The following is a 56992-nucleotide window of genomic DNA, read 5'->3' on the forward strand; positions in this document are numbered from 1 at the left end:
TCCGTCGTCGGCAGCGTCAGATGTGTATAAGAGACAGCCCTATAAAAGCTCATTTGCATACTGGTTGAGTTCCAACCACAATAGGACATCGTCCCCGTTTACTCGCGACCCATGCAACGTCTTCATACGTACCCCGACATCCGCGCAATGTTTCGCCGACTCCTGATTGCCACCGTCACCGGCGTGCTGGCCGCGCTGGCCGTTGCGGTGTTCCGCCACAGCATGTACCTGCTGGAGTGGCTGCTTCTGAGCAATGACAGCGGCAGCCTGGTGAATGCCGCCGCGTCGCTCTCCCCCTGGAGGCGCGCGCTGACGCCCGCGTTGGGCGGGCTGGCTGCCGGGCTGTTGCTCTGGGGATGGCAGCGCCTGAACGCCCAGCGTCCCCACGCGCCGACCGATTATATGGAAGCGCTGGAGACCGGCGACGGTCAGTTTGATTACGCCGCGAGCCTCGTTAAATCTCTTGCTTCGCTGCTGGTCGTTGCCAGCGGAAGCGCCATCGGCCGCGAAGGGGCCATGATCCTGCTTGCCGCCCTCGCCGCCTCCTTTTTTGCCCGGCGCTTTACGCCCAAATCGGAATGGAAGCTTTGGATCGCCTGTGGCGCCGCCGCCGGGATTGCCAGCGCCTACCATGCTCCGTTAGCCGGAAGCCTGTTCATTGCAGAGATTCTTTTTGGCACGCTGATGCTGGCCTCGCTCGGCCCCGTGGTGATTGCGGCGGTGGTGGCGCTTCTTACGACGCAACTCCTGGCACCGAGTGCCGGTACGCTCTACGAGGTCCATCTGAGCGGCATTCTCACCGCGGCAGATTATGCCCTGCTGGTCGCGATGGGGCTGCTGGCAGGTCTCTGCGGACCGCTGCTGATGTGGCTGATGGCGTTCAGCCACGGGCTTTTCCTGCGTCTCAGGCTTTCGCCTCCGTGGCAGCTGGCGCTCGGCGGCTTGATTGTCGGGCTGCTTTCTCTTTTGACGCCGAAGGTTTGGGGGAACGGCTACAGCGTGGTTCAGGCTTTTCTGCTCGCCCCGCCGCTGCTGTCGGTGATTGCCGGCGTGTTCATCTGTAAATTGCTGGCGGTGCTGGCAAGCAGCGGTTCGGGTGCGCCGGGCGGGGTATTTACGCCTACGCTGTTTGTCGGTATGGCTACGGGGATGCTGTTCGCGCAGCTTTTCGCGCTGTGGCTGCCGGGTTCTGAGACGGCCATGTTGCTGGGGCTGGCCGGGATGGCAACGCTGCTCGCTGCGACCACGCATGCACCCATTATGTCGGCGCTGATGGTCTGTGAAATGACCGGGCAGTATTTTTTACTGCCCGGTTTACTGGTCGCCTGCGTGATAGCGTCCGTACTGTCGCGGACGTTACGCCACGACTCGATCTACGGTCAACACGCCACCGAGGGCAGAGAGATCGATGTACTGCGCTAGCTCGCGCTGCTCGGCGCGAGGCAGATAAGGCAGCTCCCCCACCAGCGGGCCAGGCAGTTTGGTGCTCAGTACGTCGATGATCTCCGCGTAGTGCGCGAGGCCTGGATTAATACGGTTTGCCACCCAGCCAGCCAGCGGCAGGCCGTCATTGGCAATCGCCTGCGCCGTCAGCAGCGCGTGGTTGATACACCCTTCCTGGATCCCCACTACCATCACTACCGGCAGCTGCTCCTGCACGACCCATTCAGACAGCGGGCGTAAATCATTCATCAGGCTGCGCCAGCCGCCCGTTCCTTCGACGACTACGTGATCGACCTGCTCACTCAGGTTCGCCAGCCCGTCGGATAACAGGGAATAATTGATCGGGCCGCTGTGCGCCACGCTGCTTTCATCTTCGCTTAACGCAATGGGATTGACCGCGTGGTAAGGCAGTTCCAGCGACGAGACGCTTTGCAGCACCAGGGCGTCTTTATTTCGCAATCCCTCTGGCGTCTCTTTACTCCCTTTTGCGACCGGTTTGTACCCAGCGACGCGTTTACCGCTTGCTGTCAGAGCCTGCAGCAATGCGCGGGATACAACGGTCTTGCCGACAGAGGTATCTGTACCAGTAACAAAGAAACGCTTAAGCATGACTCACTCCACCTCTTGGGTATGCTTCGAAAATATCAACCAGGTAAATAATTCAGTGGAGGAAGTCTACGGGATGCGTGCGCTACCCGGCTTGAGATAGCGCAATTTTTCTTACATCTGCGGAAAAGAGTTAACCCTGTAACAGGCGGATAAGCAGCGAGCCGTTGTACATGGCATCTTTGACCAGCGCCGCCCCGGCCATCGTGCCCTGGTTGGAAAACTGGGTACTTTCTACCGCAATATTTCTGCTGTAGGCAGGAAGCGACTGCTGCTGAATACAGGCCGTAATCGCCGGAAAAAGGATCTCCGCCGCCTGGCTGAGCGGTGAGCCGATCAGGATTTTTTGCGGATTGAAGAGGTTCACCATAATCGCCAGAATGCGGCCTACGTTATTACCCACCCCGGTAATAATGTCCTTCGCCAGCAGATCCCCCTGACGCGCGGCGGCGCAAAGGGAATCCACCGTTAAGGGTTGGCCGTGAAGCGAGGAGCTCATGGACTGACTGAGCCTCACCTGCGCCAGTTCGAGCACGCTTTCCACGCTGGCGATCGTCTCCAGACAGCCGTGGTTCCCGCAGTAGCAACGCTTGCCGTACGGGTCGACCTGGGTATGACCAATTTCCACCAGGCTGCTGCTCCCGGCGTGGAGAAGCCGTCCGTCGGTGATCACCCCCGCCCCGACGTTATGGTCGATGACCACCTGAATGACATCCCGCGCACCGCGCGACGCGCCAAACAGCGCTTCCGCCATCGTCCAGGCGCTGATGTCGTGCTGAATATAGACCGGCACGCCGGTATGGTTTTCCAGCACTTCGCCCAGCGGCATCTCTTTAACATCGTCGTAAAACGGCATGCGGTGAACAATACCATTTTCGGTATCAATAATGCCGGGCATGGTGATGGCAATCGCCGTTAAGCGTTCAAGCCGCTGCTGATGGCGAATAAAGAAGCGATCGATATGGGAGACAATCGCATCGAGAAGTGGTTCCTCGGCGTTGAGCGGCAGCTCAAGCCGGTCTTCCACCACCAGCTTGCTGCTCAGATCGCGCAGCGCAAGGAAGATCTCTCCGCGGCTGATGCGCAGCGAGAGGTAGTGCCAGGCTTCCGTCTCGACCACCAGGCCGACCGCCGGACGACCACGGCTGCCCGGCTCCTGAATTTCCGTCTCCTGGACCAGGTGCGCTTCCAGCATTTCGCGGACAATTTTGGTGATACTGGCAGGTGCCAGCTGTGCCAGGCGCGACAGATCGATACGCGAAACCGGACCAAGCTGATCAATCAGGCGATACACCGCGCCAGCATTGGTCTGCTTAATCTGATCAATATGCCCTGGCTGACTATCAGCAACCACCTCGTACTCCCTTATTTTCGAGCTTCGAAATAAACTGTTGGCTATGGTGAAGCACTTCCATGGGTGTCGTCAAATATTTACTTAGCCTTGTGATTTACCGCACATTTTTACCCGTTTTCCAGGGAAATATCAGACCGCGGAAGCCTGGATTAATCGCTGTTTGAAGCGCTGGGCAGCATGACTCTGTTCGCGATGTTTTGACCACACCAGCCACATCTCTGAAACGGCATCCTCCTCGGCGATAGCAACCCAGCGCATCTCGCGCAGCTGTACCCGCTTAAAGGAGGCCGGGAGTATCGATACGCCCAGCCCGGCGGCGACCAGGCCGATAATGGTCATCGCCTCTCCCACTTCCTGGGTAATGACCGGCGCCAGATCGTAGCGGCGCATCAGCCCCAGAATATCGTCATACAGGCCCGTCCCGACCTGCGGGTCAAAAAAGACAAACGGCTCTTTTGCCAGCTCCGCCAGCGAAACCGCCGGACGCGACGCCAGCGGGTGATCGTTCGGGATCATGGCCATCAGCGGTTCGCGCAGGATAACCTCCCACGCCAGCGTGTCCGGCAGCTGGGTATTACGCATCAGCCCCAGATCGAGCGCACCTTCGTTAAGCGGCGCAATCTGCTCGCGGGTATTAATTTCGCGCGTCTGAATATGCACGTCCGGAAAATGACGGCGGAAGGACGAAAGCGTCTGCGAGACGGCGCTGATAAACGGCGCGGACGATGTAAACCCGATCCGCAGCTCCCCGGCTTCCCCAAGATAGAGCCGTTCCGCCCGGGCAGCGGCGTCGTCGACCATGCTCAGAATTTGTCGGCTGTCGATCAGAAACTGCTTACCCGCTGCCGTCAGGCTCACGCTGCGGTTGGTGCGGGCCAGAAGACGCGCCCCGACCTGCTGTTCGAGGATTTGAATCTGCTGGCTTAAAGGCGGCTGAGAAATGTTCAGCCGTGCCGCCGCGCGGCCAAAATGCAGTTCCTCAGCGACGGCGACAAAGTAGCGAAGATGACGCAGCTCGATATTCATATTTTTAAAGTATCATTTGAGATTATTAATATATTAGACAGAATATTTACATTTTCCTACCCTGAACGTGTGGTCATACCCGTCACCAGAAATCACGGGGATGTTTAAGCAAGGAAACTGTGTGAGTCGTACATCTACCATTGATATCGAGCCGGCCAGAGATATTAATGATTTGCCTGTAGCATCGCAGCCGGTTAAGTTCATCAAACGTGGTACCCCCCAGTTTATGCGCGTCACGCTGGCGCTCTTTTCCGCCGGTCTGGCAACGTTTGCCCTGCTCTACTGCGTTCAGCCGATCCTGCCGGTTCTCTCCCACGAGTTTGGCGTATCGCCTGCCAGCAGCAGCGTTTCGCTTTCCATTTCAACCGGGATGCTGGCAATTGGCCTGCTTTTTACCGGCCCGCTCTCCGACGCCATTGGCCGTAAACAGGTGATGGTAACCGCCCTGATGCTGGCCTCGGTCTGTACGTTACTCTCGACAATGATGACCAGCTGGCACGGCATTTTGATGATGCGCGCGCTGATCGGGCTCTCGCTCAGCGGCGTGGCGGCAGTCGGGATGACCTATCTCAGCGAGGAGATCCACCCGAGCTTCGTTGCCTTTTCGATGGGGCTGTACATCAGCGGGAACTCGATTGGCGGCATGAGCGGGCGTCTGCTGAGCGGGGTATTCACGGACTTCTTTAGCTGGCGCATTGCGCTGGCGGTGATCGGGTGTTTTGCGCTGGCATCGGCCCTGATGTTCTGGAAAATCCTGCCAGAATCGCGCCATTTTCGCCCGACGTCTCTGCGTCCGAAAACGCTGTTTATCAACTTCCGCCTTCACTGGCGTGACAAAGGTTTACCGCGACTGTTTCTGATGGGATTCCTGCTGATGGGTTCCTTCGTGACGCTGTTTAACTATATTGGCTACCGCCTGATGCTCTCGCCGTGGCATCTGAATCAGGCCGTTGTGGGTTTGCTTTCCGTGGCCTATCTCACCGGTACGTGGAGTTCGCCGAAAGCCGGGGCGATGACGGCACGCTTTGGCCGCGGGCCGGTGATGCTGGTGTTTACCGCGGTGATGCTGCTCGGCCTGCTGCTGACGCTCTTCTCCTCCCTGTGGCTTATCTTTGCCGGGATGCTGCTCTTCTCCGCAGGGTTCTTCGCCGCTCACTCCGTCGCCAGCAGCTGGATTGGCCCGCGCGCGCGTCGCGCCAAAGGCCAGGCATCGTCGCTGTATCTGTTTAGCTATTATCTGGGCTCAAGCATCGCCGGGACGCTGGGCGGCGTGTTCTGGCATAACTACGGCTGGAACGGCGTGGGCGGATTTATCGCGCTGATGCTCTGTGCCGCACTGCTGGTGGGCGCAAGCCTTCATAAACGCCTGAGATAATCATCCTGCGGGCTGATGCCCGATCCAGATAAACGGCACCAGCTTACTGGTGCCGTTTCACGTTCAGGAATCCCAGGCCTGCTCTATCTTACTGGCTTCAAACTGTGGAGGCGGTTTTCGGAAGCGGCGCGTGAGCCAGGTCAGGTAAAGGACACCCAGTGCCGCCCAGATGAGGCCAAGCGTCAGGGACGTCGCTTCGAGGTTGATCCAGAGCACGCCGACCGTTGCGGCACCAATGAGTGGCAGCAGGAAATAGTGGAGCCGATCTTTCCACGTTTTGTTCAGCCCCTTACGCCGCCAGAAATGGTTGTACACCGAGAGATTAACAAACGTAAACGCCACCAGCGCGCCAAAGTTGATCAGCGCCGTCGCGGTCACCAGATCAAAGTACAGGGCCGACAGCGCCACTATCCCTACCATAATCACGTTCAGGGCCGGAGTGCGCCATTTCGGATGCACGTAGCCAAACACCCGCTCAGGAAAGACGTTGTCACGCCCCATCACATACAATAAGCGTGAGACGCTGGCGTGCGAGGCCAGGCCTGAAGCGAGCGTATTCACAAACGTGGTGCACAGAAACACCGACTGGAAGAGCTTGCCGCCCACGTACAGCGCAATTTCCGGCAGCGCGGCGTCCGGGTTCTTGAAGCGCGCGATCGTCGGGAAAAAGAGCTGCATGAAAAACGAGGCAACAATAAATATCAGCCCGCCATACAGTGCGGTCAAGAAAATGGCTTTGGGAATAACCCGCGCCGCATTTGGCGTCTCCTCCGAGAGCGTGGTAACAGCGTCAAAGCCGAGGAAAGAGAAGCAGACGATAGTCGCGCCGGTAATGATAGGAAGCAGGTGCGCGTTCTCGCTGATAAACGGCTGGAGCGACCAGACGGTGCCAACCCCCTCCCCCTTGTGCAGGCCATGCACTACGAGTATGACAAACACCACCATAATGGCGACCTGCACCAGCACAAACAGGGTGTTAAAGTTGGCGACCAGGTTAACGCTCTTCAGGTTCGCCAGCGTCAGGATCGTCACAAACCCCACCACCCAGACCCAGGGCGGGACTTCAGGGAACAACGCGGAAAGGTAGATCTTCGCCAGCAGCACGTTGATCATCGGCAGGAAGAGATAGTCCAGCAGCGATGACCAGCCAACCATAAATCCTAAGTGAGGGCCGATCGATTTCTGCGTGTAGGTGTAAGCAGAGCCCGCTTCCGGGAACTGTCGCACCAGTTTGCCGTAGCTGATGGCGGTAAACATGACGCCCGCCAGCGCCAGGAGATACGAGGCGGGCACGTGGCCATTGCTGATACCGGACACAATGCCGAAGGTATCAAACACGGTCATGGGAGTGAGGTAAGCCAGCCCCATCATGACCACCTGCCAGAGCTTGAGGGAACTGCGCAGCCGGGTTCTTCCGGCCATGCGCGGCGAATCAAGAGACGTGTTAGTCGCCATAAACCATCCCCCCCATGCTTACCGTGGTTTGCAATCGCGCTGACCGTAACGCAAACCTGCTTAGCAAAGGGGGAAGTTGTAAAGAACATACGCGATCGTACCAGCGCAGCGTCTCTCGCTCGCACTCACAGCAGGCGCCTGACTGGCCCCCTTCGCCCTGCGGATAGTTGAACATCTGCATCATTTCCTACCTCGTCACACAGTGTCGTTAAGAAAGTCCCTGTGCCGCCTGCGCTCCATAACGCGACTCCCGGGAGATAGCTGGCGTGCCAGCGAACGTTTCGGCCAGGCTCCGCGCAGGCCGTTTGGTGATACATATGCGATGAAACAAAGCGGCCCCTTACCGGGGCACGTCATCAGGCGTTTTTCAGCATCCACTCAATTTCTGTTTCGGTAATCAGGCGTTCAAACTGCAGTAATTCATCATTTTTGCAGGCGTGATAGACGTGGCAGAAACGTTCGCCCAGCCGCTCGCGAAGGCTATCGTTTTGCATAAATTCCCACAGCGCATCGCTCTGACGAATCGGGAACGGCAGTCCGTCCTGCTCCAGACCGTTGCCTTCCACTTCTTCCTGCAGGGGTAAATCGTTATCCAGCCCGTGTAGAATGCCGGCAAAAATCGCCGCCATCACCAGATACGGGTTCGCGTCAGCGCCCGCCACCCGGTACTCGACCCGATGGTTATGGCGATCGCCGCAGGGGATACGCAGGGCAACGGTGCGATTATTGTGTCCCCATGACGCCTGCGTCGGTACGTACATTCCCGGCTGGAAGCGGCGGTAGGAGTTGACGTTCGGCGCCAGCAGCGCCATGGACGCGGGCATCAGATCGATCATCCCGGCCAGCGCGCGTTTCAGCAGCGCGGAATCCTCGCCGCTGGCGTCTGCGAGCACGTTTTCGCCTCGGTTGTTTTGCATGCTGATGTGAATATGCATCCCGCTGCCCGCATGCTCTTCATACGGCTTTGCCATAAACGTGGCGTGCATCTTATGTTTTTCCGCCATCTGTCTGACGAGACGTTTAAGCGCCAGCGCATCATCGCAGGCGTCGAGCACGTTTTCCGTATGATGCAGGTTTATCTCAAACTGGCCCGGGGAGGCCTCAGCCACGGCCCCGTCGGCGGGGATCAGCTGCAGCTGCGCCAGTTCGTCAATGTCGTTCAGCACGTCAGCAAAGTGGTTCAGGTTATCAACCGAGTAGACCTGGCTCTGCGTGTTGCGTACGTCGGTGCCCGGCGCGCAGGGTGGCTGCAGATAGCCGTCGGCATCGCGTTTACGGTCAAGTAAATAGAACTCCAGCTCTACCGCTACCACGGGGAACAGACCGCGCTGGCGCAGCTGCTGCCAGAGTCGGTTGAGTACGTTCCGCGGCTCAACGTCAAAGGGAGCGCCATCTTCATCGACCATGGTGAGCTGCACCTGACCAATGTATTCCGGGTCGGCGGCGGACGGCGTCAGGGTACCCGGTACCGGCACGCAGATACAGTCCGGCTCGCCGAGCTCCTGCCCCAGGCCCGCCTCTTCCACGACGTTACCCAAAATGTCCATGGCGAAAACCGATGCCGGGAAATAGCAGCCTTTTTCAAGCTTGCTCAGTCCGGCAACCGGGATGCGCTTGCCGCGAAAACAGCCGTTCAGGTCGGTCAGGAGGACATCAATAAACTGGGTGTCAGGATACTTTTCTAAATAGCGCTTCACTTCCTGCGTAAAGGCGCTGCCCCGCCTCTCATCCGTGTGCTGCACAAAGTTCTCAACTTCTACGATATTGGTTTCCATGATTTACCACCGTTTTTGGGATTTGCGTTCGCTGCTCTGGACTGTCAAATATAATGTCCACCCTATCGAATCTGTATGCAAACAAATTGTTTGTCAAATGTTAAATTAAGTTTGCAAAAGGCAGATCCCGTTGCTAGATTGAGAAAATATTGAACGAAAAGGCCGTTTCACAGGCGAGAATGGCCTAAATTTAGTCCACTTTGTGAGGGCGATCATGGAAAATATAATGAACAAGCCAGTTATTGGCGTAGTGATGTGCAGAAACAGGCTTAAGGGTCATGAGACCCAGACCCTGCAAGAAAAGTACCTGAATGCCATTATTAACGCGGGGGGCTTACCGATTGCCTTACCCCATGCGCTGGCAGAGCCAGAGCTACTTACCGCTCTGCTGCCAACCCTGGACGGGATTTACCTGCCGGGCAGCCCAAGTAACGTGCAGCCGCACCTTTATGGTGAAAACGGCGATGAGCCTGACGCCGATCCCGGGCGAGATCTTCTGAGTATGGCGCTGATTGCCGCCGCGCTCGAAAGGCGCATCCCCATTTTCGCCATCTGCCGGGGGCTGCAGGAACTGGTTGTTGCGACGGGAGGAACGCTGTATCGCCGCCTGTTCGAGCAGAACGACCTGCTTGAACACCGGGAAGATCCTGAACTGCCGGTTGAGCTACAATACGCCCCTTCTCATGAAGTTCAGGTTCAGGAGGGAGGACTGCTTTCTCAATTAATACCAGGCTGTAACACATTTTGGGTAAACTCGTTACACGGGCAAGGTGCACGAACGTTAGGACCACGGCTCCGCGTGGAGGCCCGTTCGACGGACGGGCTGGTCGAAGCGGTCAGCGTTCATGACCACCCTTTTGCCCTCGGCGTGCAATGGCACCCCGAATGGAACAGCAGCGAGTACGCCCTGTCACGTATGTTGTTTGATGGTTTTATCACCGCCTGTCAAAGCCACATTGCCGAGAAGCAACGGCTTTGACCACTACCGTAAAGGAAATGCAACTATGAGCGATGACGGACTGGCGCCAGGGAAACGTCTGTCTGAGATCCGCCAGCAATTGGGTCTCTCGCAGCGGCGTGCCGCCGAACTGTCTGGGTTAACACACAGTGCCATCAGCACCATTGAGCAGGACAAAGTGAGTCCTGCCATCAGTACGCTGCAAAAGCTGCTGAAAGTCTATGGGCTGTCGCTCTCGGAATTCTTTTCGGAACCGGAAAAACCTGATGAACCGCAGGTGGTTATTAATCAGGAAGACCTTATCGAAATAGGCAGTCAGGGGGTTTCGATGAAGCTGGTTCATAACGGAAATCCGAACCGTACGCTGGCGATGATTTTTGAAACTTACCAGCCTGGAACCACGACCGGAGAGAGGATCAAACATCAGGGTGAGGAGATCGGTACGATACTGGAAGGTGAAATAGTGCTGACCATTAATGGCCAGCCTTATCACCTGGTTGCAGGGCAGAGCTATGCCATCAATACCGGCATACCGCACAGCTTCAGCAATACCTCGGCAGGCATCTGCCGCATTATCAGTGCCCACACCCCCACCACGTTCTAATTACCACTCAGTCCCGGCGTAAGTGCGCTTACGCCGGGACAAATAAAAACGATCAATGTCGGCATTCAACGGGTTAATTCCCGGGATGCCCCACGGCTTCGTATTGCCTGAAACGGCCATGCCTTTATTTATCTGATTGCGAAAGAAAGGAGTGAATATGCATTTTCAGCACCTGACTTACTGGCAGGATAAAGCAAAAAACAGCGCCATTGAGACCCGGTTATTTATTAACGGTGCTTATTGTGACGCCGCCGATAATGCCACGTTTGAAACCGTCAATCCCGCTACCCAACAGACGCTGGCGAACGTGGCCCGGGGCAAGCAGGCGGACGTGGACCGCGCGGTTCAGGCCGCACGTGAGGTATTTGAGCGCGGCGACTGGTCACAGGCGTCTCCGGCGCAGCGCAAGGCCGTGCTGAATAAGCTCGCCGATTTAATGGAGCGCCACGGCGAAGAGCTGGCCTTACTGGAAACGCTGGACACCGGTAAACCCATCCGCCACAGCCTGCGCGACGATATTCCCGGCGCGGCTCGCGCCATTCGCTGGTACGCCGAAGCGGCGGATAAAGTCTACGGTGAAGTGGCTCCTACGGGTCCGGGCGAGCTGGCGATGATCGTGCGCGAGCCGATCGGGGTTGTTGCGGCCATCGTCCCCTGGAACTTCCCGCTGCTGCTGGCCTGCTGGAAGCTGGGCCCGGCGCTGATCGCGGGCAATAGCGTGGTATTAAAACCGTCGGAGAAATCACCGCTCACCGCCCTGCGCCTGGCCGGGCTGGCGAAAGAGGCGGGCCTGCCGGACGGCGTGCTGAATGTGATAAGCGGTTACGGCCACGAAGCGGGCCAGGCGCTGGCACTGCACCCGGAGGTCGAAGTGCTGACGTTTACCGGCTCTACCCGTACCGGCAAGCAGCTGTTGAAGGACGCGGGAGAAAGCAATATGAAGCGCGTCTGGCTGGAGGCAGGCGGCAAGAGCGCCAACATTATCTTTGCCGACTGTCCGGACATGGACAAGGCCGTGAGCGCGACCGCCGCCGGGATTTTTTATAACCAGGGGCAAGTCTGTATCGCCGGTACCCGCCTGCTGCTCGAAGACAGCATCGCCGATGACTTCCTGGCAAGGCTGAAAGCGCAGGCCCACCGCTGGCAGCCGGGCGATCCGCTCGACCCGGACAGCACGATGGGCATGCTCATCGACGCTGGGCACGCCGATACCGTCCACACGTTTATTCGCGAGGGAGCCCGGAAAGGTACGCTGCTGCTGGACGGGCGGGAACAATCATGGCCTTCCGCAGTCGGTCCCACCATTTTTGTCGACATCGATCCTACCTCCCCGCTGTGCCGGGAAGAGATTTTCGGGCCGGTGCTGGTCGTCACCCGTTTTAAAACCGAAGAGGAAGCCTTAACGCTGGCCAACGACAGTGAATACGGGCTTGGCGCGGCGGTATGGACCCGCGATCTCTCCCGCGCGCACCGCATGAGCCGCCGCCTGAAAGCCGGCTCGATCTTCGTCAATAACTATAACGACGGTGACATGACCGTCCCCTTTGGCGGCTATAAGCAGAGCGGCAACGGTCGCGATAAGTCCCTGCACGCGCTGGAAAAATTTACCGAACTGAAAACCATCTGGATTGCCCTGGAGCCTCAATCATGACCGAACATACCACCAGCTACTACGCGGCCAGCGCGAATGCTTATGAACCTTTCCCGACGCTTAACGAGTCGATCAGCTGTGACGTGTGCGTGGTGGGCGGCGGCTATACCGGCCTCTCCTCCGCGCTGCATCTCGCCGAAATGGGCTACGACGTGGTGCTCCTTGAAGGGGCGCGCATCGGTTTCGGCGCCAGCGGACGCAACGGCGGCCAGCTGGTTAACTCCTACAGCCGCGATATCGACGTGATCGAGAAAAACTACGGGCCCGATGCCGCCAAAGTGCTCGGGAGCATGATGTTTGAAGGCGGGGAAATTATTCGGGAGCGTATCCAGCGCTATCAGATCCAGTGCGACTATCGTCCCGGCGGGCTGTTTGTGGCGCTAAACCATAAGCAGCTGGAGACGCTGGAGGAGCAAAAGGCCAACTGGGAACGCTACGGCAACACCCAGCTGGAGTTGCTGGACGCCAGCGCCATCCGTCGGGAAGTCGACAGCGACCGCTATACCGGCGCGCTGCTGGACCGCAGCGGGGGGCACATTCATCCGCTGAACCTGGCGATCGGCGAAGCGGACGCCATTCGCCTGAACGGTGGGCGTGTATATGAACAGTCTCCGGTGACCGCCATTCAGCACACCAGCCCGGCATTAGTAAGCACGCAGCATGGCCAGGTCACGGCCCGCTTCGTGATCGTCGCCGGGAATGCCTATCTGGGCGATAAGATAGAACCGGAGCTGGCAAAACGCAGCATGCCCTGCGGCACCCAGGTGGTGACCACCGCTCCGCTGCCGGAAGAGGTCGCCCGCACACTGATCCCCAATAACTACTGCGTGGAAGATTGTAACTACCTGCTGGATTACTACCGTCTCACCGCCGACAACCGCCTGCTGTACGGCGGTGGCGTCGTCTATGGCGCGCGCGATCCGGACGATGTCGAACGCCTGGTAATGCCAAAGCTGCTGAAAACCTTCCCTCAGCTGGCAGGCGTCAAAATCGACTACCGCTGGACGGGCAACTTCCTGCTGACCCTGTCCCGTATGCCGCAGTTTGGCCGTCTGGACAAGAACATCTATTACATGCAGGGCTACAGCGGCCACGGCGTGACCTGCACCCACCTGGCCGGACGGCTGATCTCGGAACTGTTGCGCGGTGACGCTGAGCGCTTTGATGCGTTTGCCAATCTCCCGCACTACCCCTTCCCGGGCGGTCGCAGCCTGCGGATTCCATTCACGGCGATGGGCGCGGCGTATTACAGCCTGCGCGATCGTCTTGGCGTATGATCGTTTCGACAAAAGGGTATCTGACATGAGTAACCAGGAATTTCATCAGCGCAGACTTTCTGCCACCCCGCGCGGCGTAGGCGTAATGTGTAATTTCTTTGCCCGCACGGCGGAGAATGCCACCCTCACCGACGTGGAAGGCAACGACTATATTGATTTCGCCGCCGGGATCGCGGTGCTGAATACCGGCCATCGTCATCCTGAACTGGTGGCCGCAGTGGAAAAACAGCTTCACCAGTTCACCCACACGGCCTACCAGATTGTGCCGTATGAAAGCTATGTTTCATTAGCTGAGAAACTTAACGAGCTGGCCCCGGTGCAGAGCCCGGCCAAAACGGCGTTCTTCACCACGGGCGCGGAAGCGGTGGAAAACGCCATTAAAATCGCCCGGGCCCACACCGGCAGACCGGGCGTGATTGCCTTCGGCGGAGGCTTCCACGGCCGAACCTATATGACCATGGCCTTAACCGGCAAGGTCGCGCCTTATAAGCTGGGATTTGGCCCCTTCCCGGGGTCGGTTTATCACGTGCCGTATCCCTCCGAGCTGCACGGCATCACGACGCAGGATGCCATCACGGCGATAGAACGCCTGTTCAAAGCGGATATTGAGGCGAAACAGGTGGCGGCGATTATTTTTGAACCCATTCAGGGTGAAGGCGGATTCAACGTCGCCCCGCCAGAGCTGGTGGCCGCCATCCGCCGAATCTGTGATGAGCACGGGATCGTGATGATTGCCGACGAAGTGCAGAGCGGCTTCGCCCGTACGGGTAAACTGTTTGCCATGGAACACTACGTGGACAAGCCCGACCTGATGACGATGGCGAAAAGCCTGGCAGGCGGAATGCCGCTGTCTGGCGTGGTGGGTCGCGCCGAAATCATGGACGCGCCGGCGCCCGGCGGTCTGGGGGGGACCTATGCAGGCAACCCGCTTGCGGTGGCCGCCGCGCACGCGGTGCTGAATATTATCGACAACGAGTCACTGTGCGCCCGCGCCTGCCATCTGGGGGATCGACTGAAAGCCACGCTGGAGGAGATTCAGGGCACCTTCCCTGCGCTCGTGGCGATAAGGGGAAGAGGATCGATGATTGCGGCGGAGTTTTTTGATCCCGAGAGCCGTGAGCCTTCGGCCGCCATCGCGCAGGCGATCCAGCAAAAGGCGCTCGCCCAGGGCCTGCTGTTATTGATCTGCGGCCAGTACGGCAACGTGATCCGCTTCCTTTATCCGCTGACCATTCCGGATGCCCAGTTCAACCAGGCACTGGCGATCCTGCAACAGGTTATGCGCGATAAGTCCTGAGTGCCCACCGAAAACCGTCTCCCGGCATTCCGGAGACGGTTTCAACGGAGGAGATCGGCATAGATTTCCTCCGTGTGGGAAATGTTGGGGAATTTGCTCGGTTTCATTGTATGCTCCCTGAAACACATCCCTGGCATGAGGAAATAAGAATTGCAAAAAACATCCGCCTATCAGTCACTTGTGAAAACCTTCCAGCGCCTCTCCCGCTTCTCGCATCTCTCCTCCATCGCCAGCTGGGACATGTTCACCATGATGCCGCCCGGCGGCAGCGCCGCGCGCGGTGAAGCGCTGGCAGAGATGAGCGTCCTGCAACATCAGATCCTGACCGATAAAAAAGTCGGCGACCTGTTAGCGGCCGCAGCAGGGGAAGATCTGAATGACGTCGAACAGGCCAACCTGCGTGAAATGACGCGACAGTATCAGCAGGCTACCCTGCTGCCGGAATCGCTGGTGGAAGCCAAATCTCTCGCGGGCAGCAGGTGCGAGCACGCCTGGCGTACGCAGCGTCCCGCGAACGACTGGCAGGGCTTTTCCGCCAACCTGAAAGAAGTGGTGAAACTCAGCCGTGAAGAAGCCCGCCTGCGCGCAGAAGCCAAAGGCTGTACGCCGTACGACGCGCTGCTGGATATTTTTGAACCGGACATGACCAGCGCGCGCCTGGACGTGCTGTTTGGTGATATGAAAACCTGGCTGCCGGACCTGCTGGCAAGCGCGGTGGAGAAACAGGCTCAGCGGTCGTTCGTTCCGCCGCAGGGCCCCTTCCCGACGGCAACCCAGCGCGAACTGGGTCTGGAAGCCATGAAGATGCTCGGCTTCGATTTTAACGGCGGTCGCCTCGACGTAAGTGCGCACCCGTTCTGCGGCGGCGTACCGGAAGATGTGCGCATCACCACGCGCTATGATGAGGACGAGCTGCTCAGCGCGCTGTTTGGCGTGATCCACGAAACCGGACACGCGCGCTACGAACAAAACCTGCCGCGCGCGTGGGCAGGCCAGCCTATTGCCCTGGCACGCTCAACCGCGATCCATGAATCCCAGAGCCTGTTCTTTGAGATGCAGTTGGGACGCAGCGAAGCCTTTCTTAAGCACCTCCTCCCAGCCGTTCACGCCCGCTTTGGCAGTCAGGCGGCGTTTAGCGAAGAGAACTTTATCGCCTGGAACCAGCGCGTGAAGCCAGGTTATATCCGCGTCGATGCCGACGAAGTGAGCTACCCGGCACACGTGGTGCTGCGCTATGAGATTGAGCGGGCGCTGATCAACGGCGAGATTGAGGTGGACGATATCCCCGCCCTGTGGGACGAGAAAATGCAGGCCTGGCTCGGATTATCCACCAAAGATAACTACCGCAACGGCTGTATGCAGGATATCCACTGGACCGACGGCGGTTTTGGCTACTTCCCATCCTATACGCTGGGGGCCATGTATGCCGCGCAGCTGTTCCATGCGGCCAAAACGGCGCTTCCGGGACTGCAGGCCTCCATCGCTGAGGGCGATTTTTCAGCACTCTTTGAGTGGCTGCGTCAGAACATCTGGCAGCACGGTAGCCGCTTTAGCACGTCGCAGTTAATCACCCAGGCGACGGGGGAAGATCTGAATATCCGCTACTTCCGCGAACACCTGACCTCACGCTACCTGTAATGATAAGGCCGGGGTTCTTCCCCGGCCTTGTACATATGGTTACACGCCGATACCAATCACTCACGGAAACCCCGAATTTACAGGGATATAGTTATTTCAACGGCCCCGCAGTGGGGTTAAATGAAAAACCAAATTCGAGGGTATGAACATGAAAAAAGTATTAGCTCTGGTTGTTGCCGCTGCTATGGGTCTGTCTTCTGCTGCGTTTGCTGCTGAAACCACTGCTGCACCAGCTGCTGCTGCGCCTGCTGCAACGACCACCGCGGCGCCAGCAAAAACCGTACATCACAAGAAACACCACAAAGCCGCTAAACCGGCTGCAGAGCAAAAAGCACAGGCAGCTAAAAAGCACCACAAAAAAGCCGCTAAACCAGCCGTAGAGCAGAAAGCTCAGGCTGCGAAAAAGCACCACAAGAAAGCCGCTAAACCAGCCGTAGAGCAGAAAGCCCAGGCTGCGAAAAAGCATCACAAAAAAGCAGTAAAACACGAAGCTGCTAAACCAGCTGCACAGCCAGCTGCGTAAGCGTACAAGCTTAACCGTGCCCTGCGGGGCACGTTGGTAAACCGGCGCTGAACCGGAAAAGGTTCTGCGCCGTTTTTTTTATCCGGAGGGCGTATGCTGCGACGCTATCGGTTTGAGCTGATTCTTATCCTGCTTATTTTATGCGCGCTAATCGCCAGCCGCTTTTATCTTTCCTGACTGTAGCACGCTGATTTTACTCCCACTTTAGCGCCGTCCCGTCTATAGTATTTTCATAGGGTTCACTTTTAATAATCATAATTACCCCCACCAGAGTGTGATATGCGTAAATCTGTTGTGTTGTTGCTGGGAACGTTTGGCCTTTTTTCTGGATTTTCACAGGCGGATGATGGCGGTGATAACGCCATTAGCGCGAAAGAGCTAAAGACGCTTTTTTTCGGTCATGACGATCGTACTCGCGTCACCGATCCTACCCAGGCTCCCTGGGACGCTATAGGCCAACTGGAAACCGCCAGCGGCAACCTGTGTACCGCGACGTTAATCACCCCGCAATTAGCGCTGACGGCGGGCCACTGCCTGTTGACGCCACCCAACGGTAAGCCAGACAAAGCGGTTGTCTTACGATTTGTGTCGCAAAAAGGGATCTGGCGCTATGAAATCCACGGCATTGAAGGTCGGGTTGATGCTTCTCTTGGGAAACGTCTTAAACCGGATGGAGACGGCTGGATTGTGCCGCCCGCGGCAGCCTCATGGGATTTTGGCCTGATTATTTTGCGCTACCCGCCTTCGGGCATTACGCCGCTGCCGTTATTTGACGGCGATAAAGCGGCGCTCACCGCCGCGCTGAAAGCCGCCGACCGCAAGGTAACGCAGTCAGGCTACCCGGTCGATCATCTGGATGCGCTTTACACCCACACGGACTGTATCGTGACGGGCTGGGCGCAGACCAGCGTGCTTTCCCATCAGTGCGATACGTTGCCGGGCGACAGCGGTTCACCGCTGATGCTGAAAACCGATAACGGCTGGCAGTTGATTGGGGTTCAAAGCTCCGCCCCGGCGGCGAAAGACCGCTGGCGAGCCGATAACCGGGCCTTATCCGTCACCGGTTTTCGCGATAAGCTGGAAGCGCTGGCTAAAGAGTAAGCCAGCGCGGCTGTCTGTGAATCAGCGTTACCGATTCATCAGGCGAGTTTTATCATGATCATGCCCGCCAGCAGCAAGATCAGCCCTATCCAGCCTTTATTATTTAAACGCTGCCCGAAAAGCACCCACCCTGCGGCCAGGGTGGCGGCGATACCAAAACCGCCCCACAGCGCATAGGCCACGGACAGATCGATACCTTTGACCGCCTGTGACAGGGCGCTAAATGCCCCCAGCACTGCGGCAATCGACATCAGGCCATAAACCTTACGGCGAAAACCGTCAGAGAATTTCAGCAGAACGTTCGCCAGAATTTCCAGCACGATGGCGAAGCCCAGCCAGGCCGCATGAACCCATTCAAACTGTTGCATGGTTCTGCTCCTTCTGCTGTTTTGTCGGTTTACGGGTACCTGATTTAATCAGCACGATACCCGCGACCAGCGTCGTTAACCCGGCGACCTTCATTGTTGTTAATGTTTCGTCGAATATCAGAACGCTGAACAGCGTAATCAATAAAATACCGATCCCTTCCCACAGCGCATAGGCCACACCCAGCGCAATTTTCTTCACCGCAAATGAGAGGAAAATATAGGAAAGGGATATCATCACCAGCATTAAAATAAAACCGGTATTGCCCTCGCTGACGCTTGCCCATTTCATTGACAGCGTGCCGGTAATTTCAGCGAGGATAGCCAGGGCTAATAAGATCCAGTAAAACATGTTTTTCTCCTGCTTGAGAATATAATCCATCGTGGCCCGCTGCATGCAGCAAACCAAAAAAATATGAAATTAAATCAGATAGCTAAGCGCGTAGCGCCAGCTCAGGCAGAAGAGGTGACTATAGTGCGGTGCGCCAGTGTTGCTCACCAGCAATCAGGCAGAAGGAGGTAGAAAATAGAGCAGCGTTGTTTGAAGAATAGGTCCTGAACAAATTGTCCATAAAATTACAATTATCCGCGTTGTTGCTTCTCGTCTTTGCGGATGAAAATTGTCCTCGGTAGTTGAACACGCCAAATTTGTACCATAACTGAAGATTTTACTCAAAGTCTTTTCAATTCTTTACCCATCCCGTTTGATTTTGGTTAGTTTATTGCAGGACGTTTACCCTCTATTATAAATAAAAAGCATTTTTTGGAGTCACCATGGCTAAACCCATTATTACCCTCAACGGGTTAAAAATTGTCATCATGCTGGGCATGCTGGTGATCATACTCACGGGCGTTCGTTTTGCCGCCGACATCATTGTGCCCTTTATTCTGGCCCTGTTTGTTGCGGTGATCCTTAACCCACTGGTCCGGCGCATGACGCGGCTGCGCATCCCGCGCGTGCTGGCAATTACCCTGCTAATTAGCGTCATTATTTTCGCCATGGTGTTACTGGTTGCGTATCTAGGTACCTCGCTGAACGAACTGGCGCGAACGCTGCCGAAATACCGTTCCTCGCTGGCGATACCGCTGCTGCAGCTTGAGCCCTGGCTTCAGCGCGCGGGAATAGAAGTCTCGGTTGAGGAGCTTCTTAAATATATCGACCCTAATGCGGCCATGACCATCGTCACAGGCCTGCTGACGCAGCTTTCCAATGCCATGACCTCCATTTTCCTGCTGTTTTTAACGGTGGTGTTCATGCTGCTGGAGGTGCCACAGCTGCCCGCAAAGTTACAGCAAATCATGGTTCGTCCGGTTGAAGGAATGGGCGCTATTCAGCGCGCGCTGGACAGCGTTTCACGCTATCTGGTACTGAAAACCGTCATCAGCCTGGTCACCGGGGTGGTGGTCTGGGGAATGCTGGTGGCGCTGGACGTCCGCTTTGCGTTCGTCTGGGGGTTACTGGCATTTGCGCTCAACTACATTCCTAACATCGGCTCCGTGCTGGCGGCAATCCCCCCTATTCTTCAGGTGCTGGTGTTCAGCGGACTTTATGATGCGCTGATTCTGCTGGCCGGCTATCTGGCGATTAACCTGGTATTCGGGAATATTCTTGAACCACGAATGATGGGGCGTGGGCTGGGGCTTTCGACGCTGGTCGTCTTTTTGTCCCTGATTTTCTGGGGCTGGCTGCTCGGTCCCGTAGGCATGCTGCTCTCCGTTCCGCTGACCATCATCGTGAAGATTGGCCTGGAACAGACGGCGGGCGGGCAAAGCATCGCCGTGCTGCTGAGCGATATGAGCCATCAATAGCCGTCATTCCGCCATCGACATGAGGGGCTTGCTTGCCCTTCCTCCTTCACGGTAAGCCCTGAGCGCCCTCTGCCAGTCCGTCAGAGGGTACACCGTTCCGGGGCTGTATTCACTGGCGCGCATCCGGGGCCAGATTTGATCGAACGCCGCGCGCCACGCCTCTGCGCTGAGCCCATCCAGATAGTTACGAATATGGAACCACGCCACGCGCGGCAGGGGCCGCTGCTGGCGGAAGGTCTGCCCGGAGAGCAGCCCGTAGCAGACAAATATGCCCTGCTCCGGCAGCACGCTCAGGATCGCTTCCGCCAGCGCCCCGCCGGTTGCATCGTAAACGACGTCGGCACGCGCGGCAACGGAGAGAATCCGCTGCATGTCATGCTGTGCGACAGGAACGATCCCCATCGCCGCCAGCCGTTCAGCGTGAACGGGCGAACGATGAATACCGTACACCGCCTCTGCCCCCGCCAGACGCGCCCACTGCCCGAGCAGAATGGCGCAATCCGAACCGGCGGCCGTGAGCAGCACCCGCTTTCCCCGCGGTGGATAGTGGCTCAACATCATCTGCGCCGCCAGCGGGTTGATATAGGCCCGCGCGGCCAGGCGTGAATCGACATCATCAGGCACGGGGATCGCATACTCTGCCGGGCAATCCGCATAGCGCTGCCAGGTGCCCTGCCCGCGCAGCGGCAGAACGCGTTTACCCGGCAGATGCGCAAAAGACGCGGGCGCCTGAATGACAACGCCGACGCCTTCATACCCCGCGACGGCGGGCAGCGGGGTTCTGTGACGGTAAGCGCCGGTAATGGGAATGAGATCGGACGCGTTCACCGGCGCATACAGCATTTGCACACGGAGGTATCCCGGCGCAAGCGCGCCCGGCGGCGCAGTTTCAGGTTGCAGAACAGATTCTGGCTCGCCAAAACGGCGATACCAGAGGGCCAGATTTTCCATTACGATCTCACGGCTGACGGCGGAATACTTAATCGCGCCAGCCCATTGCCGGTGCGACATGTTTGAGAATGGACTCAATCACGTGCGCATTGTAATCCACACCGAGCTGGTTCGGTACGGTCAGTAATAACGTATCAGCCTCGGCAATCGCCTCGTCCTTCTTCAGCTGTTCAATCAGCCTGTCAGGCTCCGCGGCATAGCTGCGCCCGAAGATCGCGCGCGTTTTTTCATCAAGATACCCCACGCTATCGCTGTCGTTGCGGCTGGCGCCGAAGTACATCCGGTCGCGGTCGTCCATCAGGGCAAAAATACTGCGGCTGACCGAGACGCGCGGCTCGCGCGCATGCCCTGCCTCTTTCCACGCCTGACGATAGGCGCGGATCTGTTTTGCCTGCTGAATATGGAACGGTTCGCCGGTTTCGTCGTCTTTCAGGGTTGAGCTTTGCAGGTTCATGCCGAGCTTAGCGGCCCATACCGCCGTCGCATTTGAACCGGCGCCCCACCAGATACGCTCCCGCAGCCCTTCAGAATACGGTTCCAGGCGCAGCAGCCCAGGCGGATTGGGGAACATCGGCTGTGGATTCGGCTTTGCAAACCCTTCGCCGCGCAGCACCTCAAGCAGCACCTCGGTATGACGGCGCGCCATGTCCGCTTCGTTTTCCCCTTCCTGCGGGACATAGCCGAAATGACGCCAGCCATCAATGACCTGCTCCGGAGAGCCGCGGCTGATGCCAAGCTGCAAACGGCCGCCGGAAATCAGGTCCGCCGCGCCCGCATCCTCGGCCATATACATCGGGTTTTCATAGCGCATATCAATCACGCCCGTACCGATTTCAATGGTTTTCGTTTTCGCGCCTATTGCCGCCAGCAGAGGGAACGGCGAGCTAAGCTGACGGGCGAAGTGGTGCACGCGGAAATAGGCGCCGTCCGCCCCCAGCTCTTCAGCGGCCACGGCCAGGTCGATGGACTGCAGCAGCGTGTCTGCCGCCGAGCGCGTGCCGGACTGCGGAGAAGGCGTCCAGTGACCAAACGATAAAAACCCGATCTTTTTCATAACCCTGTGTCCTGATAATGCGTTGCGTTCTGTCCACTTTACGCATTACCCGGTAAGAATAAATGCCGTTTATTTAACGGAAAGCATCAAATAAATTGACGGAATAGAGGGGTTCGTCATTCCGCTCCATAATGGATATAATATTCCCCACTTTTTTCATGGCAGGTAAAACCGGCAATGGCTCTGATCCCTAAAAACTACGCGCGACTGGAAAGCGGCTATCGCGAGAAAGCATTAAAAATCTATCCGTGGGTCTGCGGACGCTGCTCGCGGGAGTTCGTCTATTCCAACCTGCGTGAATTGACGGTTCACCATATCGATCATGACCATACTAACAACCCGGAAGATGGCAGCAACTGGGAGCTGTTGTGCCTGTTTTGCCACGATCACGAGCATTCGAAATACACCGAAGCGGATCAGTACGGCACCACCGTGGTCGCCGGTGAAGACGCGCAAAAAGACGTGGGTGTCGCCACGTTTAACCCGTTTGCCGATTTAAAAGCGATGATGGATAAGAAGAAATAATCTTCTCGTCCGCTCGTGCTCCGCGATTTTAAAATGTCCAGGTGATAGCGGCGGTTGCAGACCCCTCATTGCGCCGCATCACTATTGGGCTTTCATTCGCATGGTCGCCAAGCCAGGTATAGTCCGCGCTCAGGACCGTTCCCCAGTGAGCATCGAACTGATGGCTCCAGGTCAGGCTGGTGTCGACGCCATAAAATCCCCCCGGCGCTGAATAGCGGCGATAGCCGGTGCGGCGGCTCTGCTGCTCGCTGACCCCATACCAGGTATTCAGATAACGGCTGTCGCCAAACAGAGCCGCAGACTGAAGGGCGATCGTGTCCTCGCTGTTTTGTAGGGGAATCAACGTAACGGACGCCTGATAACTTACGCCCTGGCTGTCCGTTAACGGTAGCGTCGCCTTACCCTCAACGCTTAGCCAGGACGCAGCCTGCCAGCCGACGGCCAGGCCGGTATTCAGGGTGGCATCAATGTCCCCCATCCCTTTCAGATTGTTTGCGCCCTCACGCCAGCCAGAATTTTTCTCTGCCCTCCCGAGGTCGTAACCCAGCGTATGTTCCAGGTACCAACCGCTGTCGTTTTGCAGGTCATATCCCACTCCTTTTTGTGCATCAATAAAGAAAGCACCCTTGCGCCCCTGCAGCACAGGAACCACCTGCCACACCTGCTTGTCTGAGCCTGAATAACGGGGGGCATAGTGACCGCCCAGCCCGACGGTTAAAGAGCCGGAAGCGGCGTCATCATCCGCCTGCACACCTGAGGCAACGGTCATCAGAAGCGGAACGGTCATATACAGGCCTTTTTTTATCGCTATCATACTGTTCTCCACGCAGACGCTGGCGTCTGCTGATTCAGGGTCTGCCACACAATGTTGGCGCAGTATGGTTTGGCTAAATCAATGAATCGTCGGGATAGTGTTAAGAAACGGTCAAGGTGAACGGATGTTGTCCAGAAGAGTGCTGATTATTGAAGATGACGCCGATGCGGCTGGCGTGCTTGAAGCTTATTTACGTCGTGAAAATTACGATGTCACCATTACCGGAGACGGTCTTTCCGGGCTGGATATGGCGCAGCGGTGGAAACCCGACCTCATCCTGCTGGACGTGATGCTGCCCGGGCTTAACGGCACCGAAGTGCTGGCCGGACTGCGTCGTAAAAGCGATGTACCGGTGATCATGGTCACCGCCATGGGCGACACCCCCGATCGCATTGGTGCCCTGCGGTACGGTGCCGATGATTATGTTGTGAAACCCTATCATCCGGGAGAAGTCGTGGCTCGCGTACAGGCGGTGCTGCGACGCAGCAGTAAAAAAGAGACAGACGACGAGATCCTTCGCTGGCAAACGCTGGAGGTGGATGTGGCCGCCATTGTGGCGAGCGTGGATAACGGCGGCGACGCGCCCGTGATGCTCGATCTTACGCCAACGGAATTCTCGCTTCTGGCAACGCTGCTGCGCTCTCCCGCACGTCCCTTTTCCCGTCAGTACCTGCTGGAACACTGTCTGCCGGAAAGCGAGGCGCTGGAGCGCGTGGTGGACACCCATATTTATAACCTGCGTAAAAAACTCGAAGCGGCGGGTATTTCCGGCGTGTTGATTAACGTTCGCGGCGTGGGATACAGGTTCAGACAACCATGATAAAAAACCGGCACTCCTCTCTCTGGCGCTGGATTTGCGCGCGTATCCTGGCACTGGCCATCGGCAGCGTGATCGTCATTGCCACCTGCATGTGGCTACGTTATGCGGTACAGAACTACTGGATAATGGGCAGAATGCCAGCGGCGGTCCGGCAGGAATTCCTGACGCTCAGCCAGAACCCACAGGCCGATCCGGCCCGCTTCCACAGCATTGTGGATACCTGGTGGGGGCTGAGTTATTCCACGCCATCCATCGCCTCTGCGGACTGGGTTACGGTGGCCCTGCTGGTGCTGGTGATGATCCCGTTTATTGTGGTAATGGGGTTAAAACACGCCCGACCGCTGGCGCTGCAGTTCAGCCGTCTTCGCGATGCCGCCAAAGATGTCGCCGACGGGCAGTTTGGCCGTCAGGCTGAACTGGTCAAGGATGCGCCAGCGGAAATGGTCAGCTTTGCAAACGACTTTAACTCCATGACGGGGCAACTCGCCCGCTATGAAAAAGAGCTCCGCGCCTCGCACGTCGCGATGGCGCACGAGCTGCGTTCGCCCCTGACGGCCGCCATTGGTCGTCTGCAGGGCATGTTGGACGGTGTGTTTGATGCCAGCCCGATGCAGCTGGAAATGGTGATGAAACAGCTTCAGCATCTTAATCGCCTGACCGATGAGCTTCACCTTCTCTCGTTAGCGGACGCGGGAAATCTGGTGCTGGAAGAGCAGGCCTTTTCTCTGGATGAGCTTATTCAGGAGCGGGCGGCCTGGATCATGCCGCAGGCCGAAGCGCATCATTTTACGATTACGCTGCGTAACCCGCGTACGTGCCCGTTCAGAGGCGATGCGTTCCGCATGGGGCAGGTATGTACTATCCTTATGGAAAATGCACTACGCTACGGGCGCGAAGGCGGCCATCTTGAGGTGGCGCTGCACTACGCCAGCGGGCATTACGCCATTGAATTTCACGATGACGGACCGGGCGTATCCCCCCAGTTCTTACCGGACATGTTTAAGCGCTTTAGCCGTGAGGAGCAGTCCCGCGCGCGGCATTCCGGCGGCAGCGGCCTCGGTTTGTCTATCGCCCGGGCGATTTGTCAGGCACATGGGGGCACGATCGAGGCCTCATTACCGGAAACGGGCGGCCTTGCTGTGCGTATTTTGTTACCCTGGCAGCCGTCCGGTAATGAAAATATCCACTCTTGATAAACCCTTGACAGAACATCGAATCTTTCTCGACGTAGCGCGCATTTAATAACGCCCTCATCTTTATGGAGCGGCGTTATGTCAGACGAATTTGTTCTCTCCCTCCGCCACTGCCTGCACCATCTGTACGGCGTGGCGCGCACTCTTCCCTGGGTTAATTTTCTCCCTCTGGTCCTGCTCGCGCTGGTGATTTTTCCGCTCACCGGCTGCGGTGACAAACAGGAAAATAAGTCTGCCCCAGTGCGTAAGGTGCGCTACGTCGTCGTACGTACAGCCCAAACCCTCCCCGCGCTGGAAAGGACCGGTGAGATCCATGCCCGCGATGAAACGACGCTGAGCTTTCAAACCGGGGGGCGAATACTGACGCGCAGCGTTGATATTGGCGATCGGGTTAATGCCGGACAGCTGCTGGCCACACTTGAAAATACCACCGGACAAAATCAGCTCGACAGCGCAACGGCCGACTATGAAGGGGCCACAGCCTCAGCGCAGGTTGCCGCGCTTAACGTCAGCCGAATGCAAAAGCTCATGCCGACGGGCGCAATAGCCCGCACGCAACTCGACAGCGCCCGCGCGGACTGGCTTGTCGCCCGCGCGCGATTAAAAAGCAGCGAGGCCGCGTGGCGTAACGCCCGCGAAAGCCTTGGCTGGACGCGCCTTATCGCTCCACAAACCGGCACGATCACCGAGGTGAGCGCCTCTGCGGGCCAGGTTGTCAGCGCGGGACAGACGGTGCTTACGCTGGCAACCGGCGAAGCCCGCGACGTAGCGTTTGATATCGCCACGCCCGATGCGATACCGCCGCTGGATAAGGCGGAATTGCGGGTTTCCCTGCTCAGCGACCCATCGGTACAGGCATCTGCCGTGCTGCGGGATATCACCCCGCAGGCCGATCCTCAGACCCGCACCTGGCGCGTCAGAGCCACCCTGATAAACCCGCCAGCGGCGATAGCGCTGGGTGCCAGCGTCACCGTCACCCTGCCCTCGACTGGCCCGCGAGGTTACGTCATTCCCGCATCGGCGCTGAGCCGAACAGGAGATAGACCGGCGGTGTTCGTGATTAACCCGCATTCGCAGGCGCAGCTGCGCGCGGTGGTGCCTGCCTGCTATACGGCCTCCTCGGTGATTATCGCCTCCGGCCTTGAGCCAGGCGACCGGGTGATTACGGCTGGCGTGAGCAAACTCCGTTCCGGAGAGCCGGTGGTACCCGGGGAGGTTCAGCCATGAACACGAAACCGGAAGCCAAATTTAACCTGTCCGCATGGGCGCTTAACCATCAGCAGATGGTCAGTTTCTTCATGCTGCTGATCGTGGCGATGGGCGTGTTCTGCTATGAAAAACTGCCGCGTAATGAAGATCCGGTTTTTACCATTAAAACGGCGGTCGTCTCCGCGCAGTGGCCGGGCGCGTCCGTAACGGACACCACCCGTCTGCTGACCGATACGCTTGAAAAAAAGCTGCAGGAAACGCCCTGGCTTGATTATCTCGAAAGTGAAACCCGTGCCGGGAGCACGGTTATCCATGTGAATCTCCGTGACAATACCCCACCGCAAAAGGTGCAGGACATTTGGTATCAGATCCGCAAAAAAATGCAGGACATCGCGCCGTCTTTACCGGAAGGCGTTCAGGGCCCGGCCGTGAACGACGAATTTGACGATACGTTCGGCACGATTTACGGCTTTATTCCCGACGGCTACACCTTACGGGAAGTGCGGGATCGCGTTGAGACAATACGTCGTGAGCTCGCCTCCTTGCCAGATATCGGCAAAACCACCCTGCTGGGCGAACATCAGGATCAGATGGTTCTCGCCTTTTCTCCGGCCCGTCTGGCGGGTATGGGACTGGATATTCAGGCGGTCGCCGATGCGCTGCGGGCGCAAAACGCGGTTGTCCCAGCTGGCGTTATGCGTACCGGGCAGGAGAACATCGCGATCAAGGTCAGCGGGGCGCTCACGTCCGAAGAGAGTTTACGCGCCGTCACGCTGCACATTAACAATCGCTATATTCCGCTGACCGATATCGCCACCGTCACCCGGGAAGCCGCCGAGCCGCCGGCCCCCGCGTACCGGGTAAACGGCAAACCGGCCATCGGGCTGGCGGTGTCAATGGCGCCAACGGGCAACATGCTGCGTTTTGGCGCCGCGCTGAACGCCAGAATGACAGTCCTCAGCGCCGGGCTGCCGCACGGTATTGAGATGGTGAAAGTTGCCGATCAGTCGGCGGTGGTCAGTGACGCGGTAAGTGGTTTTGTCCGGGTGCTTATTGAAGCTGTTGTTATCGTGCTGGCGGTTTCATTTGTCTCGCTGGGTTTGCGGGCGGGGCTGGTGGTGGCTGCGGCCATTCCGCTGGTGCTCGCCATGACGTTTGCCGGCATGATGCTCGCCGGCATCGGGCTTCAGCGTATCTCGCTTGGGGCGCTGATCATTGCGCTGGGTCTGCTGGTGGATGACGCCATGATCGCCGTCGAAACGATGGTCTCCCGACTGGAAGCCGGGGATTCCCGTCGGCATGCGGCCACCCATGCATTCAAAACGACGGCCTTCCCGATGCTCTCCGGAACCCTGGTGATGATTGCCGGGTTTATTCCCGTTGGTTTTGCGGCCTCCAGCGCCGGTGAATATTGTTTTTCCCTGTTTGCGGTAGTGCTGATTGCCCTGCTCTGCTCCTGGGTTGTCGCGATCCTGTTTTCGCCGCTGACGGGCACGTGGCTGCTGCCGGAGAAGGTCAGACATCGCGCGGCAGGCCCTGGGAGGATCGCGCGCGGGTACGGGCGGCTTTTAGGGCTGGCGCTACGCCACCGGCTCGCCACCGTGCTGATTGCGCTTTCCGCGCTGGGGCTGTCCGTGTACGGCACGACGTTTATGCAGGGTGAGTTCTTCCCCGCGTCGGACCGGCCTGAGCTGCTGGTCAGCCTGACGCTTCCGGCCAACGCGTCGCAGCCCGAAACGTTAAGAGAGGTGGAAAAGCTGGAACACGCGCTGGCCGGCAACAGCAATATCGAGCGCTACTCGACGTACGTCGGGTCAGGAGCCATCCGTTTTTACCTGCCGATGGACGTGCTGCTGGAAAATGAAAACATCGCCCAGATTGTGGTGGTGGCGAAGGATCTTCAGGCGCGGGATCGTCTGCATGGGCAGTTGAACAGGCTGCTGGCGGCGCAGTTTAGCGACATCATCACGCGCGTGTCGCCCCTGGAGCTTGGGCCGCCCGTCGGCTGGCCAATCAAATACCGGGTGAGCGGGCCTGATTATCTGCAGGTCCGGGCGCTTGCGAACCGTCTGGCCGACGCGATTGGCCAATTGCCGCTGTCGCGCGAGGTTAACCAGACGGCCGGAGAGCCGGAGAGGATCATTACTCTGAAGGTGAATCAGACGGCGGCCAGGGCGGCAGGAATATCGTCAGAAGCTCTCGCCCGCACCTTGAATACCCTCTGGTCCGGCAGCGTTGTCACCTCGGTCAGGGATAACGATCGCCTTGTCGACGTGGTGCTACGGGCCACGGACAATGAACGTCACAGCACCGCCCCCCTCTCCTCGCTGACCGTTCAGGGGAATGACGGTAAAAAAATTCCGCTCAGCGCCGTCGCGACGCTGGTCTGGAGCGTGGACGATCCGGTCATCTGGCGTCGACAGCGGTTGCCTTTTATTACGGTGCAAACTGACCTCGCGCCGGGGCTGAGGGCCGAAGCGGTATCGGCGGCGCTGCGTCCGGCGATCGACACGCTGCGCGCGGAGCTGCCAGCCGGTTACAGCATAGAAGAAGGCGGCGCGGTTGCCGAATCAGATAAGGGGAACAGCTCCGTTTTTAGCGTTCTTCCGGTGACGCTTGTCATCATGTTGATGCTGCTGATGCTTCAGTTGCGCCGATATTCCCGGATGCTGCTGGCGCTTCTGATGGCCCCGTTTGGTTTACCGGGGATTGTGCTGGCTATGCTGCCCGGCGGCACGCCGATGGGATTTGTCGCGCTGCTGGGCGTCATCGCCCTGGCGGGGATGATCGTGCGTAACGCGGTGATACTGATTAGCGAGGTAGACAGTAATCTTGCTCAGGGGATGGCAAACGATGCCGCGATTGTGGCGGCCGCGGAGCATCGGGCCAGACCCATCTGTCTGACCGCCTGCGCCGCCATTCTGGGCATGATCCCGATCTCTCATCAGGTATTCTGGGGGCCAATGGCCTATGCGATTATCGGCGGGCTGCTGGTCGCGACGCTGGTAACGCTGACCGTATTACCCGCGTCGTTTAGCCTGCTGTTACAGTGGGGGGACTCAGCGCAAAGCCGCAGAAGAAAGGTGAGCTGAGGCTCAATCGTTCCCCGGCAGATTACACAGCAGTCAGCGCAAAACGGTTCCTCAGGATCCGGGGGATCTCATCCTCCGTCAGCTGCGGCTAAACTGTGCAAACGAACCCACGCCTCGCCTGCTGAATGCCATGGAACAGATTAGCGCGCGGTGTCATGAACTGGCGGCTCTTCTCCGGGGGCGGTTTTACACTAAACTTTCCAGCCACTCGGTAAAGGCCCGCACCTTGCGGGAGAGATGGCGGTGTGGATAGAGAAGCGACAATTTACGATCCGGGGAGCGATGCTCCGGTAACACTTCAACCAGTTGGCCGCGGTCAATATAGGGCTGCAGAAAAAGATTCATCCCCTGTATTAACCCTAACCCGGCCAGGCCCGCCGCGATGTAGGCTTCGGAGTTATCCACGACCAGCTTGCCGGGCAGCGTTATTTCCGCAATGCCTTCTGGCGTAGTAAACGTCCAGGGTTGAATTTTTCTGCTGTTGTTATTAATCCAGTTGATGGCCTGATGTTTGTATAAATCATCCAGCGTTTCTGGCGTACCGTGTTTTGCCAGCCAGGCCGGGCTGGCACAGGTCGTGATTTTTATGTTCCCGATTTTGCGCGCGACATAGTCACCATCGTCCAGCTCCCCCACTCGCAGCACGCAGTCCAGGCCATCGCGCAGCATATCCCGACGGCGGTCAGAGCTGCTCAGTATGATGTCGATCTCAGGATGCTGCCGATAAAAATCCGGCAGGTTGGGTATGACCCTCAGCGCCGCAAAAGCGATGGGCATATCCACCCGCAACTGACCGTGTATTGCCCGGCCAGTGCCAAACGACTCCAGTAAATCGTCCGCCTGCGCCAGCAGGGGTTTACTTCGGCGATAAAACGCCTCTCCGTCCGGCGTCAGGCTAATCCGCCGCGTTGTTCTCTGCAGCAAACGCGTGCCGCTGTGCTGCTCCAGATGCTGTAACGCTTTGGTGACCGCCGGACGGTGGATCTGCAGATTTTCCGCCGCCTGGGTCAGGCTGCCCGACTCGACAATTTCAATGAAAACTCTAATCGATTCAAAGAGATTTAGTTGCATTGGTTGTCTCTTTTGCCGTCACAGGAATGTCAGGATTGTTACTTATTTTATAACAGTGATGAATCTTTTTGGCTATTTTTCCTAACAATCTTCCGCCCTACACTCTCCTCCATTCAAACGTGAGGAATGTTCTGCTATGAAAAATAACCGTATCTGTCAGATCCTGGGGATCGAAAAGCCTGTTATTCAGGGACCGTTATCCTGGCTTACTGATGCCCGTTTAGTGGCCGCGGTCAGCAATGCAGGAGGACTCGGCGTGCTCGGCCCCAACGCAGGGTTAACCGCCGATACCGCGGTCTCCACGCCGGAAGAAACCGCCGAAAAAATGCGGGAAGAAATTCGCAAAACCAAACGGCTGACCGAAAACCCCTTCGGCGTGAACCTGATCCCCACCGCCGTTAATGACGTCTGGACCGGGCCAATTCTTAAGGTGATAAAAGAGGAAGGCGTCAGGGCCGTGGTGTATACGGGCTATGGTGAAGGCAGCATTATTCCTGCGCTGTTCAATGAGTTAAAAGAGGCGGGTATCGCCATTATCTACCGCGACATCAATCCCACGCCGGAGAACACCCTTCTGGCTGAAGAAATGGGGGCAGACATTATCGTCGCCACCGGTTTTGACGAGGGCGGGACGCTACCCGCAACGGCGCTGGGTACCTTTTCCATCGTGCCGCTGATTGCCGATGCCGTGAAGCATGTTCCGGTGATGGCGGCGGGCGGTATTACCGATCGCCGCACCGCCAGAGCGGCGCATGCGTTAGGTGCGGAAGGCGTGTTTGCCGGTTCGGTCTTTATCAGTACCGTAGAAAGCCGCGTGCCGCAGGAGGTCAAAGAGAAAATTGTTGCCGCCAACGGCCTGGACCTGCTGCTTTTCCGCACCGTCCCTCACTACTATCGTTCTCTCCCCGGCAAGCTGGCGGAAAAACTGGCGGCGATGGATAAAGCTGGCGCAAGCAATGAAGCGCTGGGCAAGGCGATGGGAGGATTGCGGGGCCTGCGCCTGGGCATGCTGGAAGATAACACCGATGAAGGTTATATCTCGCTCGGCACGGGGATAGGAAGTATCCGCAGCGTGAGAAGCGTGGCTGAGGTTGTCGATACATTAACGGTTGAGTAAGCCCTTAACCCTGATGCTATGGACGCTGCACAGGAGCGGCGTCCGTAAACCGTCTTCGGCTCTTTGTCACACATAGCCGCTTTTCATCTCGCTACCGGCAAATCCGCGTACCGCGTCGTATAGGCCGGTGACAGCATCTCCCGCTTCATCGCCCAGGCTTTCTCAATCCCCTGCCCGGCAAACCATATTTTCCCTTTGCCGGAATGATTTAAGCTGTCGATGGTTTCCATCAGCGCGGCGCTGTTGGCGCTCGGTCGGTTATCGTCAAACAAATTCAGCTGGGCAACGCCGCTGCTGAAAAAGTCTGCCAGCATCACCCCCGCTTTCATATAGCGATATCCGTCAAGCCAGATACGCCCCAGCGCCTCCGTGGCGGCACGGATGATATCGCGCGAATCATTGGTGGGCGTCATCAGGGTGACGGAAGCCTGATTGCCGTAATAAATTTCGTTGTCGGCATGCGGGCTGGTGCGCACAAACACGCTGATAAAGCGGCAATACTGATGCTCGCCACGCAGTTTTTCCGCAGCACGTTCTGCATAGGCGCAAATGGCCTGATGCATCTCCTCGTACTGCGTAATACGGTGTCCAAACGAACGACTACAGATAATTTGCTGCTTCGTGGGAGTAAACTCTTCCAGATCGAGGCAGGGCTCACCTCGAAGCTCGCGCGCCGTGCGCTCCATTACCACGTTAAAATGTTTGCGGATGACCCAGGATGACGCTTCCGCCAGCTCCAGTGCCGTGGTTATCCCCATCGCGTTAAGCTTTTTCGTGATACGTCGTCCTACGCCCCACACCTCCTCCACCGGAACCTTTGCCAGCAGCTTACGCTGCCGTCCACGATCCGAGAGATCGACCACGCCACCGGTGGCTGACCACCGCTTCGCCGCATAGTTGGCCAGCTTCGCCAGCGTTTTAGTCGGCGCAATCCCGACGCCCACGCTTAAGCCTGTGTTTTTAAAGACCTGCGTACGCATCTGATGACCGAATGCTTCCAGCGAGATGCAGTTGCTGACACCCGAAACGTTCACAAATGCTTCATCGATGGAGTAGATCTCAATGGCCGGCGCGAGATCGGTCAGCGTCTGCATCACCCGGCTGCTGAGATCGGCATACAGCGCATAGTTGGAGCTAAAGACGTAAACCCGCGACGGATACCCCTTCTCTTTGAATTTAAAATAGGGCTCCCCCATTTTTATGCCGAACTGCTTTGCCTCCCGCGACAGCGAAATAATACAGCCGTCGTTATTGGACACCACCACGATGGGCTTACCCACCAGATCGGGGCGAAACACCCTCTCGCAGGAGGCATAGAAGCTATTCACATCAACCAGCGCGAACATGTTTATGCGTTTTGAGCGTATGAGTGACGACACCGAAGATTTGCAGCTCCTCTTCGGACTGAAAGGCGATCGGCTGATAGCGGGCATTACGCGGCAGCAGCCGCAGAACCGGGCGGGTCTGTAGCTCTTTCACCGTAAATTCGCCGCCGACCGACGCCACAACAATGTCCCCGTGCTCGGCATTTAACGAGCGGTCTACCACCAGCAGATCGCCGTCGCTAATCCCTGCGCCGATCATGGAGTCCCCGCTCACTTTGATAAAGTAGGTCGCACTGGGGTGCCTGACCGCCAGCCGGTTAAGATCGAGACGATCCTCCACATAATCCTGCGCAGGGCTTGGAAAGCCACAGGCAACACGCTCAAGATATAAAGGTAATTCAATAAGTTGCTTTGGATGATAAGAAAAGAGAGTGTCCATAAATGCCTTTCCCGCCAGATACTGTATATAAACACAGTATTACGGATTACGGCACAGGATCAAGGTCATTTCCGACAAAGACCGCAAACGCGTTGAAGTTTGAGCGGATTTAATTTAGCAACCTCTCCTGCTGGCGATCGCAGATGGGCCAACCCAAAGTCATAAAAAAGTCATTAGCCAACACTTTAAAATCACTTTATGTGAAAAAAGATCATAAAATCACTATAGAAACACTATTAATTGACTTAAACATCAGAATAACGCATATTTTAGGGCACGAATTATCAAGACTTTTGGAGGACGTTTTCTATGCCAGCCCGTGACTATCCCGACAAGCGAGTTGCCCGCGGTTTAGCAAAGGAGGCCGATCTCAGGATGTTGAGCGCCCGCATTGAGCCTGACCTGATGGAATACATCAGAATCACCGCCTTTGAGACGCGAAAAAGCAAGCAGGAAATTGTGGCAGAAGCGTTAGCGCTTCACAGACAAAAAAGTCAATGCGGAGTCTGAGCAGGCAAAGCCTGGAAGTGTCCTTCCGGCTTTGCCCATGCTGTGATTAACCCATCAGCGCATTCAGTTTTTCAAGTGCTTCAGGCGGCAATTGCACCTCTCCCGCCGCGAGGTTTTGCCGCAGATGCGCCACGGATGACGTGCCGGGGATCAGCAGGATGTTCGGCGACCGTTGCAGCAGCCATGCCAGCGCAACCTGCATCGCCGTTGCGCCCAGGGAATCCGCGACGGCCTGCAGGCCGGTGGACTGCAGTGGCGTGAAGCCTCCCAACGGGAAGAACGGCACATACGCAATCCCCTGCTGCGCCAGTAAATCCACCAGCGCATCGTCGCCGCGGTTCACAATGTTGTACATGTTCTGCACGCAGACGACCTGCACCATCTTCCGCGCTTCCGCCACCTGCGTGGCCGTGACGTTGCTCAGGCCAATGTGGCGTACCAGCCCCTGCTGCTGTAATTCTGCGAGGGTGGAAAGCGGTTCAGCAATCGATCCTTCTGCCGGGCCGTGTGCGCTAAACATGATCCGCAGGTTCACCACGTCCAGCACATCCAGCTTCAGGTTGCGCAGGTTGTCATGCACCGCCTGGGTCAGCTCCTGCGCGGAAAAGGCCGGCAGCCAGGCCCCTTTGTCATCGCGACGGGCACCGATCTTGGTGACGAGGGTAAGATCGTCCCGGTAAGGATGAAGCGCCTCGCGGATCAGCTGGTTCGTCACATGCGGGCCGTAAAAATCGCTGGTATCGATATGATTCACACCCGCCGCCACGGCTTCGCGCAGCACGTCCAGCGCGGCCTGTTTATCCTTCGGCGGGCCAAATACGCCCGGCCCGGCAAGCTGCATTGCCCCGTAGCCCAGTCGTTTCACCGTTCGCGTTCCGAGCGCGTACGTCCCGCTTTTATCAATGCTGCTCATGTTAACCTTCCTCATAAAATGATCCGGATTTACAACAGGTTCCTGACCGAAGCCCTAAGTTAAGCGCGAGTTAAATTAAAGTTTAAATTCTATACGACGATAGTATGGGTGTACCTCTGCATCTTTTCTAACGGACGACCGCTATGCTGAAAAATCTGCACGTGATTACCGGAATTATCTTTGCCCTCACCATATTCTGTCTGCTGCAAGTTGTCACGGGAGGGTTGTTCTACTCTGCCGTCAGCAACGATCGCCATAACTTCCAGAACTCCGGCGTGCTGAATGCCCAGCAGGAAAGCCTGAGCGACAGCGTGAACACGCTGGTGAAAACGCGCGTTACCGTCACTCGCGTGGCAATCCGCTACCTGAAGAACCAGCGCGACCCGGCATCCCTTGCCGCGATTAACAAACTGCTCGGCACCGCAGGCGACTCGCTGGCTAAAGCTGAAGCCTATAACAAAGAATGGCAGAAAATGCCGCAGGTTAACGGCCAGAATGCGGCGTTAACCGACGAGATGCAGAAGTCATGGAATCAGATGCACGAGGTGATGCGTTTGTCGATTGAGTATCTGCGTGCCGACAACTACCAGGCCTATGGCGATCTGGACGCTCAGCAGGCCCAGGACGACATGGAAGCGGTCTATAACCGCTGGCGCGCCGAGAACAACACGCTGCTGAAGGCGGCAACCGAAGAGAACCAAAGCAGCTTCACGCAGATGCAGTGGACGCTGGCAGCCATTTTCCTGGCCGTTATCGCCGTGCTGGTGGTGATCTGGCAGGGTTTACAGCACCTGCTGTTAAAACCGCTCAACGCCATCATGAACCATATTCGCGCCATTGCGGGAGGCGATCTGACGCAGGATATCACCCTCTCTGGCCGCAATGAGATGGGTCAGCTGGCGGCTGGCCTGCACGAGATGCAGCAGTCGCTGGTGACAACCGTCAGCGCCGTACGCGGCAGCACCGACTCCATCTACACCGGCGCGGGTGAAATTGCCGCAGGGAGCAACGATCTCTCCGCCCGCACCGAAGAGCAGGCCTCCTCGCTCGAAGAGACAGCCGCCAGCATGGAAGAGCTGACCGCAACGGTTAAACAGAACTCCGATAACGCCCGTCAGGCGACGCTGCTGGCGAAGAATGCCTCTGAAACAGCGGCTCGCGGCGGCCACGTCGTGGATAACGTGGTGCGCACCATGAACGAAATTGCCGACAGTTCGCAGCAAATCGCTCATATTACCGGCGTGATTGACAGCATTGCATTCCAGACCAACATTCTGGCGCTTAACGCCGCGGTGGAAGCCGCACGCGCAGGCGAGCAAGGCCGCGGGTTTGCGGTTGTCGCCGGAGAAGTTCGTACGCTGGCCAGCCGCAGCGCGCAGGCGGCGAAAGAGATCAAAGGGCTTATTGAGAACTCCGTCAGCCGGGTGAACACCGGTTCTGAGCAGGTCAGCGAAGCGGGCGCGACTATGAAGGAGATTGTCGCCGCCGTCACCCGCGTCACCGATATCATGGGCGAGATTTCGTCCGCATCGGATGAGCAGAGCCGCGGAATTGAGCAGGTGAGCCTGGCCGTGTCGCAGATGGACAGCGTGACGCAGCAAAACGCCGCGCTGGTGCAGCAGTCGGCCACGGCGGCAGCGGCGCTGGAAGATCAGTCCGAACAGCTGCGTCAGGCCGTGGCCGCGTTTCGTCTGAACGGTAAAGCAAACGCCACCGCCCCGCGCCCGGCCAACGTTAAAACACCGCAACTGCTGCGTCCGGCAACGGCTAACGCCACCTCCGACAGTAACTGGGAAACCTTCTAAGCCTCAGGCGGGCGAAGATATCGCCCGCTAACGGCTGCGCTTGGCGTGCCGTTCCCAGTTCTCCTGCTTCGCGTCGTCGGATTTTCGCAGGGAAACATAGCAAGCCCCGCTGCCGCCGTGATGCGGCAGCGCCACGCAGAACGCCTGTACTTCCTCGAACTCGGTTAACCAGCGTGCCAGATAGCTACGCACCACATTAGGATGCGAATTTTGCTCGCGCCCTTTCCCGTGGATGATGATGAGGTTACGTAATCCGTCACGACTGGCCTGGCGAATAAAGGAATACAGCATCTGGCGGCAGCGTTCAGCGGGCTGACGCAACAGATTTAAGCTGGCCTGTCGGGAGTATTTACCCGAACGCAGCTTGTCAATAACGCCCTGCTGGACGCCTTCGCGCTGGAACGCCAGCGGCTCGTCAAGCGGCAATAGCTCAAGGAAACCCAGGGTCAGAAAGTTGTCGAGGTGTTCGGTATCGATGTCCTGGCGAGCCCGGGTATTACGGCTTTGCTGCCAGTGGATATCGGTGCAGCGTTTCAGGGGCTGGACATCCTCCATGGCGTCAAGAAAAAGGGATTTGTCGTCAGGGTTCATGGAAATCCTCCGGCTACATCTGGGCTTGTACTATACCTGCGCCAGACAGGTGTCTCAATAACCCTTAGAAGATGAGGCACGAGATAAATATTAACCCGATGAATATATATAGTCATTATAAAATGTACTTAAACCTGACTTAACTAAAACCCCAGCAAGAGTAAAATAGGTGATTTGCGTTAAATTTTTCTAAAATCAGTCATTCACCTTCCTTTCATTTTTCGGGAAAGGTGTTATAACTAAATTTACCTGCCTCATGGATATAATACCCAGGACTTGCGAAAGGACGCACTGCTGTGTGTACTATAGGGTCTGTCTGATGTCGGGCAGACTCTGTTTTTTTATTATGCGACATTCACTCTGAAACTATTTTCCTCGCCTCCCTTCTGAATTGCGTAATTAATGATTCGGCAAGCGGAGTTTGACGAGAATCCCGGCGCTGAATTAAATAATATGCGGCTTTTGGAAGCGACTCGGCAACCGGCAGAATCACCAGACGGTGCGCCAGCAGCGGATCACAGCCTAACTCCTGCGGAAGGATACTTAAAAAATCACTTTGCGCAACAAGGCTAATGCAGGAAGAAAAGGTTTCGCACACTACGCCAATCCGCGGTATTTGCGAGCGGTGGCTAAATAGATCTTCTAATTGCTTATAATAACTTCCCCGCGGCGTTGGCATTGTCCAGTTATAATGCAGCAGATCGTTAATGGATGTTGCCCCTGTCGCCGGATGCCCTTCCCGGCAAAATACCGCAAATGGTTTTTCGAAGAGTTTTTCAAACGTAAACTCATGGTCGTAAGGCCCCTGATAATAGGTGTTGATGGTGAAGTCCAGTTCGCCCTGGCGTAATTCATTGATCATCGACACCAGCTGCCCTTCCATAATTCGCACTTTAACCTGCGGGTGCTGGGCGTGAAAACGGGTGATGACGGCGGGCATCAGGCTGCGTGACACGCTGGCCCCCATCCCGATATTGATCTGCCCGGCCAGATCCCCCTGCCGCTGGCGAATATCATCCTGCGCCGCACGCAGCTCTTCCAGAATCAGCCTGGCGCGCTGGTAAAACCCTTCCCCGCACTCGGTCAGCGCAACGCCTTTACTCCGGCGAACAAAAAGCTGCGCCGCCATGCCCTCCTCCAGCTCTTTGATGGATTTAGTCAGCGCCGGCTGCGAGAGATTCAGCGTCCGGCTGGCACCGCGAATGCTGCCCTGACGCGCCACTTCAACAAACGCCCGGATTTGATGAAATTTAATCTGAAATGACATAGCCCAACCGATAACCGTTGTTTATCAGAGTAAAGAAACTGTCATCTACTTTAATGGAAAGGGATGTGCGAGGGTAATTCCTGAACGGTTAAAACTGTGAAAAAACGGTTAGTGATAAGTAAAAACTATCACAGCGTGAAGCAGTTCACATTTTTTAATGATGACAGGAACAGATATGGACACACTGGCGCAGTACATCCAGACATTAGCCCCCCAGTTGATCGCATGGCGTCGCGATTTTCACCATTTTGCGGAATCCGGCTGGGTAGAGTTCCGTACCGCCGCAAAGGTCGCGGAAATCCTTGACTCCCTGGGCTACGAACTGGCGATGGGTCGCGACGTGATCGATGCCGAAAGCCGTATGGGACTGCCCGATGACGCCACCCTTTCGCGAGAGTTTGCCCGTGCGCGGTCACAGGGCGCGCCTGAGAAATGGCTGGCACCGTTTGAAGGCGGATTTACCGGCATTGTGGCGACCCTGAATACCGGACGACCGGGCCCGACGCTGGCGTTTCGCGTCGACATGGATGCCCTTGATTTAAGCGAAGCGCTCGACGACAGCCATCGCCCGTTCCGCGACGGTTTTGCCTCCTGCAACGCGGGAATGATGCACGCCTGCGCGCACGACGGCCACACCACCATTGGCCTGGGGCTGGCAAAGGTGCTTAAGCAGAAAGAAGCGCAGCTCAACGGTACCGTCAAGCTGATTTTCCAGCCTGCCGAAGAAGGCACCCGCGGCGCGCGCGCCATGGTCGCCGCCGGGGCGCTGGACGGCGTGGACTATTTTACCGCCATCCATATTGGTACCGGCGTCCCCGCCGGAACGGCGATCTGCGGCAGCGATAACTTTATGGCAACCACCAAGTTCGACGTGAACTTTACCGGCGTTGCCGCACACGCGGGCGGCAAACCGGAGGATGGACGTAACGCCCTGCTTGCCGCCGCGCAGGCCGCCCTCGCCCTGCACAGCATCGCCCCGCACAGCGAAGGCGCTTCCCGCGTCAACGTCGGCGTGATGCAGGCGGGTAGCGGCCGCAACGTGGTGCCCGCAAATGCACTGATTAAGGTTGAAACCCGCGGCGAAAGCGAAGCAATAAACCAGTATGTCTTTGAACGCGCGAAGGCTGTCATTACCGGCGCGGCCGCGCTCTATGGCGTGAGCGCGGAGATGCGCCTGATGGGGGCCGCCACCTCCAGCGCGCCGACGCCGGCCTGGGTTGATTACCTGCGTGAACAGGCGAGCCAGGTATCGGGAATTGTGCACGCAATCGATAAGGTGAAAGCGCCAGCAGGCTCTGAAGACGCCACGCTGATGATGGCCCGCGTGCAGCAGAACGGCGGCATGGCGTCGTATATGGTGTTCGGCACGGATTTGAGCGCCGGACATCACAACGAAAAATTCGACTTCGATGAGCAGGTCATGGCTGTCGCCATTGAAACGCTGGCGCGAACTGCGCTCAATTTCCCGTGGACGCGAGGTGTGTAATGCAGGAGAACTACGCTTTTATTGCCGATGCCATCGACACGCGATGTCAGACGCTAACCGATATTGCCGATGCAATTTGGGATCATCCCGAAACCCGCTTTGAAGAGTTCTGGTCCTCCAGACGGCTCGCTGACGAGCTGGAAGCCGAGGGCTTTACGCTGACCCGCGAGGCAGGCGGTATCCCCAACGCGTTTATCGCCAGCTTCGGCAGCGGGAAACCGGTTATCGCTCTGCTGGGCGAGTACGACGCGCTGGCCGGGCTAAGCCAGCAGGCGCACTGCGCGACGGCGCAATCCGCCACGCCGGGGGCGAACGGCCACGGCTGCGGGCATAACCTGCTGGGCACCGCGGCGCTTGCGGGCGCGGTGGCGGTAAAAAGCTGGCTGGAGCAGCACGGCGGCAGCGGAACGGTGCGTTTTTACGGCTGTCCCGGTGAGGAAGGCGGCTCCGGGAAAACCTTTATGGTACGTGAAGGTCTGTTTGATGACGTTGATGCCGCTGTCACCTGGCACCCGGAGGCCTTTGCCGGGATGTTTAACGTCAGCACGCTCGCCAACATTCAGGCGGCCTGGCGTTTTCACGGCGTGGCGGCGCATGCGGCCAACTCGCCCCATTTAGGGCGCAGCGCGCTGGACGCCGTGACGCTGATGACTACCGGCACCAACTTCCTTAACGAGCACATCATAGAGAAAGCGCGCGTCCATTACGCCATCACCGACACCGGCGGGATTTCGCCCAACGTGGTGCAGGCGCAGGCTGAAGTGCTGTACCTGATCCGCGCCCCGGAGATGGCCGACGCGCAGCAGATCTACCAACGCATCGAAAAAATTGCCCAGGGCGCGGCAATGATGACCGAAACCACCGTCGAATGCCGCTTTGATAAGGCCTGCTCCAGCTACCTGCCGAACCGCACGCTTGAGGCTGCGATGTACCGCGCGTTGCAGCACTACGGCACGCCGGAGTGGACCGATGAAGAGCGCGACTTTGCCCGCGAAATCCGCGCCACGCTGACGCCAAACGATCTGCAGAACAGCCTGAAAAACATTGCCGCCACGGGGGGAGAAGCAGGCAAAGCCTTTGCCCGCCGCCATCAGGAGACGCTGCTGGTGGATGAAGTCGCGCCCTATGCCATTACCGATAACGTGCTGGCGGGTTCAACGGACGTGGGTGACGTCAGCTGGAAAATGCCGGTCGCCCAGTGCTTCAGCCCCTGCTTTACCGTCGGCACGCCGCTGCACACCTGGCAACTGGTGGCGCAGGGACGAACCTCCATCGCCCACAAAGGCATGCTGCTGGCCGGGAAAGTGATGGGCGCAACCGCACTCAATCTGCTGCAGGATGCAGACCTGCTGAAAACATGCCGTGAAGAGTTCGAACAACAAATAGAAGAAAAACCGTACGCGTGTCCGATCCCACCGGGCGTGACACCGTCACCTTTAAAATAAAAAAACACAACACAACAACACAACACTCCCGAGGAACGCCCATGAGTATGTCATCCATACCTTCGCATTCCCCATCCGGTAAGCTCTATGGCTGGGTTGAAAGGATCGGCAATAAAGTGCCGCACCCTTTCCTGCTGTTTATCTATCTGATTGTGATTTTGATGGTTGCTACCGCCGTGCTCTCGGCCTTTGACGTCAGCGTGCGCAGCCCGGCAGACGGCAGCCTGGTGGCGGTGAAAAACCTGCTCAGCGTTGACGGGCTGCACTGGTTTTTACCGAACGTGATCAAAAACTTTAGCGGTTTCGCTCCGCTGGGTGCCATTCTGGCGCTGGTGCTGGGCGCCGGGCTGGCTGAACGCGTGGGCTTGTTACCCGCACTGATGGTAAAAATGGCGTCCCACGTCAGCGCGCGCTACGCCAGCTACATGGTGCTGTTTATCGCCTTCTTTAGCCACATTTCATCCGATGCCGCGCTGGTGATTATGCCGCCGATGGGGGCGCTGATCTTCCTCGCCGTCGGGCGCCATCCCGTGGCGGGTCTGCTGTCGGCCATTGCGGGCGTGGGCTGCGGGTTTACCGCCAACCTGCTGATCGTCACCACCGACGTGCTGCTCTCGGGCATCAGCACGGAGGCAGCGAAAACCATTGATGCGGCCATGCACGTCAGCGTGATCGACAACTGGTACTTTATGGCCAGCTCGGTGATTGTCCTGACGATTGTCGGCGGGCTGATTACCGATAAGATCGTCGAGCCGCGTCTGGGCAAATGGGAAGGCCGTAGCGATGAAAAGCTGGAGACGCTGAGCAAAGAGCAGCGCTTCGGCCTGCGCGTGGCCGGGCTGGTCTCGCTGGCGTTTATCGCGCTGGTGGCGCTGATGGTGGTGCCGGAAAACGGCATACTGCGCGATCCCGTTAAGCATACCGTCCTGCCGTCGCCGTTTATTCAGGGCATCGTGCCGCTGATTATTCTCTTCTTCTTTGTCGTTTCGCTCGCCTACGGTATCGCTACCGGCAAAATCCGCCGTCAGGGCGATCTGCCGCAGCTGATGATCGAGCCGATGAAAGAGATGGCGGGCTTTATCGTGATGGTATTCCCGCTGGCGCAGTTCGTGGCGATGTTTAACTGGAGCAACATGGGCAAGTTTATGGCCGTGGGCCTGACCGACGCGCTGGAGGCTGCCGGATTAAGCGGCGTACCGGCGTTTGTCGGGCTGGCGCTGCTGTCATCCCTGCTGTGCATGTTTATTGCCAGCGGCTCCGCCATCTGGTCAATTCTGGCGCCGATCTTCGTGCCGATGTTTATGATGCTCGGGTTCCACCCGGCGTTTGCCCAGATCCTGTTCCGCATCGCGGACTCCTCGGTGATCCCGCTGGCGCCCGTCTCACCTTTCGTTCCGCTGTTTTTAGGTTTCCTGCAGCGCTATAAGCCCGAGGCCAGACTGGGTACCTACTATTCGCTGGTTTTACCCTACCCGCTTATCTTTTTAGGGGTATGGCTGGTGATGCTGGTGGCATGGTATCTTGTCGGCCTGCCGATTGGGCCGGGGATATACCCGAGGCTAAATTAAAGGATTGAAAATGCTGAGATTACTCGAAGATAAAATTGCGACGCCGCTCGGGCCGCTGTGGGTGATCGCGGACGAGCAGTTCTGCCTGCGCGCCGTTGAGTGGGAAGAGCACAGCGACCGCATGGAGGAACTGCTGGATATTCATTACCGCGCACAGGGTTATGAACGCATCAGCGCCACCAACCCGGGCGGGCTGAGCGACAAGCTGGCGGCGTATTTTGAAGGCGATCTCAGCATCATTGACACTCTGCCAACCGCCACGGCAGGTACCCCTTTTCAGCGCGAAGTGTGGCAGGCGCTGCGGTCGATTCCGTGCGGGCAGGTCATGCATTACGGCCAGCTCGCGGAGCAGCTAGGCCGCGCAGGCGCCGCACGCGCGGTGGGTGCCGCCAATGGCTCTAATCCGGTCAGCATTGTGGTGCCCTGCCATCGGGTCATTGGCCGTAACGGCACCATGACCGGCTATGCCGGCGGCGTGCAGCGCAAGGAGTGGTTACTGCGTCACGAAGGGTATCTCTTGCTGTAGATCCCAGGCTTTTTGTGCTTAATTTTCTACCGGTTAGGCTAAAAATCCATAATCAAGCTGTGGAATTTCAAGAAGATGGCAACACGTTGCCGTCTCTTGTCCTTATTGAGGGTTTGTCAGGCTTACGTACTTACCAAAAAGATGTTAAAATTGACCAATATCAATTAAGGCTTGAGCAAACCTATGATCCCGGAAAAGCGAATTATACGACGCATTCAGTCTGGCGGTTGTGCTATCCATTGCCAGGATTGCAGCATCAGCCAGCTCTGTATCCCGTTTACCCTGAATGAGCATGAACTCGATCAGCTTGATAATATCATCGAGCGCAAAAAGCCGATTCAGAAAGGGCAGACGCTGTTTAAAGCGGGAGACGAACTGAAATCGCTCTATGCTATCCGCTCTGGCACCATCAAGAGCTACACCATCACCGAACAGGGTGACGAGCAGATCACCGGCTTCCACCTGGCAGGCGATCTGGTGGGCTTTGATGCCATCGGCACTGGTCACCACCCGAGCTTTGCTCAGGCACTCGAAACCTCAATGGTTTGCGAAATTCCGTTTGAAACCCTGGACGATCTGTCCGGTAAGATGCCTAACCTGCGTCAGCAGATGATGCGTCTGATGAGCGGTGAGATCAAAGGCGATCAGGACATGATTCTGCTGCTTTCCAAAAAGAATGCAGAAGAGCGCCTGGCCGCGTTTATCTACAACCTCTCCCGCCGCTTCGCCGAGCGCGGTTTTTCGCCGCGTGAGTTCCGTCTGACCATGACCCGTGGCGATATCGGTAACTACCTGGGCCTGACCGTTGAGACCATCAGCCGTCTGCTGGGTCGTTTCCAGAAGAGCGGAATGCTGGCCGTTAAGGGTAAATACATCACTATCGAAAACGGCGAAGCGCTGGCCGTTCTTGCCGGACACGCCCGCAACGTGGCGTAACTCTCCGCATGTTGATAACCAGACTGATAAATTCACGTGATTTATTGGTCTGGTATCATCGCTTCCGCTTTAAGACATTTTCATCGTAGCACGTCCCCATACAGCGCCTGAAAGGTTGTCGTTGAGGTTATGAATTGAGAGAAAGTTTGTTTTTCGTTTCAGTCGTGATCGCCTCAGTGACCTTTATATTCATCTGGATCATGCTTGTCGGTCCGATGAAGGGGGAGGAAAAAACCTACGTTCAGGATTCCACGACCTTTGCGATAGCGGTGATGGTGCTGCTGTTCATTGCGTTTATCGCGGTGACATCCACCGTGCTTTTCCTCTGATAAATTTTCATGAATTATTGATCTGGCAAAAGCTCCCCTCTGTTTCATTCAGGATATATAGGTTACTCTTTTAATTACAGACTGTGGTGACAGTAGTAAGGAGACCTGTATGGCCAAGTATCAAAACATGCTGGTAGCTATCGATCCGAATCAGGACGATCAGCCGGCATTACGACGTGCTGTGTATTTACATCAACGGATTGGTGGCAAAATCAAAGCGTTTTTGCCGATCTATGACTTCTCGTATGAGATGACCACCCTTCTGTCGCCTGACGAGCGCACCGCTATGCGTCAGGGCGTCATCAGCCAGCGTACCGCGTGGATCCGTGAACAGGCGAAGTATTACCTGGAAGCGGGCGTGCCTATTGATATTAAAGTGGTCTGGCATAACCGACCTTTTGAGGCCATTATCCAGGAAGTGGTTGCCGGTGGGCACGACCTGCTGCTGAAGATGGCGCACCAGCACGACAAGCTGGAGTCCGTAATCTTCACTCCGACCGACTGGCATCTGTTGCGTAAATGCCCTTGCCCGGTCTGGATGGTGAAAGACCAGCCGTGGCCTGAAGGCGGGAAAGCCGTTGTGGCGGTGAATCTCGCGAGCGAAGAGGATTATCACAATTCGCTCAACGAGAAGCTGGTGAAGGAGACCATCCAGCTTGCCGATCAGGTTAACCATACCGAAGTGCATCTGGTGGGCGCCTATCCGGTTACGCCGATCAATATCGCCATTGAGCTGCCGGAATTTGACCCTAGCGTCTATAACGACGCGATCCGCGGTCAGCACCTGCTGGCGATGAAAGCGCTGCGCCAGAAGTTCAGCATTGACGAGAACATGACGCACGTGGAAAAAGGGCTGCCTGAAGAGGTGATCCCGGATTTAGCCGAACATCTGCAGGCCGGGATTGTGGTGCTGGGCACCATTGGCCGGACCGGTATCTCTGCTGCCTTCCTCGGCAATACCGCCGAACAGGTGATCGACCATCTGCGCTGCGACCTGCTGGTCATCAAGCCGGATGAGTATCAGACGCCAATTGAGCTGGACGACCCGGAAGACGATTAACGTAAACATCAAAGCCCGCCGCTCCGGCGGGCTTTTCTCATCAGCTCTCCATTACCGGCTTCGGCTGTTCACCTGACTCATCCTGCATCCACGGCGCGTGCAATACCATGCTGGGCAGCGCCAGCTTAATCTCCTGGGCGTTCAGTCCTTCAAGAATACGGATATTGATCTCCTGCTGGATGTCCATGTATTTGTTGTAATCCGCGGTATTAACGATATGGACGACTTCAAACGTCAGGCGGTCGCGGTCGAATCCCAGAAAATGGGCACGATCGAATTTTGTCTCGCCGACATCAGTAATGATCTGCCTGACCATATCCCCCACGTAGCGCAACTTATCGGGCGGCGTGTCGCTGGCAACGCCAAAGGTAAAGACGATGCGACGCGTCTGCATGCGTTTGTAGTTGTGAAGCGTCTGCTGAAGCAAAATGGCGTTACCGCAGACGATCTGCTCCCCGCTCAGGCTGCGGATACGGGTCGTTTTCAGGCCAATGTGCTCTACCGTCCCCGCCACGTCGTTGAACACCACAAAATCGCCAATTTCAAACGGCTTATCAAAGCCGATAGAGAGCGAGGCAAACACGTCGCTGAGTATCGTTTGTACGGCGAGGGCGATGGCAATACCCCCTACCCCAAGACTGGCAACCAGAGCAGTGATGTTGACGCCCGCGTTAGCAAGGATAGACAGCAGCATCACTGACCAGACGATGGCACGGAGAATAAGCCCCGTGATCACCAGCGTGACCGGGTTTTTATGGCTTCCAGGCGCCAGCATGACGTGACGAAGCCACGACACCACCCCCTGATCCATCCACAGCGCCACCTGGATGGCGAAAACCAGGAACCAGGCGTGGCTCACGGTGCCAAAGAGATGATCCGGCAAGTCAACGAAACGCAGGCTGAAGAGCAGCGCCACCACAAACAGCAGGAAGCGGCTGGTACGGTTAAGCATATCGGTCAGGATAAAACGCATCCGGTTGGTGGTCGGGTGCTTGTCGCCCCAGGTGGTGATGCCTTTCTTAACGAATGCGATCAGGCGCGTTAGCAGCCAGTACACCAGCAGCGTCACAAAGACAACCGTGGCGGCGCCTATCCAGAATGTCGGCGTCATCATCAGCGCGATGATGTCGAAGCGGGACAGAAATTGCATTACACCTCCTCGTATTACACAAAGGGTAAAGTATAGACAGAGGAGAAACGCTGGCCGCAGAAATAGGAAAACCGCCCCGAAGGGCGGTTTGTCAGGAGAAAGCGAATTACAGCGCTTTCAGAATCGCATCCACGCTGGCTTTGGCGTCGCCAAACAGCATATGGGTATTCTCTTTGAAGAACAGCGGGTTCTGCACGCCAGCATAGCCGGTGTTCATCGAACGTTTGAAGACAATGACGTTCTGCGCCTTCCACACTTCCAGAACCGGCATCCCGGCGATTGGGCTGCGCGGATCGTCCTGTGCCGCCGGGTTAACGGTGTCGTTAGCACCAATAACCAGCACGGTGTCGGTGTCGGCGAAATCATCATTGATCTCGTCCATCTCCAGCACGATGTCGTATGGCACCTTCGCTTCCGCCAGCAGTACGTTCATGTGGCCCGGCAGACGTCCGGCCACCGGGTGAATACCAAAGCGAACGTTGATACCGCGCGCGCGCAGCTTCTCGGTGATTTCCGCCACCGGATACTGCGCCTGCGCCACCGCCATACCGTAGCCTGGGGTGATGATCACAGAATGCGAGTTTTTCAGCATTTCCGCGGTGTCTTCCGCGCTGATCTCACGGTGTTCACCCACTTCTTCGTCAGTGCCGGTAGAAGAACCGTCAGAACCGAAGCCACCGGCGATAACGCTGATGAACGAACGGTTCATCGCCTTACACATGATGTAAGACAGGATGGCACCGGAAGAACCGACCAGCGCACCGGTGACGATCAGCAGGTCGTTGCTCAGCATAAAGCCCGCAGCCGCCGCTGCCCAACCGGAGTAAGAGTTCAGCATCGAGACAACCACCGGCATATCCGCACCGCCGATGGACGCCACCAGATGCCAGCCAAACGCCAGCGCGATGATGGTCATCACCAGCAACGCCAGTACCTGCAGGCCCACGCTTTCGGTACGCACGAAGACCACCAGGAGCACAAACGACACCACCAGCGCCGCCAGGTTCAGCTTGTGACGGTTAGGCAGCATCAGCGGTTTAGAAGAGATCTTACCGCGCAGCTTGCCGAACGCTACGATAGAACCGGTAAAGGTTACTGCACCGATGAAGATACCGAGGAACACTTCGGTCAGATGAATGTTGACCAGAATCGGCTCCATGCCCGGTTCGTGATACAGGTAGCTGTTGAAGCCCACCAGCACCGCCGCCAGGCCCACGAAGCTGTGCAGAATCGCCACCAGCTCCGGCATCTCGGTCATTTCAACGCGCTTCGCCAGGCGAATACCAATCGCGCCGCCGATGATCATCGCCACCAGGATCCACGCCACGTTGCCGGTATCCGGCCCGAAGATGGTGGCAATCAGCGCAATCGCCATCCCGGCGATACCAAAGTTATTTCCCTGCTGAGACGTTTCGTGTTTGGAAAGCCCCGCCAGACTGAAAATAAACAGGATTGCAGCAACAATGTATGCGGCTGTCACTAATCCTCCAGACATATGCTACCCCTTAGCCTTTACGAAACATTTTCAGCATGCGCTGAGTCACGGTGAAACCACCGAAAATATTGATACTGGCGATCAGCACCGCGATAAAGCTCAGGAAGCTGATCCAGCCGCCGTGTCCAATCTGCAGCAACGCCCCTACCACGATGATCCCGGAGATAGCGTTGGTCACCGACATCAGCGGCGTATGCAGCGCATGGGAGACGTTCCACACCACGTAGTAACCCACAACGCACGAGAGTGCGAAGACGGTAAAGTGGCCGAGGAACTCTTTCGGCGCGACGTCAGCCAGCCAGCCGAACAGAATAATGACCAGCGCCATGATGGCGTATTTGCGCCACGGAGAAGCCGGTTTTGCCGGTTCTTTTGGCTCGGGTGCCGCTTTTGGCGCAGCCTGGGGCTGGGCTGAAACCTGAATAGGCGGCGCAGGCCAGGTAATTTCACCTTCGCGAACGACGGTGACGCCGCGCACCACCACATCGTCAAAATCGACGGTGATGTTGCCGTCTTTTTCTTTGCAGAGCAGCTTCAGCAGGTTAACCAGGTTGGTGCCGTACAGCTGAGACGACTGGGTTGGCAGGCGGCCAGGCAGGTCGGTATAGCCGATCACCTTAACGCCGTTAGCGGTCGTGGTCACCTGATTGGCAACGGTATACTCGCAGTTACCGCCGTTTTGCGCCGCCAGGTCGACAATCACGCTGCCCGGCTTCATGGAGTCGACCATCTCACGGGTGATCAGCTTCGGCGCCGGTTTACCCGGAATAAGCGCGGTGGTAACAATAATGTCGACGTCTTTTGCCTGCGCGGCGAAGAGTTCCATTTCGGCTTTGATAAAGGCTTCGGACATCACCTTCGCGTAACCATCACCGCTGCCCGCTTCTTCCTTAAAGTCCAGCTCAAGGAACTCGGCCCCCATGCTCTGAACCTGTTCCTTCACTTCGGGACGGGTGTCGAACGCGCGCACGATAGCGCCCAGGCTGTTTGCCGCACCGATTGCGGCAAGACCCGCCACGCCCGCGCCAATCACCATCACTTTCGCCGGTGGGACTTTCCCCGCCGCGGTGATCTGGCCGGTAAAGAAGCGTCCAAATTCGTGGGCTGCTTCAACAATGGCGCGGTAGCCGGCAATGTTTGCCATGGAGCTCAGCGCATCCAGCGACTGCGCGCGCGAAATACGCGGCACGGAGTCCATCGCCATCACGGTCACGCCACGGGCCGCCAGCTTCTCCATCAGTTCAGGATTTTGTGCAGGCCAGACGAAGCTCACCAGCGTGGTGCCTGGATTCAGCAGCGCAATCTCACTCTCTTCCGGCGCGTTGACCTTCAGAATCACGGGCGACTGCCAGACTTCAGCACCGTCCACCACTTCCGCGCCAGCCTGAATAAAGGCTTCGTCATCGAAACTCGCCAGCTTGCCTGCGCCGCTTTCAACCGCGACGGTAAAACCCAGCTTAAGCAGTTGCTCCACCGTTTTCGGTGTTGCCGCTACGCGGGTTTCATTGGCTAACCGTTCTTTTGGTACCCCAATACGCATAGTTTTCCCTTCCATCGGTTTTTGATGATGGTTTGTCGATAAATGCCCGCGGTTTGTATCAATTTTCGCCAGCATGATAGCGACGAGAAATGAGTAACCCCGCAAAATAAAACAGTAACAAACTGTCTATAACCTACTGAAAATAGCGCTTGTGATCTACCGCCAGAAAACACTATTTCTTACTTTATCTGTGAAAAATAAGCGATCGGCGTCACTGACAGTGATATTTACCTTAAATTCATCGCCAGAACCGATAAATCGCGCAAGCGAAGCGGTAAAAACATGATATAGCGCCATAAGAGAACAAGTTATTAACATTAAATTAACTTGTAAAAGTCATATGCTTTATCAGTTTTGCTTGTCAAACGCCTGTTTTTTCAACATATCACTAAATGTTATCGAATTCGGTAATTGAGTGAGCACAGGCAGTGAAAAATGGCGCAGACAGCGACGGGTTTTAAATGCCATAATCGGGGCCGTCTCAAATAAACAACAATACCAGTACATGGTTTGCGCAAGGCGAAGGATTATTTTTATGAAGCTTAAGAACACACTCCTGGCGTCCGCACTTCTCTGTGCGACCGCCCTGTCTGCGAATGCCGCAACAGAGTTAACGCCAGAGCAAGCGGCAGCGTTAAAACCTTTTGACCATACGGTCATTGTGGGTCGTTATAATTCTATTGGCGATGCCGTCGCCGCCGCATCAAAAGCCGCGGATAAAAACGGGGCGGCCTCGTTTTACGTCGTTGACCAGTCCGATTACGGCAACAGCGGTAACCAGCGCGTGACCATTGCGCTGTATAAAGATAATGCACCAAAGGCTGACGCGCCGAAAAACCGCGTGATCAACGGTATCGTTGAGCTGCCGAAAGACCAGGCCATTGAGCTGGAACCTTACGACACCGTTACCGTTCAGGGCTTCTATCGCAGCCAGCCAGAAGTGAACGATGCCATCACCAAAGCCGCGAAAGAGAAAGGTGCCTACTCTTTCTATATCGTGCGTCAGGTGGATGCTAACCAGGGCGGCAACCAGCGCATTACCGCATTCATCTACAAAGAAGATGCGAAAAAACGCGTTCTTCAGAGCCCGGATGCCATCCCTGCGGATTCTGAAGCGGGTCGCGCGGCGATAGCCAAAGGCGGCGAAGAAGCGAAGAAAGTTGAAATTCCGGGCGTAGCGACCTCTGCGGCACCAAGCGCTGAAGTGGGCCGTTTCTTTGAAACGCAGTCCACGAAAGGTGGCCGTTACTCCGTGACGCTGCCGGACGGCACCAAAATTGAAGAGCTGAACAAAGCCACTGCCGCGCAGATGGTGCCGTTCGACAGCATCAAGTTTACCGGCAACTACGGCAATATGACGGAAGTCTCTTATCAGGTCGCGAAGCGTGCGGCGAAGAAAGGGGCGAAGTATTACCACATCACCCGCCAGTGGCAGGAACGTGGTAACAACGTGACCATCAGCGCCGATCTGTTCAAGTAACAAAACCGTTGACGAAAGGCGGCGCAATGCCGCCTTTTTTGTTACTTTTTTTGAAAATCTGCCACACATCATTGCATGCTTTCGTTACACTCCGTAAAATCCCGCGCCTTAGTGTGATCCACCATTTTTATGCGCCTTAGCGAAATAATTATTCTGGATTGGGACTTTTCATAACAGGAAGCCAATGGAAAAGAAACTTGGCCTGAGTGCTTTAACTGCACTTGTATTGAGCTCAATGCTGGGCGCGGGCGTATTCAGTTTACCGCAGAACATGGCGGCCGTCGCAAGCCCTGCCGCCCTGCTCATTGGCTGGGGCATTACCGGTGTCGGGATATTGCTGCTGGCGTTTGCCATGCTGTTGCTGACGCGCATTCGCCCGGATCTGGACGGCGGCATTTTCACCTATGCACGTGAAGGTTTCGGCGAGCTAATCGGCTTCTGTTCCGCCTGGGGCTACTGGCTGTGCGCGGTCATCGCCAACGTCTCTTATCTGGTGATTGTCTTCTCGGCACTCAGTTTCTTTACCGATACCCCTGAGCTGCGCCTGTTTGGCGACGGCAATACCTGGCAGTCTATCGTCGGCGCCTCGGTGCTGCTGTGGATTGTTCACTGGCTGATTTTGCGCGGTGTCCAGACCGCCGCCAGCATCAACCTGGTGGCGACGCTGGCGAAGCTGGTGCCGCTTGGCCTGTTTATCGTGCTGGCCTTCATTGCGTTCCGTCTCGACGTGTTTTCGCTTGATTTCAGCGGCATCGCGCTGGGCGTTCCGGTCTGGGAGCAGGTGAAAAACACGATGCTGATTACCCTGTGGGTATTTATCGGCGTTGAGGGTGCCGTCGTGGTTTCTGCCCGCGCGCGTAATAAGCGCGATGTGGGCCGCGCCACGCTGCTGGCCGTCCTGGCGGCGCTGGGCGTGTATCTGCTGGTGACCCTGCTTTCGCTGGGCGTGGTGGCGCGTCCTGAACTGGCCGAAATGCGTAACCCGTCCATGGCAGGCCTGATGGTGAAAATGCTCGGCCCGTGGGGCGACGTGGTGATTGCCGCAGGGCTGATCGTCTCCGTCTGCGGCGCTTATCTGAGCTGGACCATCATGGCGGCTGAAGTGCCGTTCCTGGCCGCGACGCACAAGGCGTTTCCACGCCTGTTTGCCCGTCAAAATCATAATAATGCGCCATCAGCCTCACTCTGGCTGACCAACATCAGCGTTCAGGTCTGTCTGGTGCTGATCTGGCTCACAGGTTCAGACTATAACACCCTGCTGACCATCGCCTCGGAGATGATTCTGGTACCCTATTTCTTAGTGGGTGCGTATTTGTTAAAAATCGCCACGCGTCCGGCGCACTATGTTGTGGGCGTAGGGGCCTGTATTTACGGCCTGTGGTTGTTGTATGCTTCCGGGCCGATGCATCTACTGCTGTCGGTTGTGCTGTATGCGCCGGGTCTGCTGGTGTTTATCTATGCCCGCCGCACGCATCAGCTGGAGAACGCGCTGAAACGCCGTGAAATGGCCTTAATCGGGCTGTTACTGGTTGCTGCCGTACCGGCAACCTGGATGTTAATGGGATAGCACTGTCTTTCCCATTGTTGAACTGTAAAGGAGAATACGATGGGAAATGCACCGCTTCGCCCAATACTGATCACCGGTGGAGGCCGCCGTATCGGCCTCGCCCTCGCCCATCACTTTCTCAATCTTCGCCATCCGGTCATTGTCAGCTACCGTACGGAATACCCGTCGATTGAGGGGCTGCGCAAAGCCGGAGCGATCTGCATTCATGCTGATTTTTCCACCGACGAAGGCATTCTGGCCTTTGCCGAACAGGTTAAATCCACCGCGACGGGGTTGCGTGCCGTGATCCATAATGCCAGCGCATGGTGTGCCGAGAAGCCCGGCACGTCCCTCAGCGATACGCTCTCCGCCATGCTGCAGATCCACGTTAACGCCCCTTATCTGCTTAACCACGCGCTGCAGGATCTGCTGCGCGGCCACGGGCATGCGGCGGGCGACATTATTCACTTTACCGATTATGTGGTGGAGCGCGGCAGCGACAAGCATATCGCCTACGCGGCCAGCAAAGCCGCGCTGGATAACATGACCCGCTCCTTTGCCCGCAAGCTCGCGCCCGAGGTAAAGGTGAACGCCATCGCCCCGGCGATGATTTTGTTTAACGAACACGATGATGCGGAATACCGCCAGCAGGCGCTGAATAAGTCGCTGATGAAAATTGCCCCAGGCGAGAAAGAGGTGATCGACCTTGTAGATTATCTGCTCACCAGCTGCTACGTCACCGGCAGAACCTTTGCCGTGGACGGCGGCCGCCCGCTGCGCTAGTGAAAGCGGCTCCAGAAGAAGATTAACACCCAGGCGCTGAGCCCCCAGCAGACCACTGCCCCGCCCAGCGCCAGGGGAAGCCGCAGAAAACCGGTGAAATACCACAGGGAAAGCAGGTAGAGAAAGTACGGAATGATTGACCACATGCCAAACACGATGGTCGTGCGTAGCGCTTCCGTACCCCGCTCAGAGGCCACAATATAGTGGGCAATCAGCGCAAAGGTCGGGAACAGCGGGATAAGCCCGGCAATATAGTAGTTTTTGGTTTTTGCCAGAATGCCAATCAGTAACACCACCAGCGCCCCCAGCGCGGCTTTGATCACCAGCCCCATATTTTTTCCTATAACAATCAAATAACAAGAAACGTCAGAATAACGGAAGCGGCGTTAATTTTGAAAGATTAATGGAAGGTTAAGGTTCCGCGGTGTATTTTGGCTTTTTTCACGAAAACAGACGCTGTATGAATAAGATTGTATATGTTGAAGACGAACCCGAAGTCGGGCAATTGATCGCCGCCTATCTGGGTAAACATGATATGGACGTCATTGTTGAGCCTCGCGGCGATCGTGCCGAAGAGGTGGTCGTCCGTGAAAACCCGGATTTAGTGCTGCTGGACATCATGCTGCCAGGCAAAGACGGCATGACGCTCTGCCGGGACCTGCGCGCCCGCTGGGACGGTCCTATCGTACTGCTTACCTCACTGGACAGCGATATGAACCATATTCTGTCGCTGGAGATGGGCGCCAATGATTACATTCTGAAAACCACACCGCCTGCCGTCCTGCTGGCCCGCCTGCGCCTGCATTTGCGCCAGCACGCCAGCATCGAACGCGAAGCGCCCGCGCCGTCCCTGACGCCGCACAAAGCGTTGCGCTTCGGTACGCTGTCTATTGACCCGGTTAACCGCCAGGTCCTGCTTTCCGGCGAGCTTATCGCCCTTTCTACCGCAGACTTTGACCTGCTCTGGGAGCTGGCCACGCATGCCGGGCAAATCATGGACCGCGACGCGCTGCTGAAAAACCTCCGTGGCGTGAGCTATGACGGTATGGATCGCAGCGTTGACGTGGCGATTTCGCGATTACGCAAAAAACTGCAGGATAACGCCACCGAGCCCTACCGCATTAAAACCGTGCGTAACAAGGGTTATCTGTTTGCCCCACACGCCTGGGAAACCTGATCGTCGGATAGGATAATCTGCGCGAATTGAAGGCATTGCGCGAAACGCCCTCTTTTCGCGCATTTATTTTTACGTTTGCGCAACATTTAACTTGCTAAGCACGCAAACTATTCCATAATTAGCTTCTCGACTCTCCTGTCTTCAGCTCATCCCGCTCTTGCGATCGTTTTACTCATTTTCGCCGTGAAGCTTTCACGACATCGCTCCCAGAAATCTTGAAATGAGGATTTAAGCCCATGAATTATGTATAGCTACGGTCAGGTAGAAGCGATAAAAACCAATCTTGAGTGGATTGTTAATCAGGCAACCCTTAACCACACCTCCCCCTCACGCACCGATCAAAAAGCGCTCTTTGACCTGCTGGAACTCATCCAGTCTTACGAAATACTGCTGGATCTCATCAGCGAATACGGGGCGGATGTGATTGATACGCACATTGCGGAAGGCCTGGCCGTGACCGAAAAATTCATCGCCAAGGTAAAAAACAGCGCGAAAGCCATATAACACGCTCGACAGACGTGAAAAACCCGAAGGGTTTTCATGTATATTCTGCACATAGCGTTTTTTTGGTGAGATCCAATGAAAAAGCTGTTTGTGCAGTTTAGTGTGCAGAAAACCTGCAATTTACTGGAAAGGCTATAGCTTCTCTCCCGTTCGCAAAGCTATTAACGGCTCGTTACAACGCATCTGCCTCTACAATTATTTGGGGATGCCTGGCGGAAAGGGTTTTCGCACATGCCCAATGCGTGGTCACTCTTTTTCCATTTAGCTTTCCGGTGAGTGCCAGGAGTAATGCCCCCGTACAAACTGAACCAAACCGCTTGCTGCATAAGTTTGTAAAAAATTCAAAACCTTCAGAAACAAACGCTCGCATCAGATTGATCACTTCAAAATTACCAGCAGTTAAATCGATTCCCTTACAGGTTTAATGCATCTGTCGATGTAAGTCATGAACGTCTATTTATCCACTCAAGGGAATAGCAGGTGATTTATCCGCTGTAGGGATATCCCTTTTAAATCCACTTACAAATGCGCTCGTGTTGGAAGAATTTCATATATGGTATTCTTTAGTTGTTTATATTTAGTACATTGCCCACAGTAGTTACATCCTATGCTCAATTACATTGTCATTAATTAGTTAGCGAGATAAGAATGAAATCAAATGTAAAGTATACTTTTCATCACTTCGGCATCCCGTTACAGGATGGCGTTTTTGAAGGTGCATACAGCGAAAAAGCCGGGATGTATACAGTTGATAACCCAGGTCAGTTTCGTGTGCAGTGGCATAGATTTAAAGATAGTTCCCCACTCCACAATCTGATAAAAACTGTGCCTCACGTCGCCTTCAAAGTGGACAACCTGTTAAGAGCTATCGAAGATGAAGAAGTCATTCTTGGTCCCTATGAGCCCATTGACGGTTTCTTTGTTGCCATGATTAATGACAATGGCGCACCGATTGAACTGATAGAAACTTCACTCTCTGATGATGAAATCTGGGAAAGAGCAAGGTCCGGTCAA

Annotated in this window: 52 protein-coding genes and 1 pseudogene (1 of these 53 cut by a window edge); 32 read left to right on the plus strand and 21 right to left on the minus strand. The window is 56.6% G+C overall.

Annotated elements, in window-relative coordinates:
• The first annotated feature begins 111 nt into the window (after positions 1 to 111).
• The gene (gene clcB, locus HBA26_RS09360) at positions 112 to 1422 is read left to right on the plus strand and encodes a voltage-gated ClC-type chloride channel ClcB (RefSeq protein ID WP_126345656.1); all 1311 of its coding nucleotides are present in this window, start codon (positions 112 to 114) and stop codon (positions 1420 to 1422) included.
• On the opposite strand, the gene bioD is transcribed toward clcB, so the two are convergent.
• The 3 genes from bioD to HBA26_RS09375 form a co-directional block, all read right to left on the minus strand.
• On the minus strand, positions 1357 to 2052 hold the full coding sequence (gene bioD / locus HBA26_RS09365) for a dethiobiotin synthase (protein WP_028012980.1): 696 nt from the start codon (positions 2050 to 2052) through the stop codon (positions 1357 to 1359). The genes clcB and bioD overlap by 66 nt on opposite strands.
• A 130-nt stretch (positions 2053 to 2182) precedes the next feature.
• Positions 2183 to 3403, minus strand: a complete 1221-nt coding sequence (mlc, locus tag HBA26_RS09370) for a sugar metabolism global transcriptional regulator Mlc (RefSeq protein ID WP_041910244.1) — start codon at positions 3401 to 3403, stop codon at positions 2183 to 2185.
• 129 nt (positions 3404 to 3532) lie between these two features.
• Positions 3533 to 4429, minus strand: coding sequence for a LysR family transcriptional regulator (locus HBA26_RS09375; protein ID WP_028012978.1), 897 nt, complete (start codon positions 4427 to 4429; stop codon positions 3533 to 3535).
• A gap of 121 nt (positions 4430 to 4550) precedes the next feature.
• Between HBA26_RS09375 and HBA26_RS09380 the strand changes: the two genes are divergently transcribed.
• Positions 4551 to 5804, plus strand: coding sequence for an MFS transporter (locus HBA26_RS09380; RefSeq protein ID WP_126345657.1), 1254 nt, complete (start codon positions 4551 to 4553; stop codon positions 5802 to 5804).
• Between the two features lie 63 nt (positions 5805 to 5867).
• Here the strand turns inward: HBA26_RS09380 and HBA26_RS09385 are convergent, their stop codons facing one another.
• Complete coding sequence (locus tag HBA26_RS09385) at positions 5868 to 7259, minus strand: APC family permease (RefSeq protein ID WP_126345658.1); 1392 nt, start codon at positions 7257 to 7259, stop codon at positions 5868 to 5870.
• Positions 7260 to 7615: 356 nt separating this feature from the next.
• On the minus strand, positions 7616 to 9034 hold the full coding sequence (locus HBA26_RS09390) for a glutamine synthetase family protein (RefSeq protein WP_047075214.1): 1419 nt from the start codon (positions 9032 to 9034) through the stop codon (positions 7616 to 7618).
• A 214-nt stretch (positions 9035 to 9248) separates the two neighbouring features.
• Here HBA26_RS09390 and puuD point away from each other — a divergent pair, with 214 nt between their 5' ends.
• From puuD to HBA26_RS09435, 8 genes are all read left to right on the plus strand, one after another.
• Positions 9249 to 10013 (plus strand): gamma-glutamyl-gamma-aminobutyrate hydrolase, encoded by a 765-nt coding sequence (puuD, locus tag HBA26_RS09395; RefSeq protein ID WP_028012974.1) that lies wholly within the window; start codon positions 9249 to 9251, stop codon positions 10011 to 10013.
• Positions 10014 to 10038: 25 nt separating this feature from the next.
• Positions 10039 to 10596 (plus strand): HTH-type transcriptional regulator PuuR, encoded by a 558-nt coding sequence (puuR, locus tag HBA26_RS09400; protein WP_013096835.1) that lies wholly within the window; start codon positions 10039 to 10041, stop codon positions 10594 to 10596.
• A 157-nt stretch (positions 10597 to 10753) separates the two neighbouring features.
• Positions 10754 to 12247 (plus strand): aldehyde dehydrogenase PuuC, encoded by a 1494-nt coding sequence (puuC, locus tag HBA26_RS09405; protein ID WP_126345659.1) that lies wholly within the window; start codon positions 10754 to 10756, stop codon positions 12245 to 12247.
• Positions 12244 to 13524, plus strand: coding sequence for an FAD-binding oxidoreductase (locus HBA26_RS09410; protein ID WP_126345660.1), 1281 nt, complete (start codon positions 12244 to 12246; stop codon positions 13522 to 13524). The genes puuC and HBA26_RS09410 overlap by 4 nt, the downstream gene beginning before the upstream one ends.
• Positions 13525 to 13549: 25 nt before the next feature.
• Positions 13550 to 14821: a 4-aminobutyrate transaminase gene (puuE, locus tag HBA26_RS09415; protein ID WP_048961371.1), complete on the plus strand. Its 1272-nt coding sequence runs from the start codon at positions 13550 to 13552 to the stop codon at positions 14819 to 14821.
• A gap of 150 nt (positions 14822 to 14971) precedes the next feature.
• Positions 14972 to 16459 (plus strand): carboxypeptidase M32, encoded by a 1488-nt coding sequence (locus HBA26_RS09420; protein WP_126345661.1) that lies wholly within the window; start codon positions 14972 to 14974, stop codon positions 16457 to 16459.
• A 148-nt stretch (positions 16460 to 16607) separates the two neighbouring features.
• Positions 16608 to 16982 carry an acid resistance repetitive basic protein Asr gene (gene asr / locus HBA26_RS09425; protein WP_032642591.1) on the plus strand — a complete coding sequence of 125 codons (375 nt, stop codon included), beginning with the start codon at positions 16608 to 16610 and terminating at the stop codon, positions 16980 to 16982.
• Positions 16983 to 17261: 279 nt separating this feature from the next.
• Entirely contained in the window at positions 17262 to 18083 is an 822-nt protein-coding gene (locus tag HBA26_RS09435) for a serine protease (protein ID WP_028012967.1), read from the plus strand.
• Between the two features lie 38 nt (positions 18084 to 18121).
• On the opposite strand, the gene mdtI is transcribed toward HBA26_RS09435, so the two are convergent.
• Entirely contained in the window at positions 18122 to 18451 is a 330-nt protein-coding gene (gene mdtI, locus HBA26_RS09440; RefSeq protein WP_028012966.1) for a multidrug/spermidine efflux SMR transporter subunit MdtI, read from the minus strand.
• Positions 18438 to 18800 carry a multidrug/spermidine efflux SMR transporter subunit MdtJ gene (gene mdtJ / locus HBA26_RS09445; protein ID WP_028012965.1) on the minus strand — a complete coding sequence of 121 codons (363 nt, stop codon included), beginning with the start codon at positions 18798 to 18800 and terminating at the stop codon, positions 18438 to 18440. The genes mdtI and mdtJ overlap by 14 nt, the downstream gene beginning before the upstream one ends.
• A 422-nt stretch (positions 18801 to 19222) precedes the next feature.
• Here mdtJ and HBA26_RS09450 point away from each other — a divergent pair, with 422 nt between their 5' ends.
• Positions 19223 to 20257 (plus strand): AI-2E family transporter, encoded by a 1035-nt coding sequence (locus HBA26_RS09450; protein WP_126345662.1) that lies wholly within the window; start codon positions 19223 to 19225, stop codon positions 20255 to 20257.
• A 3-nt stretch (positions 20258 to 20260) separates the two neighbouring features.
• Here the strand turns inward: HBA26_RS09450 and HBA26_RS09455 are convergent, their stop codons facing one another.
• A complete protein-coding gene (locus tag HBA26_RS09455) occupies positions 20261 to 21208 on the minus strand; it encodes a zinc-dependent alcohol dehydrogenase family protein (protein ID WP_126345663.1) in 948 nt (315 codons plus the stop codon).
• A gap of 28 nt (positions 21209 to 21236) precedes the next feature.
• Positions 21237 to 22262: an LLM class flavin-dependent oxidoreductase gene (locus tag HBA26_RS09460; RefSeq protein ID WP_048956325.1), complete on the minus strand. Its 1026-nt coding sequence runs from the start codon at positions 22260 to 22262 to the stop codon at positions 21237 to 21239.
• Positions 22263 to 22439: 177 nt separating this feature from the next.
• Here HBA26_RS09460 and yajD point away from each other — a divergent pair, with 177 nt between their 5' ends.
• Positions 22440 to 22787 carry an HNH nuclease YajD gene (gene yajD / locus HBA26_RS09465; protein WP_003857471.1) on the plus strand — a complete coding sequence of 116 codons (348 nt, stop codon included), beginning with the start codon at positions 22440 to 22442 and terminating at the stop codon, positions 22785 to 22787.
• Positions 22788 to 22815: 28 nt separating this feature from the next.
• Here yajD and HBA26_RS09470 read toward each other — a convergent pair whose 3' ends face one another.
• Positions 22816 to 23601 carry a MipA/OmpV family protein gene (locus tag HBA26_RS09470; RefSeq protein WP_059356979.1) on the minus strand — a complete coding sequence of 262 codons (786 nt, stop codon included), beginning with the start codon at positions 23599 to 23601 and terminating at the stop codon, positions 22816 to 22818.
• Between the two features lie 124 nt (positions 23602 to 23725).
• On the opposite strand from HBA26_RS09470, the gene HBA26_RS09475 reads away from it, so the two are divergent.
• The 4 genes from HBA26_RS09475 to HBA26_RS09490 all read left to right on the plus strand — a co-directional run bounded on the left by HBA26_RS09475 (position 23726) and on the right by HBA26_RS09490 (position 29915).
• Positions 23726 to 24421, plus strand: a complete 696-nt coding sequence (locus tag HBA26_RS09475; protein WP_028012960.1) for a response regulator — start codon at positions 23726 to 23728, stop codon at positions 24419 to 24421.
• Positions 24418 to 25614 (plus strand): ATP-binding protein, encoded by a 1197-nt coding sequence (locus tag HBA26_RS09480; RefSeq protein ID WP_126345665.1) that lies wholly within the window; start codon positions 24418 to 24420, stop codon positions 25612 to 25614. The genes HBA26_RS09475 and HBA26_RS09480 overlap by 4 nt, the downstream gene beginning before the upstream one ends.
• Positions 25615 to 25692: 78 nt before the next feature.
• Positions 25693 to 26841 carry an efflux RND transporter periplasmic adaptor subunit gene (locus HBA26_RS09485; RefSeq protein ID WP_126345666.1) on the plus strand — a complete coding sequence of 383 codons (1149 nt, stop codon included), beginning with the start codon at positions 25693 to 25695 and terminating at the stop codon, positions 26839 to 26841.
• Positions 26838 to 29915 carry an efflux RND transporter permease subunit gene (locus HBA26_RS09490; RefSeq protein ID WP_166720893.1) on the plus strand — a complete coding sequence of 1026 codons (3078 nt, stop codon included), beginning with the start codon at positions 26838 to 26840 and terminating at the stop codon, positions 29913 to 29915. The genes HBA26_RS09485 and HBA26_RS09490 overlap by 4 nt, the downstream gene beginning before the upstream one ends.
• 186 nt (positions 29916 to 30101) lie before the next feature.
• Here the strand turns inward: HBA26_RS09490 and HBA26_RS09495 are convergent, their stop codons facing one another.
• Entirely contained in the window at positions 30102 to 30986 is an 885-nt protein-coding gene (locus HBA26_RS09495; protein WP_045261464.1) for a LysR family transcriptional regulator, read from the minus strand.
• 136 nt (positions 30987 to 31122) lie between these two features.
• On the opposite strand from HBA26_RS09495, the gene HBA26_RS09500 reads away from it, so the two are divergent.
• Positions 31123 to 32103 carry a nitronate monooxygenase gene (locus HBA26_RS09500; RefSeq protein WP_126345668.1) on the plus strand — a complete coding sequence of 327 codons (981 nt, stop codon included), beginning with the start codon at positions 31123 to 31125 and terminating at the stop codon, positions 32101 to 32103.
• Positions 32104 to 32186: 83 nt separating this feature from the next.
• Here HBA26_RS09500 and umuC read toward each other — a convergent pair whose 3' ends face one another.
• Positions 32187 to 33449, minus strand: coding sequence for a translesion error-prone DNA polymerase V subunit UmuC (umuC, locus tag HBA26_RS09505; protein ID WP_045630206.1), 1263 nt, complete (start codon positions 33447 to 33449; stop codon positions 32187 to 32189).
• Positions 33433 to 33867 (minus strand): translesion error-prone DNA polymerase V autoproteolytic subunit, encoded by a 435-nt coding sequence (gene umuD / locus HBA26_RS09510; RefSeq protein WP_028012955.1) that lies wholly within the window; start codon positions 33865 to 33867, stop codon positions 33433 to 33435. Before umuD ends, umuC begins: the two co-directional genes overlap by 17 nt.
• 309 nt (positions 33868 to 34176) lie before the next feature.
• Here umuD and HBA26_RS09515 point away from each other — a divergent pair, with 309 nt between their 5' ends.
• Entirely contained in the window at positions 34177 to 34377 is a 201-nt protein-coding gene (locus tag HBA26_RS09515) for a hypothetical protein (protein WP_028012954.1), read from the plus strand.
• Positions 34378 to 34423: 46 nt separating this feature from the next.
• Here the strand turns inward: HBA26_RS09515 and HBA26_RS09520 are convergent, their stop codons facing one another.
• Positions 34424 to 35290, minus strand: coding sequence for an aldo/keto reductase family oxidoreductase (locus tag HBA26_RS09520; RefSeq protein WP_028012953.1), 867 nt, complete (start codon positions 35288 to 35290; stop codon positions 34424 to 34426).
• A 143-nt stretch (positions 35291 to 35433) separates the two neighbouring features.
• On the opposite strand from HBA26_RS09520, the gene HBA26_RS09525 reads away from it, so the two are divergent.
• Positions 35434 to 37095, plus strand: a complete 1662-nt coding sequence (locus HBA26_RS09525) for a methyl-accepting chemotaxis protein (RefSeq protein ID WP_063153904.1) — start codon at positions 35434 to 35436, stop codon at positions 37093 to 37095.
• A 27-nt stretch (positions 37096 to 37122) separates the two neighbouring features.
• Here the strand turns inward: HBA26_RS09525 and smrA are convergent, their stop codons facing one another.
• Together smrA and HBA26_RS09535 are read right to left on the minus strand one after the other, a co-directional pair.
• Positions 37123 to 37686, minus strand: coding sequence for a DNA endonuclease SmrA (smrA, locus tag HBA26_RS09530; protein WP_126345669.1), 564 nt, complete (start codon positions 37684 to 37686; stop codon positions 37123 to 37125).
• A gap of 355 nt (positions 37687 to 38041) precedes the next feature.
• Entirely contained in the window at positions 38042 to 38953 is a 912-nt protein-coding gene (locus tag HBA26_RS09535; protein WP_047368434.1) for a LysR family transcriptional regulator, read from the minus strand.
• A gap of 175 nt (positions 38954 to 39128) precedes the next feature.
• On the opposite strand from HBA26_RS09535, the gene HBA26_RS09540 reads away from it, so the two are divergent.
• The 7 genes from HBA26_RS09540 (at position 39129) to uspE (ending at position 46303) form a co-directional block, all read left to right on the plus strand.
• Entirely contained in the window at positions 39129 to 40439 is a 1311-nt protein-coding gene (locus HBA26_RS09540) for a M20 family metallo-hydrolase (RefSeq protein WP_126345670.1), read from the plus strand.
• Positions 40439 to 41884 (plus strand): M20 family metallopeptidase, encoded by a 1446-nt coding sequence (locus HBA26_RS09545; RefSeq protein WP_045261472.1) that lies wholly within the window; start codon positions 40439 to 40441, stop codon positions 41882 to 41884. Before HBA26_RS09540 ends, HBA26_RS09545 begins: the two co-directional genes overlap by 1 nt.
• A gap of 41 nt (positions 41885 to 41925) precedes the next feature.
• The gene (gene abgT, locus HBA26_RS09550) at positions 41926 to 43452 is read left to right on the plus strand and encodes a p-aminobenzoyl-glutamate transporter (RefSeq protein WP_045261473.1); all 1527 of its coding nucleotides are present in this window, start codon (positions 41926 to 41928) and stop codon (positions 43450 to 43452) included.
• Positions 43453 to 43462: 10 nt separating this feature from the next.
• The gene (ogt, locus tag HBA26_RS09555) at positions 43463 to 43978 is read left to right on the plus strand and encodes a methylated-DNA--[protein]-cysteine S-methyltransferase (RefSeq protein ID WP_028012946.1); all 516 of its coding nucleotides are present in this window, start codon (positions 43463 to 43465) and stop codon (positions 43976 to 43978) included.
• A gap of 183 nt (positions 43979 to 44161) precedes the next feature.
• Positions 44162 to 44914, plus strand: a complete 753-nt coding sequence (fnr, locus tag HBA26_RS09560; RefSeq protein ID WP_006174991.1) for a fumarate/nitrate reduction transcriptional regulator Fnr — start codon at positions 44162 to 44164, stop codon at positions 44912 to 44914.
• A 176-nt stretch (positions 44915 to 45090) separates the two neighbouring features.
• Positions 45091 to 45243: a hypothetical protein gene (locus HBA26_RS09565; protein WP_223824746.1), complete on the plus strand. Its 153-nt coding sequence runs from the start codon at positions 45091 to 45093 to the stop codon at positions 45241 to 45243.
• Between the two features lie 109 nt (positions 45244 to 45352).
• Positions 45353 to 46303 carry a universal stress protein UspE gene (gene uspE, locus HBA26_RS09570; protein WP_028012944.1) on the plus strand — a complete coding sequence of 317 codons (951 nt, stop codon included), beginning with the start codon at positions 45353 to 45355 and terminating at the stop codon, positions 46301 to 46303.
• Between the two features lie 40 nt (positions 46304 to 46343).
• Here the strand turns inward: uspE and HBA26_RS09575 are convergent, their stop codons facing one another.
• From HBA26_RS09575 to pntA, 3 genes are all read right to left on the minus strand, one after another.
• Complete coding sequence (locus HBA26_RS09575) at positions 46344 to 47453, minus strand: mechanosensitive ion channel family protein (protein WP_045261475.1); 1110 nt, start codon at positions 47451 to 47453, stop codon at positions 46344 to 46346.
• Positions 47454 to 47559: 106 nt separating this feature from the next.
• Positions 47560 to 48948, minus strand: coding sequence for a Re/Si-specific NAD(P)(+) transhydrogenase subunit beta (gene pntB / locus HBA26_RS09580; protein WP_126345671.1), 1389 nt, complete (start codon positions 48946 to 48948; stop codon positions 47560 to 47562).
• A 10-nt stretch (positions 48949 to 48958) separates the two neighbouring features.
• The gene (gene pntA / locus HBA26_RS09585) at positions 48959 to 50488 is read right to left on the minus strand and encodes a Re/Si-specific NAD(P)(+) transhydrogenase subunit alpha (protein ID WP_028012942.1); all 1530 of its coding nucleotides are present in this window, start codon (positions 50486 to 50488) and stop codon (positions 48959 to 48961) included.
• Positions 50489 to 51023: 535 nt separating this feature from the next.
• Here pntA and ydgH point away from each other — a divergent pair.
• The 3 genes from ydgH to folM all read left to right on the plus strand — a co-directional run bounded on the left by ydgH (position 51024) and on the right by folM (position 54297).
• Positions 51024 to 51968, plus strand: coding sequence for a DUF1471 family protein YdgH (gene ydgH, locus HBA26_RS09590; RefSeq protein ID WP_126345672.1), 945 nt, complete (start codon positions 51024 to 51026; stop codon positions 51966 to 51968).
• Positions 51969 to 52152: 184 nt separating this feature from the next.
• Positions 52153 to 53535 carry an amino acid permease gene (locus tag HBA26_RS09595; RefSeq protein WP_047368429.1) on the plus strand — a complete coding sequence of 461 codons (1383 nt, stop codon included), beginning with the start codon at positions 52153 to 52155 and terminating at the stop codon, positions 53533 to 53535.
• Between the two features lie 39 nt (positions 53536 to 53574).
• Positions 53575 to 54297 (plus strand): dihydromonapterin reductase, encoded by a 723-nt coding sequence (folM, locus tag HBA26_RS09600; RefSeq protein WP_126345673.1) that lies wholly within the window; start codon positions 53575 to 53577, stop codon positions 54295 to 54297.
• Here the strand turns inward: folM and HBA26_RS09605 are convergent.
• Positions 54294 to 54629: a GlpM family protein gene (locus HBA26_RS09605; protein WP_014883596.1), complete on the minus strand. Its 336-nt coding sequence runs from the start codon at positions 54627 to 54629 to the stop codon at positions 54294 to 54296. The genes folM and HBA26_RS09605 overlap by 4 nt on opposite strands.
• 128 nt (positions 54630 to 54757) lie before the next feature.
• Here HBA26_RS09605 and rstA point away from each other — a divergent pair, with 128 nt between their 5' ends.
• On the plus strand, positions 54758 to 55474 hold the full coding sequence (gene rstA, locus HBA26_RS09610; protein ID WP_028012938.1) for a two-component system response regulator RstA: 717 nt from the start codon (positions 54758 to 54760) through the stop codon (positions 55472 to 55474).
• A 243-nt stretch (positions 55475 to 55717) separates the two neighbouring features.
• Positions 55718 to 55978 (plus strand): hypothetical protein, encoded by a 261-nt coding sequence (locus HBA26_RS09615; protein WP_049138868.1) that lies wholly within the window; start codon positions 55718 to 55720, stop codon positions 55976 to 55978.
• Between the two features lie 175 nt (positions 55979 to 56153).
• Here HBA26_RS09615 and HBA26_RS09620 read toward each other — a convergent pair.
• Positions 56154 to 56306, minus strand: a pseudogene (locus HBA26_RS09620) (DJ-1/PfpI family protein); the annotation flags it as partial.
• A gap of 320 nt (positions 56307 to 56626) precedes the next feature.
• On the opposite strand from HBA26_RS09620, the gene HBA26_RS09625 reads away from it, so the two are divergent.
• On the plus strand, positions 56627 to 56992 hold the 5' portion of the coding sequence (locus HBA26_RS09625; protein ID WP_126345674.1) for a hypothetical protein. It continues 21 nt past the right edge of the window; 366 of the gene's 387 nt are visible here — the first part of the coding sequence; the start codon lies at positions 56627 to 56629; the stop codon falls past the right edge of the window.

This window comes from Enterobacter sp. 725m/11 (assembly GCF_011683705.1).
GTDB classification, from domain to species: Bacteria; Pseudomonadota; Gammaproteobacteria; order Enterobacterales; family Enterobacteriaceae; genus Enterobacter; species Enterobacter bugandensis.

Excerpts from the sequence above, each read along its gene's own strand:
- clcB (WP_126345656.1), top strand. The coding sequence starts at position 112 with ATGCAACGTCTTCATACGTACCCCGACATCCGCGCAATGTTTCGCCGA.
- bioD (WP_028012980.1), bottom strand. The coding sequence starts at position 2,052 with ATGCTTAAGCGTTTCTTTGTTACTGGTACAGATACCTCTGTCGGCAAG.
- HBA26_RS09375 (WP_028012978.1), bottom strand. The coding sequence starts at position 4,429 with ATGAATATCGAGCTGCGTCATCTTCGCTACTTTGTCGCCGTCGCTGAG.
- HBA26_RS09385 (WP_126345658.1), bottom strand. The coding sequence starts at position 7,259 with ATGGCGACTAACACGTCTCTTGATTCGCCGCGCATGGCCGGAAGAACC.
- HBA26_RS09390 (WP_047075214.1), bottom strand. The coding sequence starts at position 9,034 with ATGGAAACCAATATCGTAGAAGTTGAGAACTTTGTGCAGCACACGGAT.
- puuD (WP_028012974.1), top strand. The coding sequence starts at position 9,249 with ATGGAAAATATAATGAACAAGCCAGTTATTGGCGTAGTGATGTGCAGA.
- puuR (WP_013096835.1), top strand. The coding sequence starts at position 10,039 with ATGAGCGATGACGGACTGGCGCCAGGGAAACGTCTGTCTGAGATCCGC.
- puuC (WP_126345659.1), top strand. The coding sequence starts at position 10,754 with ATGCATTTTCAGCACCTGACTTACTGGCAGGATAAAGCAAAAAACAGC.
- HBA26_RS09410 (WP_126345660.1), top strand. The coding sequence starts at position 12,244 with ATGACCGAACATACCACCAGCTACTACGCGGCCAGCGCGAATGCTTAT.
- puuE (WP_048961371.1), top strand. The coding sequence starts at position 13,550 with ATGAGTAACCAGGAATTTCATCAGCGCAGACTTTCTGCCACCCCGCGC.
- asr (WP_032642591.1), top strand. The coding sequence starts at position 16,608 with ATGAAAAAAGTATTAGCTCTGGTTGTTGCCGCTGCTATGGGTCTGTCT.
- HBA26_RS09435 (WP_028012967.1), top strand. The coding sequence starts at position 17,262 with ATGCGTAAATCTGTTGTGTTGTTGCTGGGAACGTTTGGCCTTTTTTCT.
- mdtI (WP_028012966.1), bottom strand. The coding sequence starts at position 18,451 with ATGCAACAGTTTGAATGGGTTCATGCGGCCTGGCTGGGCTTCGCCATC.
- mdtJ (WP_028012965.1), bottom strand. The coding sequence starts at position 18,800 with ATGTTTTACTGGATCTTATTAGCCCTGGCTATCCTCGCTGAAATTACC.
- HBA26_RS09450 (WP_126345662.1), top strand. The coding sequence starts at position 19,223 with ATGGCTAAACCCATTATTACCCTCAACGGGTTAAAAATTGTCATCATG.
- HBA26_RS09455 (WP_126345663.1), bottom strand. The coding sequence starts at position 21,208 with ATGGAAAATCTGGCCCTCTGGTATCGCCGTTTTGGCGAGCCAGAATCT.
- HBA26_RS09460 (WP_048956325.1), bottom strand. The coding sequence starts at position 22,262 with ATGAAAAAGATCGGGTTTTTATCGTTTGGTCACTGGACGCCTTCTCCG.
- yajD (WP_003857471.1), top strand. The coding sequence starts at position 22,440 with ATGGCTCTGATCCCTAAAAACTACGCGCGACTGGAAAGCGGCTATCGC.
- HBA26_RS09470 (WP_059356979.1), bottom strand. The coding sequence starts at position 23,601 with ATGATAGCGATAAAAAAAGGCCTGTATATGACCGTTCCGCTTCTGATG.
- HBA26_RS09475 (WP_028012960.1), top strand. The coding sequence starts at position 23,726 with ATGTTGTCCAGAAGAGTGCTGATTATTGAAGATGACGCCGATGCGGCT.
- HBA26_RS09480 (WP_126345665.1), top strand. The coding sequence starts at position 24,418 with ATGATAAAAAACCGGCACTCCTCTCTCTGGCGCTGGATTTGCGCGCGT.
- HBA26_RS09485 (WP_126345666.1), top strand. The coding sequence starts at position 25,693 with ATGTCAGACGAATTTGTTCTCTCCCTCCGCCACTGCCTGCACCATCTG.
- HBA26_RS09490 (WP_166720893.1), top strand. The coding sequence starts at position 26,838 with ATGAACACGAAACCGGAAGCCAAATTTAACCTGTCCGCATGGGCGCTT.
- HBA26_RS09495 (WP_045261464.1), bottom strand. The coding sequence starts at position 30,986 with ATGCAACTAAATCTCTTTGAATCGATTAGAGTTTTCATTGAAATTGTC.
- HBA26_RS09500 (WP_126345668.1), top strand. The coding sequence starts at position 31,123 with ATGAAAAATAACCGTATCTGTCAGATCCTGGGGATCGAAAAGCCTGTT.
- umuC (WP_045630206.1), bottom strand. The coding sequence starts at position 33,449 with ATGTTCGCGCTGGTTGATGTGAATAGCTTCTATGCCTCCTGCGAGAGG.
- umuD (WP_028012955.1), bottom strand. The coding sequence starts at position 33,867 with ATGGACACTCTCTTTTCTTATCATCCAAAGCAACTTATTGAATTACCT.
- HBA26_RS09515 (WP_028012954.1), top strand. The coding sequence starts at position 34,177 with ATGCCAGCCCGTGACTATCCCGACAAGCGAGTTGCCCGCGGTTTAGCA.
- HBA26_RS09520 (WP_028012953.1), bottom strand. The coding sequence starts at position 35,290 with ATGAGCAGCATTGATAAAAGCGGGACGTACGCGCTCGGAACGCGAACG.
- HBA26_RS09525 (WP_063153904.1), top strand. The coding sequence starts at position 35,434 with ATGCTGAAAAATCTGCACGTGATTACCGGAATTATCTTTGCCCTCACC.
- smrA (WP_126345669.1), bottom strand. The coding sequence starts at position 37,686 with ATGAACCCTGACGACAAATCCCTTTTTCTTGACGCCATGGAGGATGTC.
- HBA26_RS09535 (WP_047368434.1), bottom strand. The coding sequence starts at position 38,953 with ATGTCATTTCAGATTAAATTTCATCAAATCCGGGCGTTTGTTGAAGTG.
- HBA26_RS09540 (WP_126345670.1), top strand. The coding sequence starts at position 39,129 with ATGGACACACTGGCGCAGTACATCCAGACATTAGCCCCCCAGTTGATC.
- HBA26_RS09545 (WP_045261472.1), top strand. The coding sequence starts at position 40,439 with ATGCAGGAGAACTACGCTTTTATTGCCGATGCCATCGACACGCGATGT.
- abgT (WP_045261473.1), top strand. The coding sequence starts at position 41,926 with ATGAGTATGTCATCCATACCTTCGCATTCCCCATCCGGTAAGCTCTAT.
- ogt (WP_028012946.1), top strand. The coding sequence starts at position 43,463 with ATGCTGAGATTACTCGAAGATAAAATTGCGACGCCGCTCGGGCCGCTG.
- fnr (WP_006174991.1), top strand. The coding sequence starts at position 44,162 with ATGATCCCGGAAAAGCGAATTATACGACGCATTCAGTCTGGCGGTTGT.
- uspE (WP_028012944.1), top strand. The coding sequence starts at position 45,353 with ATGGCCAAGTATCAAAACATGCTGGTAGCTATCGATCCGAATCAGGAC.
- HBA26_RS09575 (WP_045261475.1), bottom strand. The coding sequence starts at position 47,453 with ATGCAATTTCTGTCCCGCTTCGACATCATCGCGCTGATGATGACGCCG.
- pntB (WP_126345671.1), bottom strand. The coding sequence starts at position 48,948 with ATGTCTGGAGGATTAGTGACAGCCGCATACATTGTTGCTGCAATCCTG.
- pntA (WP_028012942.1), bottom strand. The coding sequence starts at position 50,488 with ATGCGTATTGGGGTACCAAAAGAACGGTTAGCCAATGAAACCCGCGTA.
- ydgH (WP_126345672.1), top strand. The coding sequence starts at position 51,024 with ATGAAGCTTAAGAACACACTCCTGGCGTCCGCACTTCTCTGTGCGACC.
- HBA26_RS09595 (WP_047368429.1), top strand. The coding sequence starts at position 52,153 with ATGGAAAAGAAACTTGGCCTGAGTGCTTTAACTGCACTTGTATTGAGC.
- folM (WP_126345673.1), top strand. The coding sequence starts at position 53,575 with ATGGGAAATGCACCGCTTCGCCCAATACTGATCACCGGTGGAGGCCGC.
- HBA26_RS09605 (WP_014883596.1), bottom strand. The coding sequence starts at position 54,629 with ATGGGGCTGGTGATCAAAGCCGCGCTGGGGGCGCTGGTGGTGTTACTG.
- rstA (WP_028012938.1), top strand. The coding sequence starts at position 54,758 with ATGAATAAGATTGTATATGTTGAAGACGAACCCGAAGTCGGGCAATTG.
- HBA26_RS09615 (WP_049138868.1), top strand. The coding sequence starts at position 55,718 with ATGTATAGCTACGGTCAGGTAGAAGCGATAAAAACCAATCTTGAGTGG.